Below are 57,671 nucleotides of genomic sequence, written 5' to 3'. Positions count from 1 at the left end.
TCGTCAATCAGCCACGCATTCGGGCCATAGATGCTCGAGTTGCTCACGGCAGATGCTCGCCTCTTTCTGTGCTTCTAAGTTTGTCTTTATTCGACTCTAGTAGGCCAATCCACGGGTGCGAAAGGCACCCCGAAAAGTGTCTTCCTTTATGATACGGGCCCTGTAAGTTTGGCCACTATCCTGGGCGCGTTTCGCGGCCTTTACTCCCCCTGCAGGGGGGAGAGTTGGGTGTTGGCATGGTCAATAACTTGGCGGCCCAATTTGCGGTTGGCGGTTGTTCCCAACACCGCGCCTACACCCATCGGCAGCAGCTTAGACACCCACGCCCACTTCAGTTTCTTGGTGGCCTGCTTCATAAACAGCTTGGTCAGGCGGCCGTTGAGGCCGCTGAGGGTAGGGCCGGAGAAGCGCGAGAGAGTAGCCGCGGAGGTTACACCGGACAGTGAGGTCACATCGCCCACAAAGGTATCGACCAAGGCGCTGCCCTGGGAGCCGGTGAGCACCACCAACACGAGTGCGCGGCGGCGCTCCTTATCGCGGATGTCGTCACCGCGCAGGTGCGCCGAGGCGAGGATGTACCACGCGGCTGCTTCGAGGAAGACCAGGGATTCAGCGCCAACGGTGGCTGCGCCGGTGACGAGGCCGATACCGGGGATAGCAGCGGAGGCACCGGCGGCGGCACCCGTGCCGGTGATGATGTTCATGAAGTGCTTGTCAATGAGTGCTTGGAGCTGAGCCGGGCTGGCGTCGGAGTTGCGCTTCTTTAGACCTTCGACGTAGCTGATGATGACGGAAGACTGTACCGAGACGATCTTGTCGATGGCTCCTAAGAAACCTTGGGTAATGCGGTTGGACTCATCAACCTCCAAGGTGCCTACGGTCTCGGAAGTGCTGGCCCCCTCTTTAGATGAATCCCGGCGGCTAACAGTTTTGTTCTTTTTGTCAAAGACCTTGTCGAGCATTGTCTCACCTTAATTCTTTGCTAATGCTGATTTTGAATCTGAACTGTATGTTTACCACCGTATCGAAAAAGCTTTATTGAGCGCGTCGGCAAGCTAGCACACTAGGGTATGAGACATGAGCGAGTTTGAGCCTTCCCCTCCGCGTGAGGTCAGCGCGGCCGCGGCGCGCTTGCTTGCAGATTCCCTCCGCGCCCGTGCCCGCGCCGCCCACGAGGCAGCACGCACCGCGCTTGCCGACGATCTCACGGTCCTCACCAGCGGCGGCTGGGTACGCGGCTGCATCGAAGAGGAATTGCGCACGGACCGTCCACTGAGCGCGCCCGTGCGATCGTGGCGCGGGATTCCCTTCGGCGCGGATACGTCAGGCGCGAACCGTTTCATGGAGCCGCGCCCGGCCCCGGCTTGGGAAGGGATCCGGGATTGCCGCGAGTTTGGCCACGTTGCCCCGCAGCCGGTCTATTCCTGGACCGACCGCATTGAAGGCGCGGAGGACTGCCTGACCCTCGATGTCGTCCGCCCGCACCATGCGGGTGGGCCCGATGCGCCGTCGGGTTCTCAGGCAGGGGAGAAGCTGCCCGTCGTGGTGTATCTGCACGGCGGCAGCTTCATCGTGGGCTCCTCCCACATGTTGATGCTGCGCGGTTTCGAATTCGCGGCGCAGATGGGCGTGGTCTATGTTTCGGTGAACTTCCGCTTGGGCGCCTTGGGCTACCTTGACGTCCGCAGTCTTGGCGGGGAGGCCTGTGCCAACCCGGCCGTGGCGGATCAGGTTTTAGCGCTGGAGTGGGTGCGGGACAATATCGCGGCTTTCGGCGGGGACCCAGACAACGTCACGCTCATGGGGGAATCCGCCGGCGGCGCGGCGGTCCTGACGTTGATGGCGGTGCCACGCGCCGAGGGGCTTTTCCACCGGGCGATTGCTCAATCACCACCTATCGGCATGATCCATTCGCGTGCGCAGTCAGTCTTTTGGGCCCGCGAGCTGGTCCACAAGATGGCCTTGCCGCGTGATACCACCGCGGATGATTTACGCCGCGAGGACTTCGCGGACGTGGTGCGCTCCGGTCAGTCCATGATGTGGCGCGCGGGGGAGTTACTGTATCTGAATTCCTGTTATGCGCCGACTGTCGACGGCGACCTCATCCCACAGCACCCCATTGAGGCTTTTGAGGCCGGCAACCAGCACCCCGTGCCGTTACTTGTAGGAACTAATTCCGGTGAAGCTAGTTTTGGCAAGTTCCTCTACCAACGTCAGAGTGCGCGTGAGCGCGCAGCGCTGCGCCTGCTAGCTTCCTTCGATCCGGAGAGCGCCCCGGATGTCGTCGCGGCATACGGCGGTGCGGTCTCGCGCCGCGACTTCGGGGACTTGCTTACCGACGCCCTCTTCTGGGCCCCCACCGTCCGCGTGGCTTCGGAGCATGCGCGGCGCTATCCGACGTGGATGTACCGCTTCGACTTCGCCCCAGCAGCACTGCGTTGGTTGGGCTTGGGGGCGATGCACTCGATGGAGCTGTCCAATATCTTTGGTGACCCAGGGGCGTCGCGCGTTTCCTTTCTTAACAGCATTGCCAAATCCTCTGAGATGGAGGAGATGACCGAGACCATGCAGGCGCAGTGGGGCGAGTTCATTCGGGGCGGCGCACCTCTAGAGAACTGGCCGCAATATCGCGCCCCGCAGCGCTCGACGATGGTTTTCGATGTGGAGCCGCGCGTCGAGGAGGCGCCGATGGAGGGGCGTCGTCAAGCGTGGGAGGCCTACGACATGTTGGAGTGGGGCACCGGGCGCCCGGAGATTCTGAAGGAACTGGGATTCCTGCTTGAGGGCGGCAGCTATTGAGGGCAAACGCAGGTAAGATGTGTGGGGCCTTGGCAGCAGCCTGGGTGAGACTCCCACATGGATGGATGTTTATCACATGAGCTTTTTTGAAGATATCGCCTCTGCGCTGGACGGGGAGGGCATTGAGTCCCGCGTCAATGACGATGTGATGTTCGTGCCCATCACCTCCGATTTGGAAATCCAGTTTGTGGAAATTGACCCACTTCTGCCAGCCGCCAACGTATACATCGCCGCCGCAGACGTGGACGAGGATGACGAAGACTTCGAGGCCGTTTTGGTGTCCGTGGCGTTCTCTGTGGGGGATGCGGTTGAGGCCGTATCCCGTCACATCGCCACGGACCAGGTAGTGACGGTGCTGCGTGACCTGCTAGAAGGTACCGATGAGCGCATCGCTGAGTTGGAGTTTGTCCAGGACGAATTCAACCCGAACCTCGTCGTGGCGGAGGTAGCCAACGATTCGGAACTGCGCGTGTTGGTGGAGACCATCGACGGTGTTCCGAGCGCGGTCGTGCGTTTCCTCTCCTTCGACTTTGATGAGGAAGAGCTCGACGAGCTGGAGGATGAGGCAATCAGCAAGCTCTGGGACATCGAGACTCCAGAGGACTTGAGCGAAGAAGAGCGCGTTGCCATCTTCGGCGACGCGGAAGACATGGACGGCGCGCTAGCCCCCATCATCGAGGTTCCTGCCGAGGCCCTCGAACTGGGCACCTACACCGACTTTGACCGTCTCTTTGACGTGCTGAGCCTTGTCTCCGATCAGGCCTTGGACTGGGAAGCCCAGCTGGTCAGCATCGATGACTCCGATTTTGACGAGCCTGAGGTCTATGACATCTTCGGCGCCGATGATGAGGACGAGGATGACGTTCTTTTCGACGACGATGATGACGATGACTCCGACATCGAGGAAGGCGACGCCGACGACTAAAAGCGTCCGGGGTAGGGTAGGAGCGTACTTTTCCCTGGCGTTGAAGAGGAGCAACCAAGACAAATGCCGAATGACAAGGCATCGCTGTACCAGCGTCTGTGTGTTGGCTCCGCGCTAGTTTGTGTGGCCTTGTCTTGGGTGCTGTCGTTGAATCCGGACTTTGGCCATCGGGATTTTGTCTTTTCCTCCGTGCTTTCGACCAGTGTGTGGTGCCTGAGTCTGCTCGGCGCAATTCTCTTCATTGCCGCACAGTGGCGATCCTTGGGTAACCACGCACTGTTCAACCCTTTGCTTGCAGTGGCGGCAAACCTCCTCTTGTCGTCGTTGATCTTCAACATCAACATCCCCTTGTACCTCGACATGATGGGCACGGCTTTCGTAGCAATCGTTTACGGCCCTGTCTTGGGAATGGGCACCGCAGTTTTGAGCGCTTGCCTGGCAAGTATCAATAACCCGTCGCTCTTGGCGTATTTGCCAACAGCCGTGGTGGTGGCTTATTTGTTTGGCTGGCTTGCGCGCCGTGGTGTGTTCAAACGAATGTTGGCCATGATGCTTGCTGGTACCGGTCTGGGCATTGTCGCAGGATTGTTGTCCGCCGTTTCTACGTGGTTACTTCCCAGCGATTACGGCCAGCGCGGCCCCGCTGAACTTATAGCGCTGTGGGAGCTCATACTGCATGATGAACGCCTCGCCATACTGCTTCAGAACCTGTGCTCTGACGTCATTGATAAGACGTTTACGGCGCTTGTGGTGTGCATTGCAATCCGCTTGGCGCCGAAGCCGATCCTCCGCCTTTATGACTACCCGGAGACGCGCCCAGCATTGGATCGCGTGCTGACTGAGGATAGGTTCTCACTTTCTCTTGATGAGGAGCCGCCCAAAGGTTTCCTGGACCGGATCCAGCGCTATTTCTAGCGGCTGAGCATCTCAATCTGATGAGGCCCACCGGTCCTAGGCGGCCTGACTAAACCCTTCGAAAAGGGAAAGCGGGGAATGCACCGGTGTGTAGGTGCTATCCACCAGCCACACGAACGTAGCTGCACTGCTGCTGGAAATCTCATACACTGCGGAGACGAGTTCTTCAGGAACTAGAGCTCGCACCCACGCTTCCGCTAGTGAGGGGGCGACGGGGCGGCCAGTGGGATCAGTAATGCGCACCGTAACGAGGTAGGAAGGTACGCGCTTTTCGCCATACCCCAGAACGCGGGCCTTTGCCCGCTCACCCACGCGGTGGCGCGAAATAGTAAGTGTCAGGGGGAGCGCTTCACCGCCGTATATCTCTACCGGTGGCAATACCTTTGATGGCGGGCGCCACTGTGGCGTCGGCCGCGCAAGCGAGCGTGGATGACGGATGATGCTCTCTATGGAGCGAAGAGTTTCGTGGTGGTGGTAGAGGATCTCCGCGGTGAGTTCACCGGTGCTGAGAGTGGACGGGGACTGAACGGACGTGTGAATGCTGCTGTAGTTCTTCATGGCCCACACACTAGGAAACCGAGCGGACATCCCCACAGGCGAGTCGAACATGTGTGCGATGATTTGACGGGGTGGGATACAGTGAATGGCGATATGAAAAATACTGCAGCTCCGCAGGTTAAGATCCCGCGGGAAATTTGGGTCATGGTCACCGCCGGGTTCATCATCGCCTTGGGGTACGGGCTCATTGCGCCGCTGCTTCCACAGTTCATCGTCAGCTTCGACGTCTCGATGGCGGCGGCCGGACTCGTTGTCTCCGTCTTTTCCGCCAGCCGCCTTGTCTTCGCCCCGGCCGCCGGCTTCCTTATTGACCGCGTGGGCACGCGCCGCGTGTATGTGACAGGTTTGTTCACCGTGGCGCTCACCACCGGCTTGGTGGGGATGGCGCAGGAATACTGGCAGATCGTCGCCTTGCGGGCTATCGCGGGCATTGGTTCGACGATGTTTACTGTCGCAGCAATGGGCCTCATCGTGCGCCTGGCACCGCCCAGCATCCGCGGGCGCTGTTCGGCCACCTACGCCACATCCTTCCTTCTCGGCAACGTGATTGGTCCGCTCGTGGGTGCGAGCCTTTCCTTCCTGGGCTTCCGGTGGCCCTTCTTTATTTACGGCACCGGTGTGGCTATCGCTGCGTTGGTTGTGTGGATCCTCATGCCGTCGGTCAATCGCGCCGATGAACGCCGGCGTCAACTCCGTCCGATGCACTTGGCGGAAGCCTGGGAGGATACCGCCTACCGGGCGGTACTGACGTCGAATTTTGCCCAAGGCTGGATCAACATGGGCGTGCGCGTGGCTGTCCTCCCTCTGTTCGCAGCCGCCATTTTTGCCAACGGCGCCTCGACGTCGGGCGTCGCTCTGGCGGCCTTCGCCGCCGGCAACGCCATTGTCCTGCAGTTCTCCGGATCATGGTCCGACCGGGTCGGGCGCCGCCCGCTCATCATTGCAGGACTGGTGGGCTCCGCATTGTTCGTTGGCACGCTGGGCTTGGCGACGAACATCGTATCCCTCCTCATCCTCTCCGCCCTGTCCGGCGCGGCATCGGGCCTCATCGCTCCGTCGCAGCAAGCAGCCGTGGCGGACATCGTCGGCTCGCAGCGCTCGGGCGGACAGGTGCTGTCGACGTTCCAGATGGCAGGTGACTTCGGGCAGATTTTAGGCCCGATTTTCATCGGGCTGCTGGCGGATAGGTACGGATTTGAGACAGCTTTCGGGTTTTGCGCAGTAGTGGCTGCGGCCGGCATTGTTGCGTGGGCATTCGGCCGCGACACCTTGGGGGAGCGGAAGATCATTCTGCGTGGGTTGCGCCGCCGCTACCACCCGCGGCGATAGAAAGCAGAATCATCCGACAGCGAATTGCTAGCGGAGTTGTGCTGACGGAGTTTTGGGGCGGGGTTAATGCTACTTAGCGCGTGTGGCGCGCTTTCTTGCTGCATGCAGCCCAGCGTGGGGTGGTGCCCGTCTTGAAGCTGCGCTCCCGAAAACGCGTAAACCCATACATGGAAGTTTCAGAACCGGTATCTGGGCGGTTCCAGCGCTTTTGGCTACGCTCGCTCGCGGCTCCCATAACCGACCTCCATTTTTCTGCACCAAGGCAACAGAGATTAATTACTTCTTAATCTGCTAAGAAAAGATTAATTTATGGTGGTTACGGCGTCAACTTCCTGGCTTAACTCACTGTGAGGTTTAAGCCACAGTGCGCCCGGCTGCATAAAGCTGCTTGGGCATGTCACGGCGGAGGCTCCATTCGAACTGGATCGGCTTCTCACCGCTGTGCGTGACGTAATCGACGTTTCCTAGGAAGGTATATGCCGAAGCCGTATCCACCTTGTTCTTCTTATTAAAACGGGTTGCGATGATGATGTTGCCGTTGAGCTCATGGTGGTGGATGTAGCGGCGGGCCATAGCGGACTTAAGTGATGTGGTGGATTGGGATTCCCAGTGCAAACGATCCGGTGCTAGCGGGTAATCGCGGTAGTTTGTCGAAGCACTAACGTTCTCATCCTTTTGGAAAGTAACCAGGAAAAGATCAGTGTTAGAGGCATCGAAGCGGCGTACCCCTTCGCGTGGGAGGTTGGCGAGCTTGCGCAGAGAGCCGTCGTCCAAAGCGCCGACGAGTTCGGCGAGGCTGTAATCCGCGTGTGTTTCCAAGACACTATTCGTCGATTTCTCTGGGATGACTCGGGAGCGGTCGAGTGTGAGCCGCATAACCTGAGTTACTTCGGCGACGAAGGCAGGGCAGGCGCGGATGATGCTCAGGGCCTGGTCAATGGTCTCTGGGATTGCCGTATTTGAGTTCGCCCACAGAGCCAGCACAAGCATGGTGGCGTACCGGACTTGCTCGGGAGTCATGTCCTTTTCATATGGCCCATCCGGAGAAACCAGGAGACTGTAGGCCGCTACGCGGTTGGGATCGTTGATGTGTAACAGCACCCGGATTCGGCTGAGTAGAAACTCTTCGTGCTCGCTCGCAGGGCCGGAGGGCAGCAGGTTCTCGTCGCGAAGCAGCGTGGTCCACGTAATGCCCTTGCGACGGTAGATGTCTTCCACGGGGACGCCAGAGCTATTTATGAAGCTTGCGAGATCGGTCGTGCCGTAGTCAGTAATCAGTGCTCGTATCTTCTTAACTGTGTTCCGGGCCAAGCGTTTGATGTTCTTTAGAACGCGCTCGGTCGTTACGCGGTCCAAGGTGATGTTGGAGCCAGGCGGGGCAGTGGGGAATCCTTGCTCTACCTCCTTGGCGAGGTTCTTTCCGCGAGCGGCGGTAAGCACCTTGAAGCGCTCTTCGAAATCGAATTCCTCGTGCTGGAGGCCTAGGAAATCAAAGACGGTGCAGGCGTTCTTTCCTTCGTTGAGGCGCAGGCCGCGGCCGAGCTGTTGGACGAAGAGCACCGGGCTTTGCGTCGGGCGCAGAAGCAGCAGCGTGTTGACCGCTGGGATATCGACGCCTTCGTTGAAAATATCGACCGCGAAGATGATCTTGATAGTGCCTTCGCGAAGCTGCTCAATGGCGCGACGACGCTCATCAACGTTGAGCTTGCTGCTGACCGCTAAGGCAGGGATGCCGAAAAGGTTGAATTGCTCCGCCATGTATTCGGCGTGGGCGATGGTCACGCAGAAGCCAAGGGCCTTCATTTCGGAGAGATCGAAGATGCGATGATTGAGCTCGTTGATGATGAACTTGGTGCGCTTTTCTCCGGCCTTGATATAAATCTCGCTCAGCTCCGAAGCTTGGTAGTCCTTCTTTCCACGGTTCCAGGTCAGGCTAGTCAGGTCAGTAGCATCGTCGACTCCGTAGTAATGCAACGGTGCGAGGAGCTGGAGGCGCAATGCATCCCAGAGGCGAAGCTCATGGGCTACTCGATAGTCGAAATACTTCTGGACGTTCTCGCCGTCACCGCGCTCCGGTGTGGCCGTGAGGCCAAGGAGTTCACGTGGTTGCAGGTAGTCCAGAACTGCGCGGTACGTCGCGGCCTCTGCGTGGTGGAACTCATCAATGACGACGACCTCAAAATGGTCCGGTGCAATCTGGGCCAGGCGCTTGCCATGCAGAGACTGGATGCTCGCGAAGACATGGTCCCATTGGGCGGGTTGCTCACCGCTGAGGCGGAGCTCGCCAAAGCTGGCAGTGCGAAGAACCTCGCGGTACGTCCGCTGGGCCTGGGTGAGAATCTCACGCCGGTGGGCAATGAAAAGCAGACGTGGCCTTCGCCCCAGCTTCTCGCAAAGGCGGCGGTAGTCCAATGCGGCCACGACCGTCTTGCCTGTACCGGTGGCGGCAATGAGGAGGTTGCGGTGACGATCGTGAACTTCGCGCTCGGACTCTAAAGCTTCGAGCATCTCTTCTTGGTAGGGGTAGGGCTCGACGCGAAGGCCAGATAGCTCGAGCTTTTCGCCGGGCTTTGATTCGAGGAATTTGGCGCTGCCGAGAGCCTCCTTGAGGCGCGCGTAGTCCTTCTCCGGATCAAAGGTTTTGAAGTGATTGTCGTACCAATAGCTATCGAAGGTCTTGATGAACTTCTCAATGATCTCCGGCGTGGAGGAACGAGAACCTCGGACGTTCCATTCCCAACCATCAACCAGCGCTGAGCGCGAAAGGTTTGAGCTGCCGATAAACGCAGTGTCGAACCCGGATTTTCGCCGAAAGAGCCAGGCTTTGGCATGCAAGCGTGTGCTCTTGTGTTCGTAGCAAATGCGGACTTCAGCACCGTAATCTTCCACGAGTCGGCGCACTGCGGCTGCTTCGGTCGCACCGCAGTAAGTGGATGTAATGACTCGCAACGGAATCTGGTGATCCCTGAGGTATTCCAGTTCATCGCTGATGACCGCAATGCCCGAGCTCTTGATGAAAGCGCACAGCAGATCGACGGAATCCGCCGTTCTAATCTCACGGGCGATCTCGACCGACATATTTGTATCGTCCACGCTATTGGTGAACAAGGCACTGGTGTTGAGCGAGACCTCCGGAAGCTCTGGCGGCTCTTCAAGCTCTGATCTGTAGATAGCGTAGAGCAGCTGTTCTGCGGCGATAGACTCATCCGCACCAAGGTGTTGTGCTAGCGCATTGATGAGGGCAACGCGGTCTTCTGCCTTCGTCATCTCGGTGAGTTTTTGTTCAAGTGCTTTGGCAAAATGCTGGGACACTGCCGCGGCGAAGCGCGGATTGACGTCCTTCGTGGACTCGTGAGCAATGCCAGTAGCAGCCGTGGGGCGCGCTCGCTTGGTCTCCTCGATTCGCTCCTGAATACGAGCGGTGACCGGGGTTTCGTAGATGCCGAAGGGCAGGATGGATTCGGAGCTCATAGGCGCGAAGAAATGAGTTTGACGGTGGGAATGTCTGCGGGAGCCCAGTTGAGTTCCCGTGCCGTGGCAGGGGTCACCCAACGCGTCTCGTCGTGATCACTAAGGGTTAGTTCACCGGACTCGATGCGGCACAGGAATGTAGTTAGCTCAATGGTGGCGAAGTCATACTCATACACGGTCGAGGTGACCTTGTCGCCAACGGTTGCGGTTACGGAAAGCTCTTCCTTGATCTCACGCGCGAGCGCCTGCTCCGGGGTTTCGCCCGACTCAATCTTGCCGCCCGGAAACTCCCACATGCCGGCGAGGGACTTTCCAGGAGCCTTTCGACAGGCCAGGAAACGATTGCCGTCTGTGAAGACGGCGCCGACAACACGAATCGGTGAACTCATGGGGACCAGTATGCCGGCTGGCCCCGGTCTTATCTAGGAATGCGCGTCCGTGGCAGCAGAAAAGTGTGCCGTCACAATGTCATCAATCAACCGCGCGGCCAGCTTGGCGGTGTGGGCGTCGATGTCGAAGGTGGGGTTGAGCTCGACGACGTCGACAAGCGCCAGGCGTCCCGTGGCGGCGATGGTGAGTGCGAGTTCTCGGATGATGTTTACCGGGACGCCGAGGCCTGCGGGGGCGGAGACGCCAGGGGCTTGGTCGGCGGGCAGAACGTCCAAGTCGATGGAGAGGTGGATGGGTGTGGTACCGGCGCAGATGCGCGCGGCGGTGTCGCGCACCTGGGCGAGGTCCATGCTGAGCAGTTCCTCGTCGAGGACGACGGTGACGCCGAGGGCGGCGGCTTCGTCGAAAAGCACGGGCGTGTTGTTGGGGCGGGAGATTCCCAGGACGGAATAGTCGAAGTCTTCGCGGCCGACCAGCTCAGAAATCTGCTTGAACGGGGTGCCGGAGGTGGGCACGTCCGCGGTGCGGAGATCGAAATGCGCGTCCAGGTTGATGATCTGCAGTGGGCCCTGGGCGCGGAAGGCGCCGCGGTGGGAGCCGAAGGCCGTCTCATGGCCGCCGCCGAGGATGATGGGCAGGTGCCCGGCGCGCGAGAGTGATTCCACTGCATCGGAGAGGCGCTCGTGGGAGCCCTCCAGGTCGGTGCCTTGAGTGGTGATCGTGCCGGCGTCGTAAAGCGGGTGCGTATGGTGCAGCGCCAGGGAACCCAGGGCGCTGCGCAGGGCGGCCGGGCCTGCAGCCGCGCCGGGGCGTCCATGGTTGCGCTCAACGCCCTCGTCGGAGGCAAAACCAAGGAGTGCGACGCCGGGTTCTGCCTGGGGCTTGGCGACGTCCAGCGGGCGAACCACGCTGTGCCACCGCGCATGCTCGGGGCCCGGGCCATCGGAGCGGCCGGACCACTCGGGGGCGGGGGAGTAGGCGGGGGCATCAACGGTGTTCATGGTTATCCTTTCGCGTCTGTTCCTTGCGTGGTACCTGCGGCGGTGCGGCGGCCGGTGAGGTAGAAGATGGCCGTCATGAGGAGGATGAAGATAACGCCCGTGGCGAGTGCCGGGCGGTACTGCTCCTGCCATACCATGATGCCAAAAGTGAAGATGATGAAGACGATCGAGAAGTATTGGCCCCAGGGCCAAAAGGGGACGGTGTATTCCAGGCTGGCACGCTCTTCGGTGGGCATCTGGCGGCGGGAGGCCACGTGGGCCAGGAGGATCATCAACCACACGTAGATGGTGGCGAAGGTAGCCAGGGAAGCGATGATTTCGAAGACATTCTCCGGGATGAGCGCGTTGAGCGCGGTGCCGATGATCATGACGATGAGCAGGATGATCATGGTCATGACGGGCACACCCCGAGTCTTCTTCGCCATGATCTGCGGCGCGAGGTTCTGGCGTGCCAAGCCGGTGAGGACGTTGCCGGCGCCGAAGAGATCGGCGTTGATGGCAGAAACCGCCGCGGTGATGACGACGACGTTGAGGGCGGCCGCGGCCCAGGTGACGCCGAGGGTGGAGAAGATTTGGACGAAGGGGCTTTCCTCGCCGGTGATGCTGCGCCAGGGGTTGATCATCAGGATGACCAGGATAGCCAAGACATAGAAGAGCAGGATGCGCACCGGGATGGTGTTGACGGCCTTCGGCACGGACTTGGCGGGGTCCTCGGCCTCCGCGCTGGCGACGCCGACGATCTCCGTGCCGCCGAAGGCGAAGAGGACCAGGATGAAGGAAGCGACCATGCCGGAAATACCGTTGGGGAAGAAGCCGCCATCGTTGACCAGGTTGGCCGGGCCGGTGGTCTCCGCTGTGGAGAGGCCGAAGACGAGCACGGCCACGCCGCCTAAGATCATGGCGATGACGGCGCCGACCTTGACGATGGTGAAGGCGAATTCCAGCTCGCCGAAGGCCTTAACCGTGGCGAGGTTGGCGCCGCCGACGAGGAGCAGCGTGGCCGCAACCCAGACCCATTTGGGCGAGCCGGGGAACCAAAATTGCATGTAGACGCCGATGGCGGTGAGATCCGCCAGGGCCACGATGACCATCTCGAAGGCGAACATCCAACCGGTGATATAACCCGCCCAGGGGCCTAGGAAGGCGCGGGCGTATTCGGCGAAGGAGCCGGTGACGGGGTGGTGCACGGACATTTCACCCAGCGCGCGCAGGAGGAAGTAGACCACGGCGCCGCCGAGGAGATAGACCAAGAGGACCGAGGGGCCGGCGGCTTGGATGGCGCCGGCGGAGCCGTAGAACAGGCCGGTGCCGATGGCCGAGCCCAAGGCGATGAAGTGCAGGTGCCGGTGTTTCAAGCCGGGGCGCTTGGCGGTGGTTTCTGCCACGGGGATGCGTCCTCCTCAGTTCCCCAATGCGGTGCTCGTTGGTTCCGGCGCCGCGGATGAAGGGGAGTGGTTGGTGCGGGTGGGTCTGGGAGTTACTTTCCTCTAGTTCAGACGTGGGGTCAATTTTGTGGTGGGGGTGGCACGGTTGGGCTCTATGGCGGGGGACTCATTCCGCTTATGGGGGTGACGTGTGTGACAAGTGTGTGTGGTGCCGCTAGTATGTGGAAGACCTGCGTGTGGCTGTCGCGTGGGCACGGCTTCAAGCAACCGCCTTTTCTTGGTGTGTGCTTGATCGGCGCGATCATTTAAGAGAACGCGTTTGTGGCCGTGCTAATGACGTGTAGTTTCCACCACCGTGAGGTAGAACATGAACTCTGAAGACGCAATCGTTGACGCCTTCTACGAGAGCGACGACGATGTCCCCTCCAAGAAGGGCATCTGGCGCCTCTTTGTCTACAGCGCTATTGGCGCTTTCGTATTCTTCTTTCCCATCAGCTATGACGGAAAGAAGTCCATTCCGCTTGACCACATGGTCACCATCATCCGCACCTATGCCGATGCCTTCGTGCCCTGGTTCATCCTGGCGCTGGCGCTCTATGGCACGGTGCGCAGCATCGTGAACAAGAACTGGCGGGAGGGTCCGCTGCAAGCGGTCTTTACAGTTCTCAACGTGGTGGGCCTGGTGGTTTCCTTCCTCATGGTCATCGGAACTCTGCCGGGAGTGCTGGGCAACGAGGACATCGTGCCCTTCCTGTGGAATTCCATTGCCACCCCGGTGGGCCTCATCGTGCCGATTGGCGGCGCCTTCCTGGGCCTGCTGATTGGCTATGGCCTCCTGGAATTCGTGGGCGTGTTCATGCAGCCCATCATGCGCCCGCTGTGGCGCACGCCGGGGCGCTCCGCCATCGACGCTGTGGCCTCCTTCGTGGGCTCCTACTCTTTGGGAATTCTCATCACCGACCGCGTGTATCAGCGCGGCGGCTACACCGCACGTGAGGCATCTATCATCGCGACGGGCTTCTCGACGGTCTCGGCGGCCTTCATGGTGATCGTCGCCAAGCAGCTCGACCTGATGGGCATGTGGGGCACCTACTTCGCGGTATCCCTCGTGGTGACCTTCCTGGTTACTGCAATCACCGTGTGGATTCCGCCGCTGAGCAGGATCCCTGATGAGTACGTGGACGGCGTGCAACCGGACCCCGAAAAGCTGGTCAAGGGTAATTTCATCAAGGCCGCCTGGCGCGAGGCGCTGCTGGCGCTGGACCGCGCGCCGTCCTTGGGTGCTGCCATCTGGGAGAACCTGCGCGATGGCGTGCGCATGGCGGCGGCAATCGTGCCCTCCATCATGTCCGTGGGCCTGATTGGCCTTCTGCTGGCTAACTTCACCCCGCTCTTCGATTGGTTGGGCTACCTGTTTTATCCCTTCGCGTGGATTGTCCAGCTGCCAGAACCGGCACTCGCGGGCAAGGCAGCCGCCATGGGAATCGCGGAAATGTTCCTGCCTGCCACCGTGGCGGCTGGGTCCTCGAGCATGGTGCTCAAGTTCGTTATCGGCGTGGTCGCGATTTCCGCCATCATTTTCTTCTCCGCGCTGGTGCCCTGCATCCTGGCCACCAAGATTCCTATCAAGCTGTGGCAGCTCGTGGTCATCTGGTTCGAGCGCGTGGTGCTCACCATCATCATTACGACGCCGATTGCCTTCTTGGTGACCTAAGGAGGACTTAAACGAGGGCTCACTAGAATGTGGGCCCATGAGTACCTCCCGAGTCCCGGCGGCGCGCAACGCGCTGGAAATCCTCAGGCTGCTGTCCACTATCGACGTGCCGATTTCCGCCGCGCACATTCGCAGCGAGCTGAACCTACCGCGCTCGTCCACCTACCACCTGCTCAAGGAGATGGTGGACGCAGGATTCGTGGTGCACCTGCCGGAGAACCAAACCTATGGGTTGGGGCTCGCTGCCTACTCCATGGCCGCGGCTTATGCCACGCAGCAGCCCCTCGTGAAGGCAACGCAGGGGCATCTTGAACGCATCGCCAGCACTGTGGGCGGCTCGGGGCACCTGTCACGTTTGGCGGGGTCGGAGATCCTCTACCTCAACGAGGTGCGCGCGCCGGGGGCGCTGTCACTGGTCACGGAGAGGGGAGTGCGCCTGCAGGCACAAAAGACGGCCTCCGGGCGCGCCATGCTGGCGCTGCTACCAGAAGCGGAATGGCGGGCGGCCTATTTCCCTGGTTCCTTAGGTTTTGGGGAGTACAAGGAGATACTGCGCCAGGTACGCGAGCGTGGTTGGGCCGAAGAAATTGAGGTGGTGGCGCGGGGGCAGGCGTCGGTTGGCGTGGCGGTGGTGGACCACGTGGGCAGGCCCGCGGCGGCGTTGGCGGTGACTTTTCCTGTGGGCACCGTTGATGCCGCCGGAGTGGCGCAGAAATTACACGCGGCTGCGCAGCAGGTGGCGGCGAGGATGTACGGGCGCCGCTAGCGCGTGGGTGCGTGAAGTGTTTGCGCGCCGGGGAACCTGTTGTACTATGTGCGCAGCGCGTAAGGCTGTCGCGCGTATCACTATTTTTCTAAACTTGTGAAAGCAAGTACGTATTTTCGCGTGCCTTTTCTTCCCCTTATTAAAAGGGGCGAGGTGCGGGTAATGCAGTGACGTTGAAGGAGCCTTACATGTCCAATTCTTATCCCTCCACCGTGACCGTGGGTATCGGTGCGCTGAGCATCGAAGAGGTTGTAGCCGTAGCGCGCTATGGCGCACAGGTAGAGATTTCTGAGGATGCCCTGGCGGAAATCGCCTCCACTCGCGAGCGCGTCGAGGAGCTGGCCCAGGACCCGACTCCGGTCTATGGAATCTCTACCGGCTTCGGCGCGCTGGCCCGCCGTCACATTCCGGAGGAGATGCGCGCGCAGCTGCAGCTCTCGCTCGTGCGCTCCCATGCTGCGGGTACGGGCCCGGAGGTAGAGCAAGAGGTTATCCGAGCGCTCATGTTGCTGCGCCTGTCCACCCTGTGTACTGGCCGCACCGGCGTGCGTCCGGTGGTGGCGCAGACCTATGCCGCGGTGCTCAATGCGAATATCCACCCAGTGGTTCGCGAATACGGCTCCTTGGGCTGCTCCGGTGATTTGGCGCCGCTCGCGCACTGCGCGCTGGCGCTGTTGGGCGAGGGCGAGGTGCGCGTCGATGGCGGCGACATCACCCCAGCCGCTGAGGCCCTGGAGGCTGCCGGCATTGAGCCGCTCAAGCTGCGTGAGAAGGAAGGCTTGGCGCTAATCAACGGCACCGACGGCATGCTGGGGCAGCTGTGCCTGGCTATTACAGATCTGCGCGAACTGGCCAAGACCGCGGATATTGCCACCGCAATGACGGTGGAAGGTCTGCTGGGCACTCTGGTGGTCTTCGCCGATGACCTGCAGCAGCTGCGCCCGCACCCGGGCCAGGCGGATGCTGCGGCGAATATCCTCTCGGTGGCGGAAGGCTCGGAGATTCTCGCGGCGGCCCTCGAGGACTTCAAGAAGAAGCAGGTCCAGGACGCCTATTCGGTGCGCTGCGCCCCGCAGGTGGCCGGTGGTTTCCGCGATACCCTGGCGCATACCGCCTTGGTTGCGGAGCGTGAGCTCGCTGCGGCCGTCGACAACCCGGTGGTGGCCAAGGATGGGCGCGTGGTTTCCAACGGTAACTTCCATGGCGCGCCGGTGGCCTACGCGCTGGACTTTTTGGCCATCGTTGTGGCTGACCTGGCTTCCATTTCTGAGCGCCGGACCGACCGCTTCCTCGACGTCGCTCGCAACCGCGGACTCAACGCCTTCCTGGCCGATGACCCAGGCGTGGACTCCGGCCACATGATTGCTCAGTATGCGCAGGCGGGTATCGTCTCTGAGCTCAAGCGCCTGGCCAACCCGTCTTCGGCGGATTCTATCCCGTCTTCGGCGATGCAGGAAGACCACGTCTCCATGGGCTGGTCGGGTGCCCGCAAGCTGCGCAAGGCGGTCGATGGCCTGCAGCGCGTCCTCGCCATCGAAATTCTCACCGCAGCCCGCGCTATTGATATGCGCGAGGGCCAGCCGGCCAAGGGTACTGGCGCGGTCATCGACGCTCTGCGCCAGACCGTGCAGGGTCCGGGCACCGACCGCTACCTCTCCCCGGAGATTGAGGAGACCGTGCGCCTGGTCAAGGAAGGTGCATTGGTGGATGCGGTAGAGGGGGCCGTCGGCACGTTGCGCTAACTCCACCCCAGCCCCATGGTCCACGCGGTCCATGGGGCTTTCTCGTCCGCCCTTGATTTCAAAAGTGCAGACCTGGAAGTACAGACCTGGTCGTCGCAAAGCACTGCCTTGGCGCTTCACGACGCCCACCTGCGTGAATGTACTTCCAGGTCTGCACTTTTGGCTGGGCGCCGGATTGCAGGTAGTGCGGCGGAGGCGAAGTACGGAAGCCTATCTGTGGCGAGGCGCACAAAGCTGGGTTATGAGTAGTGCATGAACAATGAACAACTCTTTAACTTCTTAGACCAGCATCTTATCGACCTTCGCAAGCTACCCAATGATGATCCCCGGTGGAAGAAGGTGCACGCCGGCAAGGTAGCCAAACTGGCGTGGTGCTTCGTACTGCCGATGATGCATTGGTACGAACTCAAGCCGTGGCAGAAGGAGACCACGAAGGCATATGTGCTCGGGTTGACCTTGCCCAAGGCAACATTAGTGGGAAAATCCGCCGCCCTTATTCACGGAATTCCGCTGGTTGTGCCGCCGACCGAATGGGAGGCAACGTTGCCTTCGAACTCGGTACCTCCACGATCTAAAGCCACTGTCCGTTATCGCCGCATGGACTTGCGCGGTAAAGAGACGGTGGTTCACGGGATTCGCGTGTCAACCCTGGAGCGCACGGCCATTGATATTGCGCGGTTCTATGGATTTGAGGAGGGACTCGTTGCCGTCGATGACGTGCGGGCGCGCAATGCTGGCCAGTTCTGGATTAGCGAGACGCTCGGCGCTATGGGGAGAGTTAAGGGTGTTGCCGCCGCGCGGCGGGCGGTTGCTGACAGCGTCAATTGCGCGGAGTCACCGTGGGAATCCTATGCCCGTGCCTTGATTCTTGCGGCGGACTACCCGGAGCTGCGCTGGGTCAAGGCGCAGTATGTGATTGAGAACTATCGAGCGGACCTGGTCATTAATGGGTGGTTGGTGATTGAGATTGACGGGAACGTCAAGTACCGCTTCGAGGCCGAAGAGGTAATACGCGCGGAGCATCGGCGGCAGCAAGCCATCCTCAATAAGGGTTACATCGTTTTGAGGTTTAGCCCAGAACAGTTGAGTTCGCGGCCTGACTATTTCCAGGAGACGGTGGGGAAGCACTTGGCGCGCGGCCCGCGTTTGTAGATGTGCAGACCTGAAAGTGCAGACCTGCTGGTCGTCGTCAAGCACTGCCTTGGCGCTTCACGACGCCCACCTGCATGAATGCACTTCCAGGTCTGCACTTTTGGGTTTGGTGGAGGCGGGCAGCGCGCCGCTGCAGTACTGGTCGTGCGACAGTCTTGTATCTGAGACAGCTAGGCCAAAAGTGTCCTGGCTCATGGTGCTGCGTCACAGTAACTTGTCCTGTGTGACGCCGACCAAGCCTCTAGGGACAGCCCCGGGAAACCGGCCTGGGGCTTGGGAAGGCGTCGAAAAGCACGAGCGAAAGGAAGTCATGTCTGAACCCCGCGAAGTACGCGCCCCGCGCGGAACCGAACTGAACGCCAAGTCTTGGCAGACCGAAGCCCCGCTGCGCATGCTCATGAACAACCTCGACCCCGAGGTTGCCGAGCGCCCCGAGGACCTCGTGGTCTACGGTGGCACCGGCCGTGCCGCCCGCAGCTGGGAAGCCTTCGATGCCATCGTGGAGTCCCTCAAGGACCTCGAATCCGATGAGACCCTGCTGGTGCAGTCCGGCAAGCCGGTGGGTATTTGGAAGACCAACGAGTGGGCACCGCGCGTGCTCATTGCGAATTCCAACCTGGTCGGTGACTGGGCCAACTGGGAGCACTTCCGCAAGCTCGAGGACGAGGGCCTGATGATGTACGGCCAGATGACGGCCGGTTCCTGGATTTACATCGCTACCCAGGGCATCCTGCAGGGTACTTTTGAGACCTTTGCGGCCGTGGCCAAGAAGCGCTTCAACGGCACGCTCGCCGGCACCTTCACCCTGACTGGTGGCTGCGGCGGCATGGGCGGCGCGCAGCCGCTGTCCGTTACTTTGAACGGCGGCGCCTGCCTCATCGTTGATGTTGACGAAACCCGCCTGAAGCGCCGCCAGTCCAAGCGCTACCTCGATGAGGTCGTCACCGACCTGGACGAGGCCCTGAAGCTGGTGCTCGACGCCAAGGAGAACAAGAAGCCGCTGTCCGTGGGTCTGGTGGGCAATGCCGCCGAGGTCTTCCCAGAGGTGCTGCGCCGCCAGCGTGCGGGCGAGTTCACCGTGGACATCGTTACGGACCAGACCTCCGCGCACGACCCGCTGAGCTACCTGCCCACCGAAATCACCGTCGAGGATTGGCACAACGAGGCCAAGGCGGATCCGACCACCTTCACGAAGAAGGCCCGCGAGGCCATGGCGGCCCAGGTTCAGGCCATGGTGGAATTCCAGGACGAGGGTGCCGAGGTCTTCGACTACGGCAACTCCATCCGCGACGAGGCCCGCAAGGCCGGCTACCAGCGCGCCTTCGAGTTCCCGGGCTTCGTCCCGGCCTACATCCGCCCGCTCTTCTGTGAGGGCTTGGGCCCGTTCCGCTGGGCCGCGCTTTCCGGCGACCCGGAGGACATCAAGGTCACCGACCAGGCGCTCAAGGAGCTCTTCCCGGACAACGAGCACCTGCACAACTGGCTCGATGCCGCCGAGGAGTACGTGGAGTTCGAGGGCCTGCCGGCACGTATTTGCTGGCTGGGCTACAACGAGCGCCACAAGGCTGGCCTGCTCTTCAATGACCTGGTCAAGGAAGGCAAGATCAAGGCCCCGATCGTTATCGGCCGCGACCACCTCGATTCCGGCTCCGTGGCCTCCCCGTACCGCGAGACCGAGGCCATGCTCGATGGCACCGACGCCGTGGCTGACTGGCCACTGCTCAACGCAATGACCGCTGTCTCCTCCGGTGCTACCTGGGTTTCCATCCACCACGGCGGCGGCGTGGGCATGGGTCGCTCCATCCACGCGGGCCAGGTCACCGTCGCCGATGGCACCGAGCTGGCCGCCGCCAAGCTGCGCGCGGTGCTCACCAACGACCCGGGCATGGGCGTTATCCGCCACGTGGATTCCGGTTACACTCGCGCCAAGGAAGTCGCCGACGAGCGCGGCGTGCGCATCCCGATGGAATTCAAGGCCCGCGACTAGACAAGAGAGGAAAAGAAGATCATGTCCACCCTGTTTACTGGAATCTCAGAGCTACGCACGGTGTCGGAGGCAGGCACGCTTGCCGACGCCTCCCTCATCGCCAACGCCGACGGCACCATCGCCTGGATTGGATCGGCGTCCGAGGCGCCAGCCGCGGACGAGAAGGTCGACCTTGGCGGCCGCGCAGTTCTGCCGGGCTGGGTGGATTCCCATACCCACATGATCTTCGACGGCGACCGCTCCGCCGAGTTCGAAGCCCGCATGGCGGGCGAGTCTTACCAGGCCGGCGGTATCGCCGTGACCATGGATGCGACCCGCTCGGCGGGGGAGGAGCGCCTGGAAAAGCTTCTGGTGGAGCGCATCGCCGCCGCCCGCCGCGGGGGAACGACGACGCTGGAGACCAAGACCGGCTATGGCTTGAATACTGAATCTGAGGTAGAGGCCGCGCGCGTGGCGGCCCGCCACGTCGATGACGTGACCTTCCTCGGCGCGCACCTCGTGCCACCGGGAGCAGAGGCCGAGACCTACCTCGACGAGGTGGTCGGCCCCATGCTCGATGGGGTGGCCGAGCATGTGCAGTGGATTGACGTCTTCTGTGAGCGCGGTGCTTTCGATGAGGAGCAGTCTCGCCGCGTGCTGGAGGCCGGCAAGGCCCGCGGACTTGGCGTGCGTGTGCACGGCAACCAGCTCGGCGAGGGTCCAGGCGTAGCACTCGCCGTGGAGTTGGGTGCGGCCTCCGTGGACCACGTCAACTACCTCAGCGACGCCGATGTTGAGGCGCTGGCGTCTTCGGATACGGTGGCCACCTTGCTGCCTGCCTGCGACCTGTCCACGCGTGAGCCGCTGGCACCGGGCCGCAAGCTTATTGATGCCGGCGCGACCGTCGCGATCGCCTCCAACCTCAACCCGGGCACCTCGTACACGTCCTCGATGAACTTCTGCGTGACTACGGCCGTGCTCCAGCAGCACCTCACCCTCGATGAGGCGATTGCCGCCGGCACGCTGGGCGGTGCCACCGCGCTGCGCCGCCAGGATGTCGGCGAGGGCAAGGACGCGCAGGGCCGCCCGGCCAAGGGCTCGCTGGTGGTCGGTGCAGCCGCGGACCTCCATGTCCTCGATGCCCCGAGCGCTATCCACCTGGCCTACCGCCCGGGCATGCCGATGACCTGGAAGACCTTCGTGGGTGGCCGCGAAGTCTAGGCCGGGGCAAAGGCACCATTTGAGGGGCACCTTATAAAGAAACTGACATGTATTGACGTGGGGTTTTAGATTTCGGAAGCCGCAAATGGTGCCTTTGGGTTTGGTACCTTCGGTCTTTTCGGGCCTTCGCGGACGGGGACTAAGTGTGATTCAAAGGGCTGGGTCAAAGGGGGCTGAGTTAAAGGGCCTTGGCTGAAGTTCGAGGTGCCGGGGTGCCGCGTCGGGAAGAGACAGGTCGTGGGGAGAAATAGCTAATCTCACCTCAGTGCCGTACTCTGGTTTGAGCAATGAGCATTACCGATAACGCCACCGGCGGCGTCAACGAGCCGGAAGAATTCAATAAGTCGGAATCTCAGGAAAACTCGCGAGGTGGCGAAGCATTGGACGCTTCGCAGGTGTCGAACCATGACACCGGGGCTGCGAATAACCCTGAGGACACCGGCGCTGAAGAAGCTTCAGCCAACGACAACTCCCAGGGTTTTGCACACCTCGGCCTTCCCGATGACGTTCAGGAAGCCGTGTCCAAGGTGGGCTTTACCAAGCCATCCCCGATTCAGGAAGAAACCATCCCGATCCTCATGGAGGGCCGCGACGTCGTCGGCCTCGCCCAAACGGGTACGGGTAAGACCGCAGCCTTTGCACTGCCGGTTCTCTCCCAGATCGATACTGAGGCTCGCTATCCGCAGGCCCTTGTCCTTGCGCCCACGCGCGAGCTGGCTCTCCAGGTTGCGGACTCCTTCCAGTCCTTCGCCGACCACTTGGGTCGCATCGAAGTCCTGCCTATCTACGGTGGCCAGGCTTATGGCATCCAGCTCTCTGGTCTGCGCCGTGGTGCCCAGATCATTGTGGGTACCCCGGGCCGTGTCATCGACCACCTGGAGAAGGGCTCCCTGGATATCTCCCAGTTGCGCTTCCTCGTCCTCGATGAGGCGGACGAGATGCTCAACATGGGCTTTCAGGAAGACGTTGAGCGCATTCTTGAGGACACCCCAGAGGACAAGCAGGTAGCGCTGTTTTCGGCCACCATGCCGAACTCCATCCGCCGCCTGTCCAAGCAGTACCTCAACAACCCTGCCGAAATCACGGTGAAGTCGGAGCGCCGCACCAATGACAACATCACGCAGCGCTTCCTCCTGACGCCGCACCGCCACAAGATGGATGCCTTCACTCGCATCCTCGAGGTCATTGACTACGACGCCATCATCGTCTTCTGCCGCACGAAGCATGCCACGGAGGATGTCGCTGACAGCCTCAAGGAGGCCGGCTACAACGCCGCTGCCATTAACGGCGATATCGCGCAGCAGCAGCGTGAGCGTACCGTCGATCAGCTCAAGGATGGCCGCCTGGACATCCTGGTGGCTACCGACGTTGCTGCCCGCGGCCTCGACGTCGACCGCATCACCCACGTGGTCAACTACGACATCCCGAATGACACCGAGTCCTACGTGCACCGCATTGGCCGTACCGGCCGTGCTGGCCGCACTGGCGAGGCCATCCTGTTCGTCACCCCGCGTGAGCGCCGCATGCTGCGCTCCATCGAGCGCGTGACCAACGCCCGCCTGGAGGAGATGGATCTCCCGACCGCGGATGAGGTCAATGCCAAGCGCAAGGAGAAGTTCTTCGCGGCCATCGGTGCCTCCCAGCAGGACAAGCAGTTCGACTTCTTCCGCGACATGGTGCGCGAATACTCCGCGGCAGAGAACGTGGCGATGGATGACATCGCGGCCTCCCTGGCTGTGCAGCTGCAGGGCGGAACGGACTTCCTGCTCAAGGAGCGCCCGGTGTCCAAGAAGGACCGCCGCGAGCGCGATCGCTTTGAGCGCGATGGCCGCGGGCGTGACCGCGATCGTGATGGCCGCGGGCGCGACCGTGGTGGCCGCGACCGTGACCGCGGCCCGCGCCGCCCGGACGGGGACTTTGAGACGTACCGGTTGGACGTCGGCAAGCGCCAAGGCGTGCGCCCCGGCGCCATCGTGGGTGCGTTGGCCAACGAAGGTGGCCTGACCTCCAAGGACTTCGGCCGCATCACCATCGCCGTGGGCCACACCCTGGTGGACCTGCCGAAGAACCTGGACCCGGCGGTGCTGGACCGTCTCAAGGACACACGCATTTCCGGCCAGCTCATCAAGATCCAGAAGGATACCGGACGCCCGCCGCGCCGGAACTTCGACGATGACCGCGGCCGCGGCGGTTACGGCGGGCGCGGACGTGGTGGACGCGGTGATCGTGGCGGATACCGCGACCGTGATCGCGGTGGACGCGGCCGTGATCGTGGTGGACGCCGCGGCGGCTGGCGCGACTAGCCTCCGCTCGGCGCCGCAGCGGCGTTAGATCCAGAAACCTCCCAAGCTCATAAGAGCCTGGGAGGTTTCGCTATTGGGGCCTAAACCCGAAGGATTAGACGTACATCAGGATGGCGCACACAACCCACAGCAGGTTGAAGATGCCGGAGAACATAGCCAGCTGCTTCTTTAGCTTGGCCACATCGGCGCTGCCCGGGGCAGCAATCGCGGACATGGCCTGGTTCTGCTTCGGGATGACCACGACGAGCAGGATAACCCAGGCGATGACAGCCAGAAGAAGAGCGATGTGGAACTGGACCTGGGACTTGTAGGTATTGAGGTCAGTAAGGAAGACAGCTAGACCAATGACCGGAACAATAGCGGAGATATAGCCATACGTCGAGGTGATCTTGTTGAGGACACCGGCGGCACCAGCCGCAGAAGCATCACCGGAGGCCGCCTTTGCCAGCTGGCCGGGGAAGGCGGAGGTGGAGATACACACAGTACCGACCAACAAAATAGCGGTGAAGGCGTGGAGGAAGATGAGCAAGCTAGTCATGGGAGGGTGCTTATACCTTTCTGTACGGGGCTTTTCCCTGCGAGAGTCTAACGGCGCGGTGAGATGAAATCGAATCGACACTGGTGGCGCATGACCACGTAGTCGCGGGAGGGCAGCGGTAGTTGGTATTTTCGGGCCACTGCGGCAAGCCGCTGCGAGTAGTCGCAACGGTCGGCGGGCGGGAGCCAATCGGCCGGCAGAGAATCGGACTTGGCCTGGTTGAGGTTGCGGGCGGTGGCGACGAGGTTGAGCGGATCGTTGGCAAAGGCCATCTTCTTATCCGGCGGCCAAACTGATGCCCCAAGGTCCCAGGCCGCCGCGAGCGGGAAGACGTGGTCAACTTCCACGCGGTCCGGCGCGGGCGCGCGGGCATAGGGATCGTAGAGGGCCCCGTCGATAGTCTGCGCGGCCTTGACGTTGTCCCGTGTTCCAGGTGCCCATCCGCCGAAGTCTTCCCGTTCATAGCCGGGGACCTGCACGCGCGCGGGCACGGTTGCCACGCCCAGGTCTGGGCCGGGGAGGAGGTGATAGCCGCCGTAGACAACAGTTGCCACGGAGAGGAAGCCTATATAGGCCGTGCGCAGGTTCATGGACTTTTAGACTGCGCGGGGGTGCTCGCGGTTCCCGTATGAGCAGGAAGCCTGTGAGCGCACAGGGAGGGCTACATGGATGCAGTCAAAAGGCATTTCCCAGAAGGCATCAGTAAGAAGGTTTCTTTGGGGGGTAAAGACACCCTTTAAAGGCTCGGACACGGCGTTCTCGAAGCAAAGGCACCTTTTGGGAAATGCCTTTTGAGTAGCGACCATGTAGAGCCTCCGATCCAATCACAAGCGAAACCCCGCCACAGCAGTAACTGGACTGCTGGAGCGGGGTTCGCGCGTGAGGGGAGAGGGGGAGAGGCCTACTTCTGAACCTGCTCCGCTGCCTCCTCGAAGTCCAAGTCATCGTTCTTCTCAACGAGCTTGGCCAGGCGGGATGCCTCCTCGAACTCCTGGGTGACCTTCTCATCCGGAGCCTTGGTGGCCAGGGAAACGCCGACAGTCACGAGCAGAGCGGAGATGAAGCCCGGTACCAGCTCGTAGAGGGTATCGCCCAGCGGGCTCATGCCCCAGCCAATCGCAACGACAGCACCGGTGATCATGCCGGCGATGGCGCCGGTGGAGTTGAGTCGCTTCCAATACAGCGACAGCAGCACCAGCGGGCCGAAGGCGGAGCCGAAGCCGGCCCAGGCGAAGCCGACCAGACCCAGAATCGAATCCGACGGGTTGATGGCCAACACGGCAGCGATGACGGCGATGGCCACGACAGCGGTACGGGACAGGTTGATCAGGACGTTCTGGCTCGGCTTTTTCTTGGCGAAGATGAGGTAGAGATCCTCAATGAGGGAGGTGGAGACCACGAGCATCTGGGAGGACATCGTGGACATGATGGCTGCCAGAACGGCGGTCAGGACCAGACCTGCGAAGAGCGGGTGGAACATAACCTGTGCCATGTCCAGGAAGATGGTCTCGTAGTTCTCCTGGTCAGTGATGGAGTGGCTGGTCTCAGTGAAGAAAACCGTGCCGGAGAGCGCGACGAAAATAGCACCGATGAGGGAGATACCCATCCAGCTCACACCGTAGAAGCGGCCCGCGCGGGCGTCGGAAGGCTTACGCAGCGCCATGAAGCGCACGATGATGTGCGGCTGGCCAAAGTAGCCCAAGCCCCAGGCCAGGTTGCCGATGATGACGGCGGCAGACACACCAGAGAACAAGGAGAAGTAGTCAGGGTTCTCAATTACACCACCGGTGGCGTACGGGTTCTCAGCGGCGAAGCTGAAAATCTCGCCCGGGTTGTCCAAGGAGAAGAGCACCATGATCGGCACGATGATGAGAGAGGCGAACATGAGCAGGCCCTGGACGGTATCGGTGTAGGACACCGCGAGGAAACCGCCGACGAAGGTGTAGAAGACCGTCACGGCAGCCACGACGAGCATGCCGACCATGTAGTCACCGCCGAAGCTGGACTCGAAGTAGCGGCCGCCGGCCACCATGCCGGAGGAGACATAGAAGGTGAAGAAGAAGATGATGATCGCCGCCGCGATAATGCGCAGCAAGCGCGACTTATCGTGCAGGCGGTTCTCAAAGAAGGAGGGAACGGTAATTGAATTGCCGGCGATCTCGGAGTAGGAGCGCAGACGCGGCGCGACCCACTTCCAGTTGGCCCAAGCACCGATGAGAAGGCCGATGGCCATCCATAGCTCGGACATACCGGTCAGGAACAAAGCACCCGGCAGGCCCATAAGCAGCCAGCCGGACATATCTGAAGCGCCGGCGGATAGGGCGGCTACGAACGGGTGAAGCCCGCGGCCGGCGAGAACGTAGTCGTCGTACTCATCCGTCTGCTTGTAGCTCCAGAAGCCGATGGCGGCCATGGCAAGCAGGTAGATGATCATCGCAACGACATACCAAGTGGAGTCTTGCACTGATCTCTCCTTGAGATTGAGATTAAGAATAGGACTCATCCACGCTAACGAGGCAAAAGGCCCTACCCAACTGAAATTCGGCACCTTGACCAGTATTTGGTTACCTTGGTCACAGCTTAATGCACGGTCTTACTGGTGTTACGCCGTTATGTAACGAGACTGTAACAATTGCGTATTTGGGCAGGAATCGGGAACTTTCTGCAACCCTTTCCCCACAAAGGTGTGCTGCTAAACTGGCCCCTATGGCTTCTTACCTGCTGCATGGCCTCTGGCTGCCCGTCTCCGGCCTGAGTCTATGGATCGAACAGGTCGAAGGGCACAAGATCGTCATGCCCTCAGCAGTCCCGGAGGGAACCTTTCCGGATGTGGTCGATACCATCTTGAGCAAGAAGACCTTCCGGAACCGAGCGCGCGTCTCCCTCCGCACACCGAAGGGCAAGGACGTCTCCCTCATGGTCCCCATGGCCATGTTCGCCCCGGATGAGGCAGTGGAAACACTGGCCAAACTGGAATACCTCGATACCGATAGCCAGGCGGTTTCGGCGGAACAGCGTGCAGCTATTGCGCCGGACCTCCTGTGGCTCATCCGCGCCTATCGCGGCCTGTACCGTTTCGTCCGTGCCGGCCGCGTGACCATCCGCCTGTCGTATCAGGCGGGTGAGTGGTACCCGATGTGGCAACTGGCTTCTGGCTTGGGCGAGCGCAGCTGGCTGGCAGAGATGCTAGCCTCCGCGCCCGGCATCCTCTCCATTAATAACCGGGCGCTCTCGGATGATTTGGCCGACGAGCTCACGCACTGGATTGCCTATACCCAATTGCGCCCGCAGATCGATGCCCCACGCGCCGCGCCCTGGCATGAATTCGCGCAGGCCTTGCTGAAAACCGCGCCGGTCAAGAAGGGGCGCGCCCAGCTGCTTCGTGGGCTCAATGAGTGGAAAGACTCTATTACTTCTGTCGACCTCCAGCTCGTCTTCCTCGTGGAGGAACCGCCAAATAGTACTGACTCCGTCGAGGACGCAGCGTGGCCTATCCGCTTGCTGGTGCGCTCCGGTACGGATTCGCCGCTGCCGGTGCGGCAGGACCAGTTGGATCGGGGGAGCGTCGAGAAGCTGCGTGAGGCCCGTCGCCATGCCTTCGACGTGGCTCCGCGGCTGAAGTACAACTCCGCCCCGGCGAGCCGGAATGCGGGGGATTGGGACGTCTACCTGACCACCGAGCAGCTCGTGGATTTTGTTACCCACGACGCCGCCGCCCTGCGCAAGGCCGGTTTCACCGTGCTGCTGCCCAAGTCTTGGTCCCACATGGAGACCAAGGCCAAGCTGGAAACCACGGAGGTCCGTGATCCGGCCGATGCCGCCACCAAGGCGCACATTGGTATGGAGAAGCTGTTCAGCTATGACTGGAAGCTCTCGGTGGGTGACACGCAGCTTACCGACGCCGAAATGCAAGAGCTCATCACTTCTAAGTCCGGGCTGATTCGTTTGCGCGGCGAGTGGGTCATGGCGGATACCCAGGCCTTGAACAAGATCTCGCAGTACATGCGCGAGTTGGCCGATACCGCACGTAAGCGCGCCCTGAAGGAGTTGGAGCAACTCGCAGCCACCGCAGAGATGGCCCGCCAGCTGGAACAGCCTGGCTGGGAAGAGCTGGTGGCCGAAGTAGAGCGCCGCCGCAAGGAATTCAACGAGGGCGAGCAAGAAGAAGCGGTAACGCTTGCAGACTTGCGCGAGATGGCCTTGAAGTCCATGGCGGAGGACCCCGTGGCCTTCACCGGATCCGAGTGGCATACCTCGCTGCTCGGTGGGCTGGATAGTACGGCACCCGACCGCGTGGACATCCCCGATACGGTCCATGCCGAGCTGCGCGAGTATCAGCGCCGCGGTGTGGACTGGCTGTACTGGATGTCCCGCAACAACATTGGCGCGGTGCTCGCAGATGACATGGGTTTGGGCAAGACCCTGCAGCTGCTGTCTTTGCTGGCGGTGGAAAAGGCCGCCCACGCGGACGCACCGGACAAGGAAGATGGGGAGGCTGGAGCCTGGAAGCCAACCCTCGTCGTCGCGCCGACCTCCGTGGTGGGCAACTGGGCTAGAGAAGCCACGCGCTTCGTGCCGGACTTTAAGGTCATAGTGCAACACGGCACTGGGCGCCTGAAGGGCGAGGAATTGGTCAGCGCAGCTCAGGAGGCCGATATCGTCATTACCTCCTATGGCACGGTGAGCCGTGACTTCCTCACATTGAGCAAGGTGGAGTGGGACCGCGTGGTCCTCGATGAGGCTCAAGCGATCAAGAACGCCTCCACGCGCTCCTCCAAGGCGGTGCGCGCCATCCCCTCGCGCCACCGCGTGGCGCTGACCGGCACGCCGATTGAGAACCGCCTGTCGGAGATGCGCTCCATCCTGGACTATTGCAACCCGGGAATCCTGGGCTCCGCCTCCTTTTTCCGCAACCACTTTGCCAAGGCCATCGAGCGCGAGGGCAGCGATGTCATGGCGGAGCGCCTGCGCCTGCTCACCGGCCCGTTTATCCTGCGCCGCCTCAAGACGGACCCGAATATCATCGATGACCTGCCGGAGAAGTCCGAGCAGATCATCACCGTGCGTATGACCGATGAGCAGGCAGCACTCTACAAGGCCCTGGTCAATGACGTGGAACAGGCCCTGGCGAAGAAGAAGGAGGGCATCTCGCGCCGCGGCCTCATCTTGGCATCGCTGACGCGCATCAAGCAGATCTGCAACCACCCGGCGCACTTCTTGGCCGATGGTAGCCCTGTCACCATCAAGGGCAAGCACCGCTCGGGCAAGGTGGAGGAGCTCATGCGGATCATCGACCAGGCCATCGAATCTCAGGAGCGCGTACTGATCTTCACCCAGTACAAGGCCTTCGGCGACGTTCTCCAGCCTTACCTCTCTGAACAACTGGGCTGCGAGATTCCCTTCCTCCATGGCGGGGTCAGCAAGAACCGGCGCGACCAGATGGTGGAGGAATTCCAGGCCGATAACGGCGCGCCCGTCATGCTGCTCTCGCTCAAGGCGGGCGGTACCGGGCTGAACCTCACGGCGGCGTCGATTGTCGTGCACATGGACCGCTGGTGGAATCCGGCGGTGGAAAACCAGGCCACGGATCGCGCCTTCCGCATTGGCCAGCAGCGCAATGTGCAGGTGTACAAGATGATTACGGCCGGCACCTTGGAGGAATCCATCCAGGACATCCTCGACGGCAAGACACAGCTGGCCGGTGCCGTCGTGGGCGAAGGCGAGGGCTGGCTCACCGAACTGAGCCCCGAGCAGCTGGCGGATCTCATGAGCTATAGGGAACAGGAGAAGTAAATGGCACCGAAGAGTCCTGAGGACAACAACGTCATCTACGCCAACTTCGGCACCCGCAAGCGCGTGAGCACGCCGGAGGAGGTCAACCGCGTCGACCGCGTGCGTACCATGCAGCCGGCGGCCACGCGCCTGCTCAATTTCGTCAACCAGCAAACGGATTCCGGCCGCATTCGCCGCGGGCGCCAATACGCCACGGAGGGGCATGTCGTGGGCCTCGATGTGCGCAATGGCGCTGTGCACGGCAAGGTTGCGGGCTCCCAGAACGAACCTTTCGCGGTGCTCATCCAGGTGCCTTACCGCAACAACGAGGACATCGGGCGGCTGTCGGAGATGTTCGCACGCACCCCCAACTCCGTGGCGAAGGCCAGGGAGGGCATGCTTGCCGACGCCTCCCTCGACATCCTCATCGCCGAATACCCCGACGACCTCCGTTTCTCTTGCACCTGTCCCGACCCGGAGTACGTGTGCAAGCACGTCGTGGCGGTGGCGGACCGCCTGGCCGCGCGCATGGATGCTGACCCATCCGTTATCTTCGCCCTGCGCGGACTTGATTTTGCGCGGCTGGAGCAAGCGGTCATGGAGCAGGCCAAGTCGGCCTCGGAGGACTCTTATTCAGCTTCCGCGGCCTCTGAAATCTCTGCCGAGGAGCGCAATGCCTTGTTCTGGGAGGGGCGAGAATTGCCGCCCCTGCCGGAGCCGAAAACCGCTCCCGCCGTCGATGATTCCGACCCGGAACTGCTGCGCAAGGCTATGAGGTCTGTCAGCCATACGAACATAGATTTGCTTCGGGCCGTCTCCGATGTCGAGGACCTTTACTATCATCTGACGCACTAGACATTGCCACCCCAGGGGAGAGGCTCAAGCGCCAGCCCTGGACCACGTTGTAGGGAGTTTGCATGGCCGCGGTTACGTTCATCCACACCTCAGATTTCCAGCTGGGAATGACACGCTGGTTTTTAAGTCCCGCCGCGCAGTCGCGCTTTGATGATGACCGCGAAGCAGCGGTCCTGCGGCTAGGGGAGTTGGCCACCGAGACAGGGGCGGAGTTCATCGTCGTGGCCGGTGATGTGTTTGAGCACAACTCCTTGAGCAAATCTACGCTGCTGCGCGCCAAGGACATGTTCAAGCGCCTGCCGGTGCCGGTTTACCTGCTGCCCGGCAACCACGATCCGCTCGTGGCGGATTCCATCTTTTTCAACTCTTTTGCGGATAACGTGCACGTCATCGCGGATTCAAAGCCCATCGAGGTGCGCCCAGGCGTGGAAATCGTCGGCGCTCCGTACCTGTCCAAGCGGGCTAACTATGACCTGGTGCGCCGCGCGCTGGAGCCGCTGCAGCCTGCCGATGAGGGCACGGTTCGCATCGCGGTGGGGCATGGCCAGGTGGAGTCCCGCGCGGGCGAGGGCGAGGACTCGGACGCTGATACTATCGACCTCTCCTTCGTGGAGGAGTGCCTGGATAAAGGCGTTATTGATTATCTGGCCTTGGGGGATACGCACTCCACGGAATCGCTGGGCCGTACCGGCAAGGTGTGGTTCTCCGGCAGCCCGGAGACTACGGCCTTCGACGATAGGGAGCGCGATTCGGGCAATGCCTTGGTGGTGACCGTTGAGGGGGAGCGGGTGGACGTCGCCAAGCACCGCGTCGGTCGTTGGGACTTCCGGGCGATTGATGCGGACGTTGACTCACTCGAGGAGGTCGAAAGCTTCCTTGCGGAGCTAGACGCCGTGCCGGAGAAGATCCGCACCGCGGTGAAATACAGCCTGCGTGGCACCGTGGGCCTGAGCGCGCAGGCACGCTTGGAGCAGGGTCTGGCGGAGATGGAGGAGGTCTTTGCTTCCCTTAAACCCCGCGAGAGGACGATGGACCTGCATCTGGCGCCCTCGGAGGAGGAGCTCAGCGAGCTGAGCTTGAGCGGTTATGCCGCTGATGCGCTGGCAGAGCTGCTCGAGGACCTAGATACTCCCACCGCCCGCGACGCCGCTAACCTGCTGTTCCGCCTCAGCGCGAAGGGAGCCTAAACCATGATGCAGCTGCATTCTGTTGAACTGAACAACGTCCGGGGCGTGGAGCACCTGGAGGTCAAGGACCTCCCGGAGACCGGCGTGGTGGTCATCGGCGGGCCGAACGAGGCTGGCAAATCCACATTGGTGGAGTCTATTGATTTTGTGCTGACGCAAAAACACACCGCCAACTCTAAGGCGGTGAGGGCGCTGCAGCCCGCCGGCCGCGATGTGGGGCCCGAGGTCACGCTGGAGGCCACCGTGGGGCCCTATCATTTCCGCATCCACAAGCGGTGGGTGAAAAAGCGCACCTCGGAGCTGCATGTGTTTTCCCCGCGCCCGGGCCAGTGGACTGGTGCGGAAGCGGATGGGGAGCTCGAGCGCATTCTCAGTGAACATATGGACCGCGCGCTTGTCGACGCCCTCTTCGTCCGCCAAGACGATAGCCACGAGGGCATCGCCGCCGTGGGCATTCCTTCCCTTACTGCGGCGCTAGAGGAGCAGACCGGGGCGAATGCCGTGGCGGAAGACTCCGAGCTGCTCACGCGCATCGAGGCGGAGTACAAGGAGTATTTCACCGCGAAGACGGATAAGCCGGCGGGAGACTATAAGGCCGCAATCGCCGCGCTGTCAGAGGCGGAGGAGGAGCACGCGAACGCTGAGTCTGCGCTCCGTGAGCTCGACGGCGTGGTGGAGCGCTATGAAGCCGCCGAGCTGAAGAAGTCCGAGGCCGAAGCGGCTTTGCCGGAGGCCGTAGAAGAGTGCGAGCGCCGTGACGGCGAACTAGTCGCCGCCCGGGCCGCCCAGGAGAAGGTCACCGCGCAGGAGGCAGCAGTGACCCGGGCAGCGGAAGCTGTGACGCGCGCGGAGGAGGAATCGGCGCGGCGCAAGGCTGTGATTGCTGAGCACTCCGCAGCGGTTGAAGCGGCCGAGCGTGCTGCAACTGCTGTTAGCGAAGCCCGCGAGCGCGCCGAGGAAGAGTCCGCCGCCCGCACGAAGCTGGAAGAAGAACGCGCCGAGGTTCATGAGCGCTACGAGGCCGTGCGCGAGGAGCGCCAGCGCGCCCGCCGCGCGCAGCGGCGCGCAGAACGCGAGGCCTTGGGCACCCGCCTCGAAGCCTTGACCAAGCTGGAAGAGACCTTGGCGTCGCGCCGTCGTGAGCTGGCTGCCGCTCCAGACGTGCCAAACTTGAAAGCACTGGAAGAGGCGGCTCGTGAGGTCACTGTCCAGGAGCGCCTGCGAGCGGCGGCTGCTGCCAAGCTGTACTTTTCCGGGAAGGGCTCCGTCGCCGTCGATGGCGAGGAACGCTCTCTGGAGAGCGGTGAAGAACTTGCAGTCGAGTTGCGTGAGGGCACGACCCTTCAGGTAGGCGAGGTCACCGCCCGCTATGCCGCAGGTGCCGGCGAAAGCGGTGAGGAAGGCGTGGAGAAGGCTCGCGCTGAGCTCGCGCGCCTGCTGGAGGATGCCGGGTGCGAAGACCTCGAGTCGGCCCGTGCCGCTCACGAGAAACACACCGAACTCGCATCCGCCGCGGATTCCGCGGCGCGCGAACTGGCTGCTGCGTTGGGAGGGGAGGACCTCGGTGAACTGCGTGCGCGTTTTGAGGCCGGCGCAGAAGAGGCTGAGGACGTCGAGGGCGCTGAGGAGGCCGCGGAACCGCGAGAGCTGGACGTGGTGGAGCAGGAGGAAGAGGAGCTACGCAGGAAGCTCGATGAACTCGACCGCGCTGTGGCTCCCTACCGTGAAAACAAGGCTGGCGCGGCATTAGAGGTAGCCACCGTGCGCGCGGAGGAGGCAATCACGCAGCGTGATGCCAAGGCCGCAGCCGTGGAGGCCGCCCGTGCTCAACTCAGTGATGCCGACGTGACCACGGCTATCGAGGCAGCACAGGCCAAGCTGCAGGAAGAAAGAGCAGTGCTGGCGGAGATGTCCGCGGTAGACGTGGACACCGCCGAGCATCTTGCCAAGGGAGCGCGTACACACGTGGATTCCCTGAAGGCAGCGGTGAATGCAGCGGTCGGTGACATGCGCGAGTTCCGGGGACTCATCGATATGCATTCCGGTGCGGCTGAGGATGCGGAGAAAGCCGCCGCCGAGCTCGAGGTTGCTCGTGAGCGCCACGCCGCTATCGAGCGTCGCGCGGAGGCTGCGCGTTATCTGCGCACACTCATGCTGCGCCACCGTGACGCCGCGCGCCAGCGCTATGCCGCGCCGTTTGTCACAGCGCTCAATAGCTTGGCGCGAACAGTCTTCGGTGGGGATGTGGACTTCGAGCTGTCGGAAGAGCTCAAGGTCGAAGCTCGCAGCCGCGACGGTGAGACCGTGTCTTTTGACGCGCTCTCTGGCGGTGCCAAAGAGCAGTTGAGCATCCTGACGCGCTTCGCCATAGCTCAGCTGGTGTCCGATGAACCGGTGCCTGTACTGATCGATGATGCGTTGGGTTCCACGGACTCCCAGCGCCTTCAGCTCATGGCGGCGCTGTTTAGTAAGGCAGGGAAAAGCACTCAGGTCATCGTGCTGACCTGTATGCCGCAGCGCTATTCCTGGGTGCCTGGGCGCATGGAGCTAGATATGGAGAAACTTACAAGGGCCTAAGTCCCGGAGTGTAGGGTATGAGCCATGACAGCGGACACTCGATGGCTCACCGAAAGCGAACAGGACCTGTGGCGCCACATTCTAGCTAGCATTCGCAAGATCAATCGCGGTATGGAGGAGACCCTTCTGGCCTGCGGCGATATCTCAGCCGCGGAGTTTTCGGTGCTTGTTTCTCTTTCGGAAGCACCCGCGCACACGCGGCGCCTGCGCGAACTCTGCACGGAGTTGGAGTGGGACCGCTCCCGCGCCTCCCACCAAATCACCCGCATGGAAAAACGGGGTTTGGTGCGCAAGGAAAAGTGTGCGGGCGATGCGCGCGGCGTGGAGGTCGTCATGACGAAGTCCGGCCGGGAGCGTCTAGAGGCGGCGGTACCTGAGCACGTCGAGTCCGTGCGCCGCATGGTTTTTGATCACCTCGATCCTGCCGACGCTCCGGCGGTCCTGCGTTTCTGCGAGGGCGTTCTTTCAGAAAGCAACCTTCCGGGATATGACGGCTTCGTGCCGGATGAGCGCTTGGGTATTCACACCGACTAGTTGTGCTTCGTACGGGTAGTGTTAGTTTTCGACCGTTTACTCACCTGGAGGTGATCTGTCCGCACCATGATGGGACAAGAACTGTTTGAGCATCCCGAGCGCCAGTACGCAACGTACGGCATTACTCCGCTGAAAGAGCTCAGCGCCCAAGTAGGCCAGGTCGATGATCTGGATGAGCTCACCGAGGAACAAGCCACAGCGCTTGAGGCGGCCCTCGAGCAGCACCCAGAGGGCGCGCTGACCTTCGATGACGCCTCGCAGCTGTGGATTATCGGCGCGGATGAGGATATTGAGCGTATGTTCCAAGACCGCGAGGGATTCGTCGAAGCGCTCAACAACAACGAAGACCCTGGGGTCTAGCCCACAGTCGGTGTCATACTAAAGGTGGATGGCGGCTAGATTTACTGGGTTTAACTACGGGCGGCTCTGTTTAAACTGCTAAGATACTCTGTGTTAAAGGGCGAGCATCCCCGCGCTTTTCAGAGGCAGCTTGAGCGAGAGCGCCATCTGGCTAGGGGAGCTAAGTGAAAGGACAAAACATAATGGTCGAGCGCGATTTGGCTCAGGAACAGCGCGAAGCAGCTGCACGTGACAAGGCTGACGGCTGGGTATCCGTCTTCGTTCAGTGGATTCCCTCCATGCTTCTCTCCGTGGTGATGCTGGGCGCCATGATGTTCGGCATGTACTACATCGAGCACGGCACCTTGGACATCACCCAGCCGATCGTCAACCAGTACATCACCCAGTAACCTGGTTCGCTCCCTCGCTGCCGCCTGGCGGGGGGGAGAAAAGCTTGACTTTAAGCCCCAGCAGATTTGTCTGCTGGGGCTTGCTCTTTATCACCAGGCTCATTTCTCTAACTCGTGCCGTGGATCCATCAGGCGGCTTGAGCCACTGCTAAGCCTGAGAATTAATCTCCGAGTGCGATGTCTCGAGGCATGATGACTCCTACACCCTTCGCGCTCACCGTCGTTCCTTGATCAGCCGCCGCCCGTCCTTTCGGTGAGCGCGAAGGGCGTATTCGTCCGGGAGAGCGTTAATCCGATAGCCTGATCTCCATGGACTCTCGCATCTACATTCGCTATCTCAACGGTCCGCTCCTGTGGATGGGAATAGTCGTTGGCCTTGCCGTTGTGGCAGCGGTGGTGCCCACGATGATTGATTCCACGTGGGCAGCAATCCTATTTGGTGCCCTGGTCATCATTGCAACCGTGGCCTGCCTTCTGATGCGGGTGAAGATCGCCGTCAACGATGGCGAGGTTGCGGTGTCCGTCTTTGGCGTCTTCACAAAGAGAATTCCCCTGCGCGAGATCACCGGGGTGAGTATCGGTCCGGAGACGGGGCTTAAAGAAGGTGCGGGCCCGCGCATCGTCGATGGCGCACCAGCCTATATCGTCTCTGGGCCGACGGTGCGCATTGAATGGGGCCGGAGTTCTCTCATTGCTTCGGCGAAGAACCCGGAAGAAGTGGTTGCGGATATTAAGGTGCGCTTGCACTAGTTCCATATCCCCAGACCTCGATCCCGAAACTTCCAAGTGAGTGGCTTGGTGCCGGAGGGCGCTTGACGACGCCCACCTGCAGGTTGCGGGTTTCAGGTCTGGGGAGATGCAAAATGCGACAAGCCGCTCACCTGCAAACGTGGCGTCGCAAAAAGTGGGCCGGGGCGTACTGGCCGATTCGGGGTAGGCGGGCATGAAAAAGTGCCCCTGACAGGGATCGAACCTGCGACCTTCGGTACCGGAAACCGATGCTCTAATCCGCTGAGCTACAAGGGCATTGCTGGCGAAATGCCAACGATGCGATTCTAACCTATAAAGGCTAGAGCGCAGTAATTGGCCTAGCGCCGATGGGGGTGTGGTGGGAAAGAAGGAGTGCTAGGACAGCCACTCCTTCATGGTTCCCGCCGTTCCTACTACTGGGCGGGCTGCTCCTGAGCCTGGGGCTGGTCAAAGAAGCCCGGCGCATCCGCGGTGTGGACGTCACCAGTGCGCAGGTAGTCAACCACAATCTGGTCAACAGCCTTGTTGCCCACCGCGAAGTGGCCGTGACCCGGGCCGTGGACGGTCACCACGTGGGACTGCATCGGGTCAGACAGTCCGCGGTAGTAGGCGTACGGGGTCTGTGGGTCGCCGGTGGACTGAATCTGCAGCGGCTTGGTGGCCAGCTGCGCGCCGCTAACTTGTACCGGCTTGGTGATTGGTGCGCGGCCACCGCAGCCGACGCCGGAGGCATACATGGAGTTAAACAGTGTGAAGGGGTCAACGGTGACGTAGTTGGACCACAGGAAGGCCGGGATACGTGTCGGATCCATCGGGGCGGTGTTCTCGTTGCACATGATGATGTTTTGCATGCTCTGGGTATTCACCAGGCTCTGGAGCGCAGCTTCCTGGTCCACTTCGCTAGCCTGCGGATCGACTGCATTGAAGTCGAGCGGCTCGATGCCACCGATGTGCTTGGCCATCGCGTCCCAGGCCTCTGGGCGCGGGACTACCTGGTCGCGCGTTACCTGGAGGGTGGGGGAGGTAGCCTGGATGCCCTGCGGGTTGGATGCCTTGCCCGCGAGGTGCTCAGCCTGCACGCGCAGCTCGCCCGTGGCGGTCATGACATTGGCGCCCGGCTGGCCGGCGAATTCTAGGCCCGGTGGGAGGTCGCCAATCTCGGCGTCCGGCGGCAACACGGTGGGTCGCACGCCGGCCTCGGCGGCGACAATCTGGGACCAGCGCTCGTAGGCCTTCAGCGGGGTCTTGCCCGCGTGGTAGGTGTCATCGTTCTTCGCCACGAAGTTAAAGAAGTCATGCAGGGCATTTTCGTAGCCTGCCTGCTGGGATGCGAAGATCTGGTTCCAGGCCATGCCCGGATTCATGCCGGAATCCAGCACCACCTTGTCGGTGTGCTGCGGGAAGAGAGTGGCGTAGGTCGACCCCAGGAAGGTGCCGTAGGACAGGCCAGCGATGTTAATGCGTTCATCGCCGAGTGCCTGGCGTACAACCTCCCAGTCGCGGGCGGTGTTCTCTGTGGTAAGGGAGTCGGTGTAGCCCGGGGTGTTCTTCTCGCAGTCGTTGCGGGTAACGGCACCTGCCTTCGTGAGAATCTCTAGCGGATTGCCTGTGGCCGCGGTCATGGAGCAGTTCAGCGCGCCGGAATCGCGCAGGCCGCGCGGCTGGACGCCGATGATGTCGAACTCCTGCTCAATCTCGTCTGGCCAATTCGCGTTGTTCACCCAGGCGTATGCATCGCCGCTCGGGCCGCCCGGGTTGGTAAACAGGCTGCCCTTGCGCTCGCCGGTGGCCTTGAGGCGGATGAAACCGACGTCGATGGTGCCCTTGTCCGGTGCGTCGTAGTACTTCGGCACGGTGACGTGGCCGCACTCGGCGCGCTGGTGGTCCACTCCCTCCGGGCACGGGCCCCAGTTGATGACGGGCTGGTCAGCGTGAGCAACGGCAGGTGCCGCAACCAAGCCAGCGGCGATGGCTACAGGTCCTAGAACCGAACCTAAAACGCGAGAAAGACGCATAGAACAAGGCTCCTAAAATCGTAAATTGGTACGAGCCTTATCCTATGCGTCAGGGGTGATGTGAGCCGAGCTCTCATACAGGGCGGGTGCCCCCGAAAGCCTCACTACTTAACAATCACCACAATGAGATCGCGCGGGCCGTGGACACCTTCCACGCGGGAGAGCTCGATATCCGAGGTCGCGGAAGGGCCCGAGATCCACGTTGCCGGGCGCTCCGGGTTCATGCGGGAAACCATCTCCGGGACACCGTAGACAATCTGGTTCTTGCGCACGATGCACACGTGACGGTCCGGCACCAAGGTCAGCGCGCGACGGCCACAGGTCTCATTGGATTCGAGCACGATGGTGCCGGTCTGCGCGGAGGTGACGTGAGATTCGGTCACCACGGCGTCGACAGCGTCGAGCTCACGCGGGTCCTTGGCGTTGTCATCCGGGGTGATGGTGCCTTCGAAGCCGTCGAGAAGCCCAGCGTCCATGTCAGGTGCGTAGACGACATTCGAGCAGCCGCGCTCCTTCAGGATGTCCACGAGGGTGGAGTTCAGGCCGGACTCATCGGTGACGTGTACATCAGCCTTGTAGTCTTCGAGGCGGTCCACCAGCATCTCGCGTAGCTCCTCTTCGTTGAGCGTGCCTTCCTTCTGATATTCGCGCGGGATGTCTACGTGGTCCGGCAAACCGGCCTGCTTTTGGGCGGCGGCAATGCGGTTGAGGATTTCCTCTTTGGCGGTGGTCACTTGATGCCCTCCTTCTTGGCTTGGGCGAGGAGTTCTTGAGCTTCGTCAGAGTTGAACCATTGGCGGAAGGACTTCTTCGGAGGAACGGCAGTATCGCGTACCTCGGACCAACCAGACATGAACAGCGGTAGCTTGTCGATGACTCCGTTGAAGCCACCGAGGACACGGCCGAGCGCCACCATGTGGGTGATCTGGTTCCAGATCTTCGGGTTCTTCCACACCAGCTCCACGACTTGGAAGAGCTTTTCCTCCACTGGCGGGGTGGCGTTAGTGACCTTCTGGTAGCGGTTCTCCAAAATGACTTGGGAGAGCGGGATGCGCACCGGGCAAACCTCGTCGCAGCGGCCACACAGGGAGCAGGCATAAGGCAAGCTTGCCGACGGATCGTTGTGGTCCTTCATACCTGTTAGCTGCGGCGTCAGGGAGATGCCAATTGGGCCCGGGTAGACAGAGCCGTAGGCGTGTCCGCCGGCGCGCTCGTAGACCGGGCAGACGTTCAGGCAGGCAGAGCAGCGAATGCACTTGAGTGCTTCGTGGCCCTTGGGGGAGGACAGGGCTGCGGTGCGGCCATTGTCCAGAAGCACGATGTGGAAGTTCTGCGGGCCGTCGCCTTCGGTCACACCGGACCACATCGACGTGTACGGGTTCATGCGCTCAGCAGTGGAGGAGCGCGGCAGCAGCTGCAGGAAGACTTCGAGGTCCTGGAAGGTCGGGACCAGCTTCTCAATGCCCATCACGGTAATGAGGGTCTCCGGCAGGGTCAGGCACATGCGGCCGTTGCCCTCGGATTCCACGATGTTGATAGTGCCGGTCTCAGCCACACCAAAGTTAGCGCCGGAGATGGCGACCTTGGCCTTCATGAACTGCTCGCGCAGGAAGCTGCGGGAAGCCTCAGCCAACTCCGCCGGCTCGGCCTTGAGGGAGTCATCGGTGTTCGGCATCTTGTTGACAAAGATGTCCCGAATCTCCGCGCGGTTGCGGTGGATGGCCGGGACCAGAATGTGGGAAGGCTTATCCTCACCCAGCTGGACGATGAGCTCCGCCAGGTCAGTCTCCTGGGCGTGGATACCGACCTCTTCCAGGTGCTCGTTGAGCGCGATCTCCTGGGTGGCCATGGACTTGATTTTGACCACGTCGGTCTCACCGGTTTCGCGGATAAGGCCCTCAATGATCTTGTTGGCTTCCTTGGCATCGCGTGCCCAGTGGACAATGCCGCCGCGCTTGGTTACCTGCTCTTCGAACTGGAGCAGCAGCTCGCCCATGCGGACAGCAACGTCATCCTTGAGTGCGGAGCCGGCGTCGCGCAGCTGCTCCCAGTCCGGGGTTTCATCAACGGCGTGCTGGCGCTTGTTGCGAATGGTGGTGGTGGCGTGGTGCAGGTTGCGGCGCTGGGTGGCGTTATTGAGGCCAACGTGTGCCAGCGGCACGAACGCCTTCGAACCGCGCAGGTTGCCGTAGCCTTCTGGGGCTCGGGGAGGGGTGGTGTCGAGGAAGGAAGTCATTAGAGCATCTTCTCCTTGGAGTAGGCCGCGGAGGTGGGAGTCCACGGGTGTTCCTTGGTGGAGGCGAGGATTTCCGCCAGGTGGATAGCGCGAACACCGGAGCGCTGGCGAGCCAGAGCGCCTCCAATGTTCATCAGGCAGGAGGAGTCACCGCCGGTAATATATTCGGCCTCGGTTTCACGAATGTGGCGGGTCTTATCACCGACCATCGCTGCAGAAACCTCGGCGTTCTTAAGAGCGAAGGTGCCGCCGAAACCACAGCATTCCTCCGCATTAGGTAGCTGGACGAGGTCGATTCCTTCGACCTCCTTAAGAAGCTGGTAGGGGCGGTCACCCAGTTTGAGGAAGCGCAGGCCGTGGCACGAAGGGTGATAGGTCACGCGGTGGGGGAAGAAGGCTCCGACATTGGTGACACCGGCGACGTCGACAAGAAACTCCGGCAAGTCCAGGGTCTTGCCGGCAGCCTTCTTGGCGCCGTCCACATCGGCGGAGGTGCCGAAGCGGTTTGCGATCATCTCGTGCTGCTCGCGCACGGCGCCCACGCAGGAGCCGGAGGCAGAAACCACGTAATCAATGGAGGGATCCGCGAAGGCGTCCGCATAGGTGCGGATCATGCCCAAGGTCTGCTCCTGGTAGCCGGTGTTGATGTGCATCTGGCCGCAACAAGTCTGTTCCTCGGGGAAGACGACGTCGTAGCCCAGGCGGGAGAGGATCAGGGCCGTGGCCTTGTGGGCATCGGGGAAAAGTGAGTCACCGATGCAGGTGGAAAACAATGCTATTCGCATTTGTGAGCGCTCCTTAATCTGCCTCCATGTGGCTTGTCCCGTGCTGTGCACAGCGGAGTTGTGCTCGGATGCGCGCTACCAGGACAGCCGCACTGGGCATTTTTCGAGTGTGTACCTTTGAGCCTACCGCCCAAAACTCACATTATCGAGGCGGAATTAGCCCTCCTACCTGGCGTTTTATCGCAACATTAATGTTGTGAAATTCCTTACGTGCAGAGATGAAGCGGTCACAAAAAGCGGGCAAGCGAAAACCCCCAGATGTGGCGAGTGAAGTGCCCGATTCTGGGGGTAGTTGGTGCTGAGGACTGAGAACTTAAGGAACCAGGAAGCCCAGCACGTTGGTCATGAGAAAAACGATAATGCACACGACGGCAAGGAAGGCCACGGAGTAGCCCACAACGGCCTTGAAGATGCGGGATTCCTCGCCCTCCATTTGAACCGCAGTGGCCGCAATGGCCAGCGACTGCGGGGAGATCATCTTGCCCACAACGCCACCCGAGGTATTGGCAGCCAGCATAAGGTCCGGGTTAACGCCGATGCGCTCAGCAGCGGTGACCTGGAGGTTGGCAAAAAGGGCGTTAGCGGAGGTATCCGAACCGGTAACAGCGGTGCCGATCCAACCCAGAACGGGGGAGAAAAGCGCGAAGATGCCGCCGACGGAGGCCACGAACTGGCCGATGGAGATGGTCTGGCCGGAGTAGTTCATGGTGTAGGCCAGCGCCAGGACCAGGATGATGGTCAGCGCGGAGAACTTCATGCGGGAGATAACCTCGCCAAACTTAGCTAGCGGTGCCGATGCCTCCAGCGTGTAGCGGCCGTTCTCGTTGAAGGACATGTAGATAGCAGCCACGATGATGCCGGAAATCAGCAGCAGGGTGCCCGGGTTGCCTAACACGTTGAACTTAAACGCGGTATCCATGGCGTGGCTTTCGGCGTCGAAGACGGTGCCTTCGAGAAGCGGCCAGGCAACGTTGAGCTGCAGGAAGCCGAAGATGGCAGGCCATGCGGTGGCGATGGCGAAGACAGCGGTGACCACGGCATAGGGCAGCAGTGCCATCCAGATGCGGCTGCCGTTGAGGTCCGTGACCTCCTCTTGGGCGGGCAACTCCATGCGCTCACGCAGGCTGTCCACACCCTTGGGCTTCCACACACGCAGGAAGATGAAACCCGCGCCGAGGGAGACGATGCAGGCCACGACGTTGGTGAGCTGGTAGGCGAAGAAGGTAGCCGCGGCCCACTGGGCAATGGCGAAGGAGATGCCGATGACGGCCGCGGCGGGGCCGGCCTCCTTAACACCGCGCATGCCGTCAAGGATAAAGAGGATGAAGAAAGGCACGACGGCGGCAATGAGCAGGACCTGGAGGGAAATCAACGCGGCGATGTCAGCGGTCTGCTCGGCGGTGCGCCCGCCGACCGAGCCCGCGGTGGTGACTGGGATGCCCACCGCGCCGAAGGCCACGGGCGCGGTGTTGGCAATGAGCACCGTGGTGGCCGCCTTGAGCGGCTTAACACCCAAGGCCAGGATCATGGTCGCCGTAATCGCCACGGGGGCGCCGAAGCCGGCGAGGGCCTCCAGCAGGCCGCCGAAGCAGAAGGCGATGAGGATGGCCTGGATGCGGATATCGCCATCGCCCAGCAAGTCAAAGGTCTTGCGCAGGTCATTGAATCGTCCGGAAGCCACGGTCACTTCGTAGAACCAGATGGCGGTGATGATCACCCAGACGATGGGGAAGAGGCCGAAGAGCCCGCCGCGCACCGCGGAGGACAATGCCATGCCGGTGGGCATGCCCATGCCGAAGACGGCGATGAGAAGCGCTACGAGGAGCGCTACCGCACCCGAGGTGTGGGCGCGGGCCTTGAGTCCCAAGAGCATGATGAAGAACGCGATGAGCGGCAGCGTGGACACCAGCGCGGTAAGCCCCACGTTGCCAGCTATGGCGTCGGTGGTGATTGTGAATGTAGACATAACGCTCACTTCAGGTTGAGTCCCGCCGGCGTCCCTGCGGTGGTCCCCGCGGTGTGGCACCACAAGTTTCGGCCGGGCGAGAGAGGCGAAAGAATAAATCGATTCAGATATCAAGTTTAGGGTAAAACCATGCGAGTGCTTGTGTCGCCGGATTCACACTACGGGGGTGGGTGACCTTGCTAACGTCCGCGACCTGATAGTGCCTCCCAGCGGCGGGGACGATAGACTTTGGCCCTATGAATCCTGAAGATCTTTCCGTCCTGATCAAGAACACCGCTGCCGCCGTGCTCACCGAGCATGAGCTGGACGCATCAGTCCTGCCAGAGACCGTGACCGTGGAGCGCCCGCGCAACCCGGAGCACGGCGATTACGCCACCAACCTGGCCCTCCAGGTGGCTAAGAAGGCTGGCGCCCAGCCGCGCGAGTTGGCGCAGTGGCTTGCCGACGCCCTTGCAGGCAACGACGCCATCGATGAGGCCTCCATCGCGGGCCCGGGATTCCTCAACATTCGCCTCGCTGCCGCCGCGCAAGGTGCCATCGTGGCGCAGGTTCTCAATGCGGGTACGGACTTCGGCAGCAACTCCACCTACCAGGGCAAGAAGATCAACCTGGAGTTCGTCTCCGCGAACCCGACTGGTCCCATCCACCTAGGTGGTACCCGTTGGGCCGCCGTGGGTGACTCACTCGGCCGCGTGCTCGAGGCCTCCGGTGCGGACGTGACCCGCGAGTACTACTTCAACGATCACGGCGGACAGATCGACCGTTTTGCTCGCTCCCTCGTGGCCGCGGCCAAGGGCGAGCCCACCCCGGAGGATGGCTACGGCGGAGACTACATCAAGGTCATCGCGCAGGCGGTAGTGGAGAAGAACCCCAGCGCCCTTGAGGGCAGCGATGCCGAGGTCCAGGAGAACTTCCGCGCTGACGGCGTGGAGATGATGTTTGCCCAGATCAAGGAGTCCCTCCACGAATTCGGCGTGGACTTCGACGTGTACTTCCACGAGAATTCCCTCTTCGAATCCGGTGCCGTGGAGAAGGCTATCCAGACGCTCAAGGACAACGGCAAGCTCTACGAAGCCGAGGGCGCGTGGTGGCTGAAGTCCACCGAATACGGCGACGATAAGGACCGCGTGGTCATCAAGTCCGATGGCAATGCCGCCTACATCGCCGGTGATATCGCTTATGTGGCCGATAAATTCGACCGCGGCCACGACCTGGCCATCTACATGCTGGGCGCTGACCACCACGGTTACATCGCCCGCTTGCGTGCCTCGGCCCAGGCTTTGGGTTATGACCCGGAGGCCGTCGAGGTGCTCATCGGCCAGATGGTGAATCTGGTCCGCGACGGTAAAGCGGTCAAGATGTCCAAGCGCGCGGGAACCGTTATCACCTTGGATGACCTCGTCGAGGCCATCGGCGTCGACGGCGCGCGCTACTCGCTGGTGCGCTCCTCCGTGGACTCCAGCCTGGACATTGACTTGGGCCTGTGGGCCTCCCAGTCGTCCGATAACCCGGTCTACTACGTGCAGTATGGCCACGCCCGCATCTGCTCGATCCTGCGCAAGGCCACGGACCTGGGCTTCGACACTGCCGCGCTTGGCGACGCCCCCCTCGACCTCCTCACCCACGACAAGGAAGGCGACCTCATCCGCACCCTGGGCGAGTTCCCCGAGGTTGTGGCCACCGCCGCCACGCTGCGTGAACCGCACCGCATCGCGCGTTATGCCGAGGAGCTTGCCGCCGTGTTCCACCGCTTCTATGACCAGTGCCAGGTGCTGCCGAAGGTAGGCGAAGAGACCGAACCGATCCACTCCGCGCGCCTCGCTCTGGCTGCAGCCACCCGCCAGGTCATGGCCAATGCCTTGACCATGGTCGGGGTCAGCGCGCCGGAGAAGATGTAAGAAAAGGTATCGATGACTGATTTCAATTCTCTTCCGGCCCACGTGTGGCCGCGCAACGCCGCTCGAGACTCGAATGGTGTGGTCTCGATTGGCGGTGTAGCGCTGACGGACTTGGCCGCCGAATACGGCACCCCGCTCTACGTCTTCGACGAGCAGGACTTCCGCTCGCGCTGCCGGGATATGGCCCAAGCCTTCGGCGGGCCCGACCACGTGCACTATGCCTCCAAGGCATTCATCACCAAGCGCATCGTGCGCTGGGTTGACGAGGAGGGCTTGTGCCTCGACGTGGCCTCCCTCAACGAGGCCAAGCTGGCCCTGGCCGCAGGCTTCCCGGCGGAGCGCATGACCGCCCACGGCAACAACAAGGAAGACGAGTACCTGCAGCTGTGCGTGGACAACGGTATCGGGCACGTTGTCCTCGACAACGAGGAGGAGCTCTCGCGCCTCAATAGTATCGCGGCGTCCGCCGGCCGCGTGCAGCCGGTGATGATCCGCGTGAAGCCCGGCGTGGATGCACATACCCACGAGTTCATCGCCACGGCGCACGAGGATCAGAAGTTCGGCATTTCCCTGTCCACCGGTGCCGCCTTCAACGCCGCGCAGAAGGTGCTGGAATCCGCCAACCTTAAGCTTGTGGGCCTGCACTGCCACGTGGGGTCTTCGGTGTTTAATGCTGATGGTTTCAAGCTGGCCGCCGAGCGCGTGCTCAGCCTGTACAAGCGCATCCACTGCGAGCTCGGCGTTGCCCTCGAGGAGCTGGACTTGGGCGGCGGCTTCGGCATTCCCTACATGGAATACGAGGAAGCGCTCGACGTCGCCACGCTGGCCAAGGATCTGCTCGACGCCGTGGAGCGCACCGCCACCGAGCTCGACATCACGCCGCCCTTCGTACTGGTGGAACCCGGTCGCTCCCTGGTGGGTGCCTCTGCGGTCACCGTGTACCGCGTGGGCACGGTCAAGGATGTGGAGACCGGCAAGGCGGATCTGCCGATGCGCCGCTACCTCTCCGTGGACGGCGGCATGTCCGATAACATCCGCCCAGCGCTTTATGGCTCGGAGTACGACGTGCGCGTGGTCAACCGCCGCACCCGGGGCGAGCCCGTGGATTCGCGCATCGTGGGCTTCCACTGCGAGTCCGGTGACATTCTGGTCAACGAGCGCCGTTTCCCCTCGGATATCACCACCGGTGATCTCCTCGCCTTCGCCACCACCGGCGCCTATCAGTACATGATGGCCTCGCGCTATAACGGTGCTCTGCGCCCGGCGGTCGTGTCCGTGCGCGACGGCAAGGCCCAGCTCATGCTGCGCCGGGAGACGGTGGAGGACTTGCTGGCGTTGGACGTCGATTAGCGCGGCGTTGTCACAGCTCACCGTATTTTATTCACTATGACATGGCCGGTCGCGCCCAGTGCCGGCCATTTTGTATAGAAATAGACAGCTCGTTCTGTATAGTGATGGGCTAGCACGTAAGAATCAAACGCAACATCAACAAAGGGACACCATGACGACGAACCGTAGCAAGAAGCCCGAAGGCGAACCAGTAGGTATTGCGCTGCTTGGGTTTGGCACCGTAGGCGCCGAGGTTTTCCGCCTCGTGCAGGAGAATGCGGACGCTTTTGCGCACCGCATCGGCGGCCCGGTGGAGATCCGCGGCGTTGCCGTGCACAACAAGAACAAGCTGCGCCCAGGCGTGCCGGAGGAGCTGCTGACCGACGACGCCAAGGCGCTTGTCCTGCGCGATGATATCGACCTCGTCGTCGAGGTTATCGGCGGCATTGACTTCCCGCGCGAGCTCGTTCTCGCCGCCCTTAATGCTGGCAAATCCGTGGTTACCGCCAATAAGGCCCTCGTGGCCGCGCACGCTGATGAGCTGGCGGAGGCTGCTGAGCGCGCCGACGTCGACCTTTATTTCGAGGCCGCCGTGGCTGCCGCCATCCCGGTCGTCGGCATGCTGCGCCGTTCCCTGGCCGGTGACAAGATCCAGCGCATCTCCGGAATCGTAAACGGAACCACCAACTTTATCTTGGACGCTATGGAGACCACCGGCGCCTCCTACGAGGACGCGCTGGCTGAGGCCACCCGTCTGGGCTACGCCGAGGCCGATCCCACCGCGGACGTGGAGGGCCACGACGCCGCCTCTAAGGCTGCCATCCTGGCCTCCCTGGGGTTCTACACCCGCCTGACCTTCAACGACGTCTATTGCGAGGGCATTTCCAAGATCACCGCGGACGATATCGCGGCCGCCAACCAAGCCGGTTATTCCATCAAGCTGCTCGCTATTTGTGAACGCTTGGTTGATGAGGAAACCGGCGCGGAATCCGTCAATGCCCGCGTGCACCCGACTCTGGTCCCGAAGGATCACCCGTTGGCGTCGGTTAGCCAGTCCTACAACGCCATCTTCGTCGAGGCGGAGGCCGCCGGTTCCCTGATGTTCTACGGCAACGGTGCCGGCGGCAACCCGACGGCTTCGGCTGTGCTGGGTGACGTCATCGGCGCCGCACGCAACATTGTCCACGGCGGCCAAGCGCCGGGGGAGAACACCTACGCCAACCTACCTATTGCGGAGTTCGGAGAAGTGGAAACTCGTTATCACGTCGACATGGAAGTTGAAGACCGCACCGGCGTGCTTTCTGCCATCTCCGGTGTCTTTGCCCGCCACGGGGTTTCCCTGCGCACCGTGCGCCAGGAGGACGGCGATGCCACCGCTCGCCTCATCGTGGTGACCCACGCGGCGAAGGAAGCGGTGCTCGAGGAGATCGTCGCAGCCCTCGGCGAGCTCGATGAGGTCAAGGCCGTTCACTCCGTCATCCGCCTGGGCGTATAGGGACTCAGAGAGAACAATGAGTATCGATATCGAAGTAGGCACCAAGGTCACCGTCCAGGTCCCAGCATCCTCGGCCAACCTGGGCCCGGGCTACGACACCCTGGGTATTGCGCTGAGTCTCTACGACACCGTGGAGGTGGAGGTCACCCGCTCCGGCCTGGAGGTGGAGATCTTCGGCGAGGGCGCTGACGAGCTGCCACGCGATGGCTCCCACCTCGTTGTCAAGGCCATCCGCTCAGCGCTGAAGGCTGCCGACGTGGAGGTCTCCGGCTTGCGCGTGGTGTGCACGAACAACATCCCGCAGTCCCGTGGCCTGGGCTCCTCGGCGTCCGCCGCGGTGGCCGGCGTGGCCTCGGGCAATGGCCTGGCGGGATTCCCGCTTTCGGAACAGCAGGTTGTGCAGCTGTCCTCGGCGTTCGAAGGGCATCCGGATAACGCAGCTGCCTCTGTGTTGGGCAACGCCGTGGTCTCTTGGACCACCGTGCCTGTCGACGGCCGCTCGCTGCCGGAGTACCGTGCCGCGACCTTGGACGTGCACCCGAGGATTAAGGCCACGGCCTTGGTACCGGACTTTCATGCGTCGACGCAAGCCGTGCGCCGCGTGCTGCCCTCGCACGTCACGCATGCCGATGCCGCCTTCAACGTCTCCCGCACTGCAGTAAACGTGGCGGCGCTGACCACCTACCCGGACCTGCTGTGGGAGGGTACCCGCGACCGCCTGCACCAGCCCTATCGCGCTGATGTCCTGCCGGTCACCGCGGAGTGGGTGAACCGCTTGCGCAACCGCGGCTACGCCGCCTATCTCTCCGGCGCTGGCCCCACCGTCATGGTCCTGCACACCGAGCCCATCGAGGAGGAGATCCTCGATGATGCCCGCGGGCAGAACCTGCGCGTGCTGGAGCTGGAGGTCGCCGGGCCGGTCTCCGTCGAGCGCGGTTAGCCTAGCTAGCTGCTCTCTTCCACATCGATTCGGCACACGCCGTTTCCGGCTTTAGGAATGAGCTTCAGGCTAAGCCGCCCGCCGGAATCGGCAGCCGCTTGATCTAGGTAACCATCATGGATGGCGCAGACGAAGGGGGAGGGCTGAATTCCGGCCGTGACGAACGGGCAGGCGTGGAGTTGCACTGTGGTGCGGCCTTCCTCGGCGAATTGCTCCACCGAGGTTACCGGGTCAAAGCCCATATCGCGCATCGTCCGGTAGAGCGGTGCCAGTGCCTCAGCACCGCGGCTGTTCGCCGTGGCTTTAGCCCACGCGCGGCCGATCTCTCGTGCTTGCTCGGATGAAAAGTCATTGAGCTGCTCTTTATCCGCCAGCGCTGTGACCAAGACGCTAATCAGCGTGACGTATTCCTCCGCCACCGAACGGTTGTCGGGTACTCGTACTTGGAAGATCAGGGAGGGGCGCCCGCGCCCGTGCGCTGGGGCGGTAACTACCCGCACCGCGCCGGCGTTAACGAGCTCATCAAGGTGGCCGCGCGCGGTGTTAACGTGCATCCCCAGTTCCTGTGCAATCTCGGCGGCACGTGCTCCTTGCGGGAATGTCTGCAGGGTTGAGAGAACCTCGCTCTGTTTGGGGGAGAGCTTCATCGTGTCAGGAAACAGCTCAGTAGACGAGCGCGGGCTATGCGCAGATGACGTAGACATAAACGGCCTCTCCTTGGACAATGCTACGAGGATCTTACATCTGCTCGCAGCTCTTCCCCTATTTCAGCGCATAAAGCCTTAAAGCAGCGGAATCGAGGAACACAGGCACAACCTCACCGGGGGCCTTGCTGTGTGCCGGTTGGTCTAGAGTCACCCGTTGGCCATCGATCTCCACCAGGGTTGAGCTGCCCAAGTCAGCAAGAATTGTGGCGCTCAGCGCCCCGGCGTTGTCGAAGTTCAGTGCGCTCTGGGGGAAGGCCGCCCAGTGGTCACCGCTGCGAGCAGGAGTGAACACTCCATCGCGGAGGCTACCCCGTAGCAGATTGACGCCTGATAGCTCCGCCATGAAATGAGTGGTGGGCTGCTCCAGTAGCTGATCCACGGGTCCTTGGGAGATGACCTCGCCGGCTTCCATCACAGCGATGTCATCCGCCAGCGTGGTGAGGTCCACGCGGTTGTGAGTGACAATGATGGTGGTGCGGTCGGCCGCCGAGAGGCGCAACAGGTGGCGCCACCGGGCGGCTGATTCGACGTCCATGGCGGCAAAAGGCTCGTCCACGACCAAGACCTCTGGGCGCGCCGCAAGTGCGCGCAGGAGGGCAACCTGCGCGGCCTGCCCGCCGGAAAGCTCGGAAACATGGACCAGCTCCTGCAATCCAGCTGCGTTCAGCAACTCCTGGGTCCTTTGTGCATCCTTGGTCACCATGGTCAAAGCTTGTTCCACGGTGGCAGTGGGTGGTAGCCCGGGGTCCTGGGAGAGCATGACCACACGCTCGGCATTTGTCTGGGCTCCCTGCAAGCGTCCGCTAATGAAACGCATCAACGTGGTCTTTCCCGCGCCGTTGGGGCCAACCACCGCGGTCACGCGCCCGCCACGGAACGTCGTGGTGGTGTCGCCGACCGTGGCTAAGAGATCGCGGGGAGAGTCCTGCGGGGAGGTCATCGTGCGGAGCGCAACCGGGTCCATCGGCTGCAAAGCGCGCACAGCTTGCTCGCGGCGGCGGCGCAGCAGCAGAGGAATTCCGGCCGCGGTGAGCGTGAGGATGGCTATCCCGATCAATACGGCCGACAGCGCATAGGCATTGTCCGCGCTGACCTCACGCTCAAGGTAGATGCCGCTGGGCATGGTTCGGGTAGAACCGGGCAGGGATCCGGCGAAGGTGATCGTCGTCCCGAATTCACCCAGCGAGCGGGCGAACGCCAGAGCACCGCCGGTGAACACGGCAGGGAGGATTGCGGGCAGGATGATGCGCCGAAGAATGGTTCCTGTGCTCAGCCCGATGCCCCGTGCGCTGGCCACGACTTCGGGGTCGAGCTGCCGCAGCGCAGAATCCACCGCCACCACCACGAAGGGCAGGGTGACGAATAAGTGAGCTGCCACAACACCGGGAAAGGCGAAAGACACGTGCAGCCCAGCCTGCTCCAAAACCGGGCCAAGCAGTCCGCGGCGCCCGAGCAGCGCGGTGAGCGCCAACCCGCCTACCACGGGAGGCATGGCCAAAGGGAGGTAAACCACCAGCCGCACGAGGTGAGACGCACGGCGTAGCTGCTGGAGCCACAGAGCCAGACAGGTGCCCAGGATCGTGGATAGCAAGGTAGACAACGCCGCCGCGGAAAGGCTGACGCGGAGAAGGTCATGGGTCGCTGGAGCGCTCAGCGTGTCGGCGAGGTTCGGCCAGGGAACTCGCAGCCCGAGGGCGAGCACCGGGGCAAGGATGTAGACCGCAGCGAGCACGCCGGCGGCGATGACCGGCCACGTTGTCCGCGGGCGCTGTTCGTGCAAAATCACGCGTGACACTTAGTCCACCGGGGTAAAACCGAATTTTTCCCAGGTGTTGTCAAAATCCGAGTCGAGGAGGTTGAGGACATCCTGAGCTTCGTCGTGTCGGGGTGAATCAGATACCACCGCGCCCATGATCTCATTGCGGAAGTCTTCCGCGTGGTCGAGTGGGATGGCCTCGACGTCCTCGCTAGCGGCGGCATCGGTGGAGTAGACCCACCCGGCGTCCGCCTCACCGGAGGCGACCTTACCCAGGACGTCAGCTACCTGTCCCTCCAAGGAGGAAGCGTGCAGGTCCCAGTTGTTGGCCTCCATGATGCGCGTAGAGATGGCGCCGCAGGGGACGCTTGGGTCGCAGAGCACGAGGCGTGCCGAGGGATCCAGGTCGGCCGCGGAGCGCAGTCCCAAGGGATTGCCCTTCGGCACCACCATGACCATAACGTTGCTGGCTAAGGCCACGGGTGTGTCAACGGTGCTCTGCGCAGTTGCATCCTCCATGGTCTCCCGGGAAGCCGTGAGGAGCAGATCCGCGGGAGCGCCTTCATTGATTTGCTGAACTAGGGCGGAAGAGCCGCCGTTGTTAAACGCCAGCGGGGTTTCGGATGCGCCGGAGAGGTCGTCATTGAGCACGCGCGTGGAGGAGGCGGCGAAAACCTGCAACGGTTCATCGGAGCTGGAGGAGCAGCCGGCGACAGTCAGCGCGGCGGCGAGAACAGAGACAGCAATTTTCAAGCGGCGCATGGTCAGTTACGTTACGGCATCTTTACGCGGTCCGCGTGAATTTAATATGCACTTCCTTTGGTTCCTTCTTGAGGTATTCACGGTCGAAGGATTCTTCGCGCTGGTCCACCTCGTTGAGCAACGGAAGCGGGTCGTGCGGAGCGATGAGAATCATGGATTCGCCCACGTTGAGGGTGCCCAGCGCTCCATGGATAGCGCCGTGGCGCACCGCGTGGGGAATTTCGGAGGCGTTGAGAGTGGGGATGTCGTGTCCTTTGGAGGCGTCGACAAGCGGCAAGTTCATTGGTGTTATCCCTTTCGAGTTTTAGGCCAGCGGGCGTTGCTGCCCGTGCAACTAATTTACTACGATTATATCCGTGCAAATAAAAATGTCGGATATGCCTCTGCGTGATGTCTCCCTGGCTTCGCGCCGGCGCTGGCACACCCTTGCCTTTAGCCTTGTCGCGTTCTGGATCGCGGTCGGCGTGGGAATCACCGTGGCAAGCTTTTGGGGAGCACCCGTCGTGTGGTGGGACCTCATCCACCCATTTACCCTCGGGGCGCTGACTACCGCGATCCTCGTATTCAGTACCCACTTCACGGAGGCGCTCACCCGCACTCCGGCGGTCGGCTTCCGCGGGGTGGGCGCGCGGGTAGGGCTGGTTCAGGTGGGGCTGGTACTTCTCCTCATTGATCGCGCAGGCTACGACTGGGGTGTGCTTGCGGATATCGGCTCCGCTCTCGTCATCGCTGCCGTTGCGTGGCACCTGTGGGCGCTGTGGACCACGCTCCGGGGCTCTTTGTCTGGTTCTTTCGCTGTGACCGTTCCTTTTTATCTGGCGGCGGCCTGCTTCATGGTGTTCTCGGTGCTACTGGTCATTCTGGCTGCGCACGGGGTAGGGAATTACTCGCTGTTGGTGGCCGCGCACTCACGCGGGATGGTGTGGGGCTTCGGCCTGCTTACCGTCCTGGGCACGGTCATCACGCTGCTGCCCACGTTGACCCGAACCCCAATCTCAGCGGTTGCGCGGGCGCGGTGCAGCCGGGCTTTGACCGTGCATTGCGTGGGGCTGGGGGTGGCCATGCTTGCCGACGCCTCCGGGCTCACCCGCGCTGCCGGCATGGCGCAGCTGCTCACCGTGCTTGCTGCCGTGCTCATCATCCAGCCAGTGCTGGCCGGTGCACTTGGTGGTGAGAAGACCACGGCTAGTGTGTCCGCGATGGCGGGGCTGGTGTGGATGGTGGCGCTCTGCGCCGGTGACGCCGCGGCCACCATCGCAGGGGCCTACCCGCGCGCGGTGACGTTACTGCTCATGCCGGCGTTTCTTGGCACCGGCCTGCTGCAGCTGGTCACCGGGGTGCTCCATCACATGCTGCCCATCCTGGCGGGTGCGGCCCGTCCCGCGCACGGGCATATTGCCGGGTTCCTGCGAGTAGGGCTCATTAATGTGGGTGGCGTGCTCAGCCTCCTCGGCATTGCCGGTGTGTCTGTGGTTGGGCTTATCATGATGGGGCTTGGACTCATCGCCAATAGTGCGGCCCTGGCATGGGCCGTCGCATCATCTCAAGGAGAAGTTCATGTCAAGCGTGCCCGTTAAGAAGGAGCATTCCGAAAAGAAGTGGGCGTCCTGGCTCATCATCATCGTCGCGCTCCTCGCTGTCATTGGACTGGCTGTGTTCAACTCGACCACAGGTAAGCAGGACCCAGCTACGGTGGCATCCGCCGACGCCGTGACTGTTGACGTCTCCGTGGACGGCATGGCCTTTGTCCCGTCCTCCATTGACGTGGCAGCAGGCAGCCACCTCGTAGTGAATTTCACCAACACCGGTGACCAGGTTCATGACCTCAAGATTGGGCGCGAGGAGACGGGCCGGGTGGAACCGGGCGAGACCGTGCAGCTCGACGCCGGAATCATCGAGGAGTCTGTGGAAGGCTATTGCACGATCGCCGGGCACAAGATGCAAGGTATGACGTTCATGGTCAACGTCGACGAGTCAGCATCCGGTGAGCATGATCATGCGGGGGCGTCGGAAAGCACCGGCTCCGCCGGCGCACCGGCGACGGTGCCCTCGGCTGCCGAGCGCATGGCAGCCCGCGAGAACTTTAAGGCTTTTGATGCCTCCCTTGCCCCCGCCGAAGGCGAGCTCCATGAGGAAACGTGGGTGATGACTGAGGAAGAAGTCGAGGTTGCCCCAGGCGTGCGCCAAACCCGGTGGCTTTTCAACGGGCAAGCACCCGGGCCTACCTTGCGCGGCAAGGTAGGGGATAAGTTCCGCATCACCATCAAAAACGAGGGCTCGATGGGGCACTCGGTGGACTTTCACGCGGGTGAGGTCAACCCGGATGAGAACATGAAGTCGATCCAGCCGGGTGAATCGCTGACCTATGAATTCGTGGCACACAGGGCGGGTATCTGGATGTATCATTGCTCGACCATGCCGATGAGCTTGCACATTGCCAATGGCATGGCGGGAGCGGTCATCATCGATCCTCGCGGGGAGGACGCGCTGGCAGACGTCGATGCGGAGTACGTCATGACGGTGAACGAGGTCTTTCTAGCCTCTGCGGGTAAGGAAGCTGAGGGCGCTAACGCGCAGCGCGTCAGCGACGGCGACTATGACCTCACGGCCTTCAATTACTATCCCAACCAGTATGATGTTGCTCCGCTGCGCGCCAAGGTGGGCGATACCGTGCGCATCTGGGTGGTCAACCTCGGCCCGGATCTGCCGTTGAGCTTCCACGTCGTGGGCGAGCAATTCGACACCGTGTACAAGGAAGGCGCCTACCTGATTAAGGGCGCGAAGGATTCCGGTTCCCAGGCGCTGGACCTTTTACCGGCCCAGGGCGGATTCGTGGAGATGACCTTCAACGAGCCGGGGACCTACTCCTTTGTCAACCACCTCATGACGAACGCGGAGAAAGGGCAGCACGGCCAGATTATCGTTGAGTAGCAAGGCGCTCGCGCCGTAGACGTAATTCGTCCAAGGTGTCGATATCGCGCACCGCGGGCGTTGCCTCGACCTCGGCGATGGTGCCCGCGAGCCTCAGTAAGCGCATGGCCGGCTTGTTGCGTGGATCTCCGAGCTCCTCCAGCGCGCGGGTGAGGGTCTTAGTACGCCACAGCGCACACAGCGGTTGTAGGCTCCCGTCGAGGGTAGCCACAGTGACATCCGCGCCCGAGCTAGCCAGAGACTTTTGGAGGGCGGGAAGTACCTGTGGGGAATCCGGGGCATCGACGGCAAAGACTGCTGTGGTAGCCCTCGCGTCACCAGCCAGTGCGGCGTGGCCCGCGGCGATACCTGCAGCTGGCCCGCCGAAGAGGGGGCTTTCGCACACCTGGGGCATGCCCAAACGATAGGGCGAGACGACCGCTACCGGCGCGCCATAAGGAAGCTGGCGCAACAGTCGGTCGATGAGGCGTTCACCGGCGAGCCTCACGCTAGCCTTGTCCACGCCTCCCATGCGTTGGCCGCGCCCGCCGGCTAAAACAATGACACCTGGCACTTCGCTTAACCTTTCGTTCCGGGCAGCTCGCGGGACCAATCACCGGAGCGGCCCCCGGACTTCGCGGTGATGCCGCAGCGCCGGATATAGGCGGAGCGGTCAACGCCTTTGACCATGTCAATGAGCGCCAAGGCGGCGATGCTCACCGCGGTGAGCGCCTCCATTTCCACGCCGGTGCGGTCGGCGGTGCGCACTGTGGCTTCGATGAAGACGTGGTCTTCACGCAGCTCAATGTCCACCGCACAGCCATGCACCCCAATGGTGTGGGCCAGCGGAAGGAGATCTGGAACCTTCTTGGCAGCCGCGATGCCAGCCACACGCGCAACCGCAAGCACGTCCCCCTTAGGCACGGTTCCCTCCCGCAGCGCGGTGAGAACTTCTGGTGAGCACGCGACCTCGCCTTGGGCGGTAGCGGTGCGTACCGTGGGCTGCTTTTCGGTGACGTCCACCATATAGGCGGAGCCGGCGTCGTTGAGGTGAGTGAACTTCATGTCTAAACAGGGATCCTTTCCTAGCGTGGACCTAGCCTAGCTGACGAAGAGTGGGCCGATCCGGGTGTTCAGATGCGCGATTTTTGGCAGCAATGGAGGGGTGGGGGATGTGGAGGTGGATTGTGAAGCTAGTAGGGGTAGACGGTAAGTTGCTCGCCGGCGGCGACCGGACTCGTCAGCAGCGCAAAGCCGTGTGTGCCCGGAAGGGCGGCAACGTGGTGGCTGCGCATACGCGGACCCGGCGGTGGGCTTGCGGTAATGGATTCCGCCATGGTGATGGAGCACGGCTGAATGAGCGGGTGGTGAGGTTCGGGGAAGTCCGCACCGGCGACGGCCGTGAGGCACGGCCGGTCCTTGACACCCATGGGGCGGGGCAGTCCGCGCAGAGATCGCAGCAGTTGGGTGAAGTAGAGGTGTGCGGAGACAAACGCCGCCACCGGGTTGCCCGGCAAACACACCACGGGGATACCGTCCCAGAGCGCATGGCCCTGAGGCGCGCCGGGCCGTTGGTTGACGTGGCCGAAGCAGTAAGAATCGCGTTCCACGGCATCCTCAATCACGGCGCGGACTACGTCAAAGGCGCCGGCCGAGACGCCGCCGGTGGTGACAATGAGATCGGAATCCGCAGCGGCCGCGTTGAAGCGACGGCGTAGCTCAATGGGGGAATCTCCACAGACCGTGCGGGTGATTTCGCAGAGACCGGTGGAAGAAATAAGGGCTTCAAGCATGGGCCCATTCGAATCGGAAAGCTGGCCGTTGATCAGCTCCTCACCCGTGGCAATGATGGTCACTCGTGGGATGCGGTGAACCACGGCGCTGTCAACGCCGGAGGAGAGAGCGGCGGCGATAAGGGGGGCGTCGACAAGCGTGGCAGATCCAGCGAGTTGGTGGCCGGCGTCGATGTGGGAGCCGCGTCGCCGGATATGGTTACGGTCGGGCAGGTGGTGCACCGTGACGGTTTCAGGCACAGGTCCGGGCCCCGGGGGCACATCGGTGTTTTCTACTGGTATGACCAGGCCATCAAAACCCTCCGGAACCTCCCCGCCAGTCATAATTCGCACCGCGGTCCCAGGACGCGGGACCTGGGCGGGTGAGCCTGCTGGGACATCACCTATAACAGGCAGCGTGAATGGGGTGGGTAAGTCATCAGGTGACGCCGGAGTTGGGATGAGGAAGCCGTCCATCGCCGAATTATCCCGCGGCGGGAG

At 62.0% G+C, this 57,671-nt stretch carries 47 protein-coding genes and 1 tRNA gene (2 of these 48 cut by a window edge); 25 read left to right on the top strand and 23 right to left on the bottom strand.

Translation table 11 applies throughout. The annotated features are described in order from the left end of the window. Positions 1-47: the 5' end (the start) of a multifunctional oxoglutarate decarboxylase/oxoglutarate dehydrogenase thiamine pyrophosphate-binding subunit/dihydrolipoyllysine-residue succinyltransferase subunit gene (locus HMPREF2792_RS04710; RefSeq protein WP_070531258.1), read on the bottom strand. The gene continues 3,676 nt to the left of window position 1, outside the view; the window shows 47 of its 3,723 coding nt (coding positions 1-47); its start codon is at positions 45-47; the stop codon falls past the left edge of the window. Positions 48-200: 153 nt separating this feature from the next. Beyond that, positions 201-962: a hypothetical protein gene (locus HMPREF2792_RS04705; RefSeq protein ID WP_070531255.1), complete on the bottom strand. Its 762-nt coding sequence runs from the start codon at positions 960-962 to the stop codon at positions 201-203. Positions 963-1,077: 115 nt separating this feature from the next. Here HMPREF2792_RS04705 and HMPREF2792_RS04700 point away from each other — a divergent pair, with 115 nt between their 5' ends. From HMPREF2792_RS04700 to HMPREF2792_RS04690, 3 genes are all read left to right on the top strand, one after another. Continuing rightward, positions 1,078-2,799, top strand: coding sequence for a carboxylesterase/lipase family protein (locus HMPREF2792_RS04700; protein ID WP_070531251.1), 1,722 nt, complete (start codon positions 1,078-1,080; stop codon positions 2,797-2,799). Between the two features lie 76 nt (positions 2,800-2,875). Next, a complete protein-coding gene (locus HMPREF2792_RS04695) occupies positions 2,876-3,724 on the top strand; it encodes a DNA primase (RefSeq protein WP_070531247.1) in 849 nt (282 codons plus the stop codon). Positions 3,725-3,787: 63 nt separating this feature from the next. Further along, the gene (locus HMPREF2792_RS04690) at positions 3,788-4,639 is read left to right on the top strand and encodes a hypothetical protein (protein ID WP_070531244.1); all 852 of its coding nucleotides are present in this window, start codon (positions 3,788-3,790) and stop codon (positions 4,637-4,639) included. Positions 4,640-4,675: 36 nt separating this feature from the next. On the opposite strand, the gene HMPREF2792_RS04685 is transcribed toward HMPREF2792_RS04690, so the two are convergent. Then, positions 4,676-5,197, bottom strand: a complete 522-nt coding sequence (locus HMPREF2792_RS04685) for a hypothetical protein (protein ID WP_232748461.1) — start codon at positions 5,195-5,197, stop codon at positions 4,676-4,678. Between the two features lie 93 nt (positions 5,198-5,290). Here HMPREF2792_RS04685 and HMPREF2792_RS04680 point away from each other — a divergent pair, with 93 nt between their 5' ends. After that, on the top strand, positions 5,291-6,526 hold the full coding sequence (locus HMPREF2792_RS04680; RefSeq protein WP_070531242.1) for an MFS transporter: 1,236 nt from the start codon (positions 5,291-5,293) through the stop codon (positions 6,524-6,526). A 354-nt stretch (positions 6,527-6,880) separates the two neighbouring features. Here the strand turns inward: HMPREF2792_RS04680 and HMPREF2792_RS04675 are convergent, their stop codons facing one another. The 4 genes from HMPREF2792_RS04675 to HMPREF2792_RS04660 are packed head-to-tail and all read right to left on the bottom strand — an operon-like array spanning position 6,881 to position 12,773. Next, complete coding sequence (locus tag HMPREF2792_RS04675) at positions 6,881-9,997, bottom strand: DUF3427 domain-containing protein (RefSeq protein ID WP_070531239.1); 3,117 nt, start codon at positions 9,995-9,997, stop codon at positions 6,881-6,883. Continuing rightward, positions 9,994-10,386, bottom strand: coding sequence for a (deoxy)nucleoside triphosphate pyrophosphohydrolase (locus HMPREF2792_RS04670; RefSeq protein ID WP_070531237.1), 393 nt, complete (start codon positions 10,384-10,386; stop codon positions 9,994-9,996). The genes HMPREF2792_RS04675 and HMPREF2792_RS04670 overlap by 4 nt, the downstream gene beginning before the upstream one ends. Before the next feature lie 33 nt (positions 10,387-10,419). After that, positions 10,420-11,388: a formimidoylglutamase gene (hutG, locus tag HMPREF2792_RS04665; RefSeq protein WP_070531235.1), complete on the bottom strand. Its 969-nt coding sequence runs from the start codon at positions 11,386-11,388 to the stop codon at positions 10,420-10,422. Between the two features lie 2 nt (positions 11,389-11,390). Next, positions 11,391-12,773 carry an amino acid permease gene (locus HMPREF2792_RS04660; protein WP_070531231.1) on the bottom strand — a complete coding sequence of 461 codons (1,383 nt, stop codon included), beginning with the start codon at positions 12,771-12,773 and terminating at the stop codon, positions 11,391-11,393. A 367-nt stretch (positions 12,774-13,140) separates the two neighbouring features. Here HMPREF2792_RS04660 and HMPREF2792_RS04655 point away from each other — a divergent pair, with 367 nt between their 5' ends. The 7 genes from HMPREF2792_RS04655 (at position 13,141) to HMPREF2792_RS04625 (ending at position 23,637) form a co-directional block, all read left to right on the top strand. Continuing rightward, positions 13,141-14,487 (top strand): YjiH family protein, encoded by a 1,347-nt coding sequence (locus HMPREF2792_RS04655; protein WP_070531228.1) that lies wholly within the window; start codon positions 13,141-13,143, stop codon positions 14,485-14,487. Positions 14,488-14,524: 37 nt separating this feature from the next. After that, a complete protein-coding gene (locus tag HMPREF2792_RS04650) occupies positions 14,525-15,253 on the top strand; it encodes an IclR family transcriptional regulator (RefSeq protein ID WP_070531227.1) in 729 nt (242 codons plus the stop codon). Between the two features lie 188 nt (positions 15,254-15,441). Next, positions 15,442-16,995 carry a histidine ammonia-lyase gene (gene hutH, locus HMPREF2792_RS04645; protein ID WP_070531225.1) on the top strand — a complete coding sequence of 518 codons (1,554 nt, stop codon included), beginning with the start codon at positions 15,442-15,444 and terminating at the stop codon, positions 16,993-16,995. A 252-nt stretch (positions 16,996-17,247) separates the two neighbouring features. Further along, positions 17,248-18,147 (top strand): DUF559 domain-containing protein, encoded by a 900-nt coding sequence (locus tag HMPREF2792_RS04640; protein ID WP_070531222.1) that lies wholly within the window; start codon positions 17,248-17,250, stop codon positions 18,145-18,147. 310 nt (positions 18,148-18,457) lie between these two features. Then, entirely contained in the window at positions 18,458-20,134 is a 1,677-nt protein-coding gene (locus HMPREF2792_RS04635; RefSeq protein ID WP_070531219.1) for a urocanate hydratase, read from the top strand. A 21-nt stretch (positions 20,135-20,155) separates the two neighbouring features. Further along, complete coding sequence (gene hutI / locus HMPREF2792_RS04630; RefSeq protein WP_070531217.1) at positions 20,156-21,334, top strand: imidazolonepropionase; 1,179 nt, start codon at positions 20,156-20,158, stop codon at positions 21,332-21,334. Between the two features lie 287 nt (positions 21,335-21,621). Next, on the top strand, positions 21,622-23,637 hold the full coding sequence (locus HMPREF2792_RS04625; RefSeq protein ID WP_070531215.1) for a DEAD/DEAH box helicase: 2,016 nt from the start codon (positions 21,622-21,624) through the stop codon (positions 23,635-23,637). Between the two features lie 94 nt (positions 23,638-23,731). Here HMPREF2792_RS04625 and HMPREF2792_RS04620 read toward each other — a convergent pair whose 3' ends face one another. From HMPREF2792_RS04620 to putP, 3 genes are all read right to left on the bottom strand, one after another. Beyond that, positions 23,732-24,175, bottom strand: coding sequence for a DUF2269 domain-containing protein (locus HMPREF2792_RS04620; RefSeq protein WP_070531213.1), 444 nt, complete (start codon positions 24,173-24,175; stop codon positions 23,732-23,734). A 47-nt stretch (positions 24,176-24,222) separates the two neighbouring features. Then, positions 24,223-24,765 (bottom strand): HNH endonuclease family protein, encoded by a 543-nt coding sequence (locus tag HMPREF2792_RS04615; protein WP_070531210.1) that lies wholly within the window; start codon positions 24,763-24,765, stop codon positions 24,223-24,225. Positions 24,766-25,076: 311 nt separating this feature from the next. Then, positions 25,077-26,639: a sodium/proline symporter PutP gene (putP, locus tag HMPREF2792_RS04610; RefSeq protein ID WP_070524987.1), complete on the bottom strand. Its 1,563-nt coding sequence runs from the start codon at positions 26,637-26,639 to the stop codon at positions 25,077-25,079. Positions 26,640-26,881: 242 nt separating this feature from the next. Between putP and HMPREF2792_RS04605 the strand changes: the two genes are divergently transcribed. The 8 genes from HMPREF2792_RS04605 to HMPREF2792_RS04570 all read left to right on the top strand — a co-directional run bounded on the left by HMPREF2792_RS04605 (position 26,882) and on the right by HMPREF2792_RS04570 (position 36,599). Further along, positions 26,882-29,968, top strand: coding sequence for a DEAD/DEAH box helicase (locus HMPREF2792_RS04605; protein ID WP_070531208.1), 3,087 nt, complete (start codon positions 26,882-26,884; stop codon positions 29,966-29,968). Then, the gene (locus tag HMPREF2792_RS04600) at positions 29,969-30,802 is read left to right on the top strand and encodes an SWIM zinc finger family protein (RefSeq protein ID WP_070524991.1); all 834 of its coding nucleotides are present in this window, start codon (positions 29,969-29,971) and stop codon (positions 30,800-30,802) included. 62 nt (positions 30,803-30,864) lie between these two features. Next, a complete protein-coding gene (locus HMPREF2792_RS04595) occupies positions 30,865-31,989 on the top strand; it encodes a metallophosphoesterase family protein (RefSeq protein WP_070531206.1) in 1,125 nt (374 codons plus the stop codon). 3 nt (positions 31,990-31,992) lie between these two features. Continuing rightward, positions 31,993-34,566, top strand: coding sequence for an AAA family ATPase (locus HMPREF2792_RS04590; protein WP_070531204.1), 2,574 nt, complete (start codon positions 31,993-31,995; stop codon positions 34,564-34,566). 24 nt (positions 34,567-34,590) lie between these two features. Beyond that, the gene (locus HMPREF2792_RS04585) at positions 34,591-35,100 is read left to right on the top strand and encodes a MarR family winged helix-turn-helix transcriptional regulator (protein WP_070531202.1); all 510 of its coding nucleotides are present in this window, start codon (positions 34,591-34,593) and stop codon (positions 35,098-35,100) included. A gap of 66 nt (positions 35,101-35,166) precedes the next feature. Next, positions 35,167-35,460 carry a molecular chaperone GrpE gene (locus HMPREF2792_RS04580; RefSeq protein ID WP_070531200.1) on the top strand — a complete coding sequence of 98 codons (294 nt, stop codon included), beginning with the start codon at positions 35,167-35,169 and terminating at the stop codon, positions 35,458-35,460. Positions 35,461-35,642: 182 nt separating this feature from the next. Beyond that, a complete protein-coding gene (locus HMPREF2792_RS04575) occupies positions 35,643-35,849 on the top strand; it encodes a hypothetical protein (protein WP_154737117.1) in 207 nt (68 codons plus the stop codon). A gap of 309 nt (positions 35,850-36,158) precedes the next feature. After that, positions 36,159-36,599, top strand: a complete 441-nt coding sequence (locus HMPREF2792_RS04570) for a hypothetical protein (protein ID WP_070531198.1) — start codon at positions 36,159-36,161, stop codon at positions 36,597-36,599. Positions 36,600-36,801: 202 nt separating this feature from the next. Here the strand turns inward: HMPREF2792_RS04570 and HMPREF2792_RS04565 are convergent. From HMPREF2792_RS04565 to HMPREF2792_RS04540, 6 genes are all read right to left on the bottom strand, one after another. Continuing rightward, positions 36,802-36,875, bottom strand: a tRNA-Arg gene (locus HMPREF2792_RS04565). A gap of 137 nt (positions 36,876-37,012) precedes the next feature. Further along, the gene (locus HMPREF2792_RS04560) at positions 37,013-38,614 is read right to left on the bottom strand and encodes an alpha/beta fold hydrolase (RefSeq protein ID WP_070525130.1); all 1,602 of its coding nucleotides are present in this window, start codon (positions 38,612-38,614) and stop codon (positions 37,013-37,015) included. A gap of 104 nt (positions 38,615-38,718) precedes the next feature. Beyond that, the gene (locus tag HMPREF2792_RS04555) at positions 38,719-39,348 is read right to left on the bottom strand and encodes a LutC/YkgG family protein (RefSeq protein ID WP_070531196.1); all 630 of its coding nucleotides are present in this window, start codon (positions 39,346-39,348) and stop codon (positions 38,719-38,721) included. After that, positions 39,345-40,850: a LutB/LldF family L-lactate oxidation iron-sulfur protein gene (locus HMPREF2792_RS04550; protein ID WP_070525134.1), complete on the bottom strand. Its 1,506-nt coding sequence runs from the start codon at positions 40,848-40,850 to the stop codon at positions 39,345-39,347. Before HMPREF2792_RS04550 ends, HMPREF2792_RS04555 begins: the two co-directional genes overlap by 4 nt. After that, the gene (locus HMPREF2792_RS04545) at positions 40,850-41,635 is read right to left on the bottom strand and encodes a (Fe-S)-binding protein (RefSeq protein ID WP_070525136.1); all 786 of its coding nucleotides are present in this window, start codon (positions 41,633-41,635) and stop codon (positions 40,850-40,852) included. The genes HMPREF2792_RS04550 and HMPREF2792_RS04545 overlap by 1 nt, the downstream gene beginning before the upstream one ends. Before the next feature lie 313 nt (positions 41,636-41,948). Further along, positions 41,949-43,601: an L-lactate permease gene (locus tag HMPREF2792_RS04540; protein WP_070531193.1), complete on the bottom strand. Its 1,653-nt coding sequence runs from the start codon at positions 43,599-43,601 to the stop codon at positions 41,949-41,951. A 236-nt stretch (positions 43,602-43,837) separates the two neighbouring features. Here HMPREF2792_RS04540 and argS point away from each other — a divergent pair, with 236 nt between their 5' ends. The 4 genes from argS (at position 43,838) to thrB (ending at position 49,263) form a co-directional block, all read left to right on the top strand. After that, the gene (argS, locus tag HMPREF2792_RS04535) at positions 43,838-45,499 is read left to right on the top strand and encodes an arginine--tRNA ligase (RefSeq protein WP_070531190.1); all 1,662 of its coding nucleotides are present in this window, start codon (positions 43,838-43,840) and stop codon (positions 45,497-45,499) included. 12 nt (positions 45,500-45,511) lie between these two features. Beyond that, positions 45,512-46,849, top strand: coding sequence for a diaminopimelate decarboxylase (lysA, locus tag HMPREF2792_RS04530; protein WP_070525143.1), 1,338 nt, complete (start codon positions 45,512-45,514; stop codon positions 46,847-46,849). Positions 46,850-47,000: 151 nt separating this feature from the next. Beyond that, positions 47,001-48,323 (top strand): homoserine dehydrogenase, encoded by a 1,323-nt coding sequence (locus HMPREF2792_RS04525; RefSeq protein WP_070525145.1) that lies wholly within the window; start codon positions 47,001-47,003, stop codon positions 48,321-48,323. Positions 48,324-48,339: 16 nt separating this feature from the next. Further along, positions 48,340-49,263 carry a homoserine kinase gene (thrB, locus tag HMPREF2792_RS04520; RefSeq protein ID WP_070531189.1) on the top strand — a complete coding sequence of 308 codons (924 nt, stop codon included), beginning with the start codon at positions 48,340-48,342 and terminating at the stop codon, positions 49,261-49,263. A 5-nt stretch (positions 49,264-49,268) separates the two neighbouring features. Here the strand turns inward: thrB and HMPREF2792_RS04515 are convergent, their stop codons facing one another. Genes HMPREF2792_RS04515 through HMPREF2792_RS04500 form a run of 4 tightly spaced genes read right to left on the bottom strand, consistent with a single transcriptional unit; the run spans position 49,269 to position 52,771 of the window. Further along, positions 49,269-49,967, bottom strand: coding sequence for a helix-turn-helix transcriptional regulator (locus tag HMPREF2792_RS04515; protein WP_046648916.1), 699 nt, complete (start codon positions 49,965-49,967; stop codon positions 49,269-49,271). A 58-nt stretch (positions 49,968-50,025) separates the two neighbouring features. Continuing rightward, positions 50,026-51,756, bottom strand: coding sequence for an ATP-binding cassette domain-containing protein (locus HMPREF2792_RS04510; protein ID WP_232748460.1), 1,731 nt, complete (start codon positions 51,754-51,756; stop codon positions 50,026-50,028). A 9-nt stretch (positions 51,757-51,765) separates the two neighbouring features. After that, complete coding sequence (locus HMPREF2792_RS04505; protein ID WP_070531185.1) at positions 51,766-52,488, bottom strand: molybdate ABC transporter substrate-binding protein; 723 nt, start codon at positions 52,486-52,488, stop codon at positions 51,766-51,768. Between the two features lie 22 nt (positions 52,489-52,510). Next, the gene (locus tag HMPREF2792_RS04500) at positions 52,511-52,771 is read right to left on the bottom strand and encodes a DUF2249 domain-containing protein (protein WP_070531183.1); all 261 of its coding nucleotides are present in this window, start codon (positions 52,769-52,771) and stop codon (positions 52,511-52,513) included. Between the two features lie 94 nt (positions 52,772-52,865). Between HMPREF2792_RS04500 and HMPREF2792_RS04495 the strand changes: the two genes are divergently transcribed. Together HMPREF2792_RS04495 and HMPREF2792_RS04490 are read left to right on the top strand one after the other, a co-directional pair. Beyond that, a complete protein-coding gene (locus HMPREF2792_RS04495) occupies positions 52,866-54,065 on the top strand; it encodes a beta-carotene 15,15'-monooxygenase (RefSeq protein ID WP_070531266.1) in 1,200 nt (399 codons plus the stop codon). Then, positions 54,046-55,419 carry a multicopper oxidase domain-containing protein gene (locus HMPREF2792_RS04490; RefSeq protein WP_070531181.1) on the top strand — a complete coding sequence of 458 codons (1,374 nt, stop codon included), beginning with the start codon at positions 54,046-54,048 and terminating at the stop codon, positions 55,417-55,419. The genes HMPREF2792_RS04495 and HMPREF2792_RS04490 overlap by 20 nt, the downstream gene beginning before the upstream one ends. Here HMPREF2792_RS04490 and HMPREF2792_RS04485 read toward each other — a convergent pair. From HMPREF2792_RS04485 to HMPREF2792_RS04475, 3 genes are all read right to left on the bottom strand, one after another. Then, positions 55,406-55,972, bottom strand: coding sequence for a molybdenum cofactor guanylyltransferase (locus tag HMPREF2792_RS04485; RefSeq protein ID WP_070531179.1), 567 nt, complete (start codon positions 55,970-55,972; stop codon positions 55,406-55,408). The genes HMPREF2792_RS04490 and HMPREF2792_RS04485 overlap by 14 nt on opposite strands. A 5-nt stretch (positions 55,973-55,977) precedes the next feature. Then, a complete protein-coding gene (moaC, locus tag HMPREF2792_RS04480; RefSeq protein WP_070531177.1) occupies positions 55,978-56,463 on the bottom strand; it encodes a cyclic pyranopterin monophosphate synthase MoaC in 486 nt (161 codons plus the stop codon). 128 nt (positions 56,464-56,591) lie between these two features. Then, on the bottom strand, positions 56,592-57,671 hold the 3' portion of the coding sequence (locus HMPREF2792_RS04475) for a molybdopterin molybdotransferase MoeA (RefSeq protein WP_070531175.1). The gene runs 138 nt beyond the window's last position; 1,080 of the gene's 1,218 nt are visible here — the last part of the coding sequence; the start codon falls outside the window, past its right edge; its stop codon occupies positions 56,592-56,594.

It is taken from the genome of Corynebacterium sp. HMSC068H04 (genome assembly GCF_001811255.1).
Taxonomy (GTDB): Bacteria; Actinomycetota; Actinomycetes; order Mycobacteriales; family Mycobacteriaceae; genus Corynebacterium; species Corynebacterium hesseae.
The sequence above is the reverse complement of the archived record's forward strand: the minus strand, read 5'-3'. Positions and strand labels throughout refer to the sequence as shown.

Bases quoted from the DNA above. Each gene is read 5' to 3' on its own strand.
- HMPREF2792_RS04705 (WP_070531255.1), bottom strand. From the start codon at position 962: ATGCTCGACAAGGTCTTTGACAAAAAGAACAAAACTGTTAGCCGCCGG.
- HMPREF2792_RS04700 (WP_070531251.1), top strand. From the start codon at position 1,078: ATGAGCGAGTTTGAGCCTTCCCCTCCGCGTGAGGTCAGCGCGGCCGCG.
- HMPREF2792_RS04695 (WP_070531247.1), top strand. From the start codon at position 2,876: ATGAGCTTTTTTGAAGATATCGCCTCTGCGCTGGACGGGGAGGGCATT.
- HMPREF2792_RS04690 (WP_070531244.1), top strand. From the start codon at position 3,788: ATGCCGAATGACAAGGCATCGCTGTACCAGCGTCTGTGTGTTGGCTCC.
- HMPREF2792_RS04685 (WP_232748461.1), bottom strand. From the start codon at position 5,197: ATGAAGAACTACAGCAGCATTCACACGTCCGTTCAGTCCCCGTCCACT.
- HMPREF2792_RS04680 (WP_070531242.1), top strand. From the start codon at position 5,291: ATGAAAAATACTGCAGCTCCGCAGGTTAAGATCCCGCGGGAAATTTGG.
- HMPREF2792_RS04675 (WP_070531239.1), bottom strand. From the start codon at position 9,997: ATGAGCTCCGAATCCATCCTGCCCTTCGGCATCTACGAAACCCCGGTC.
- HMPREF2792_RS04670 (WP_070531237.1), bottom strand. From the start codon at position 10,386: ATGAGTTCACCGATTCGTGTTGTCGGCGCCGTCTTCACAGACGGCAAT.
- hutG (WP_070531235.1), bottom strand. From the start codon at position 11,388: ATGAACACCGTTGATGCCCCCGCCTACTCCCCCGCCCCCGAGTGGTCC.
- HMPREF2792_RS04655 (WP_070531228.1), top strand. From the start codon at position 13,141: ATGAACTCTGAAGACGCAATCGTTGACGCCTTCTACGAGAGCGACGAC.
- HMPREF2792_RS04650 (WP_070531227.1), top strand. From the start codon at position 14,525: ATGAGTACCTCCCGAGTCCCGGCGGCGCGCAACGCGCTGGAAATCCTC.
- hutH (WP_070531225.1), top strand. From the start codon at position 15,442: ATGTCCAATTCTTATCCCTCCACCGTGACCGTGGGTATCGGTGCGCTG.
- HMPREF2792_RS04640 (WP_070531222.1), top strand. From the start codon at position 17,248: ATGAACAATGAACAACTCTTTAACTTCTTAGACCAGCATCTTATCGAC.
- HMPREF2792_RS04635 (WP_070531219.1), top strand. From the start codon at position 18,458: ATGTCTGAACCCCGCGAAGTACGCGCCCCGCGCGGAACCGAACTGAAC.
- hutI (WP_070531217.1), top strand. From the start codon at position 20,156: ATGTCCACCCTGTTTACTGGAATCTCAGAGCTACGCACGGTGTCGGAG.
- HMPREF2792_RS04625 (WP_070531215.1), top strand. From the start codon at position 21,622: ATGAGCATTACCGATAACGCCACCGGCGGCGTCAACGAGCCGGAAGAA.
- HMPREF2792_RS04620 (WP_070531213.1), bottom strand. From the start codon at position 24,175: ATGACTAGCTTGCTCATCTTCCTCCACGCCTTCACCGCTATTTTGTTG.
- HMPREF2792_RS04615 (WP_070531210.1), bottom strand. From the start codon at position 24,765: ATGAACCTGCGCACGGCCTATATAGGCTTCCTCTCCGTGGCAACTGTT.
- HMPREF2792_RS04605 (WP_070531208.1), top strand. From the start codon at position 26,882: ATGGCTTCTTACCTGCTGCATGGCCTCTGGCTGCCCGTCTCCGGCCTG.
- HMPREF2792_RS04600 (WP_070524991.1), top strand. From the start codon at position 29,969: ATGGCACCGAAGAGTCCTGAGGACAACAACGTCATCTACGCCAACTTC.
- HMPREF2792_RS04595 (WP_070531206.1), top strand. From the start codon at position 30,865: ATGGCCGCGGTTACGTTCATCCACACCTCAGATTTCCAGCTGGGAATG.
- HMPREF2792_RS04590 (WP_070531204.1), top strand. From the start codon at position 31,993: ATGATGCAGCTGCATTCTGTTGAACTGAACAACGTCCGGGGCGTGGAG.
- HMPREF2792_RS04585 (WP_070531202.1), top strand. From the start codon at position 34,591: ATGACAGCGGACACTCGATGGCTCACCGAAAGCGAACAGGACCTGTGG.
- HMPREF2792_RS04580 (WP_070531200.1), top strand. From the start codon at position 35,167: ATGATGGGACAAGAACTGTTTGAGCATCCCGAGCGCCAGTACGCAACG.
- HMPREF2792_RS04575 (WP_154737117.1), top strand. From the start codon at position 35,643: ATGGTCGAGCGCGATTTGGCTCAGGAACAGCGCGAAGCAGCTGCACGT.
- HMPREF2792_RS04570 (WP_070531198.1), top strand. From the start codon at position 36,159: ATGGACTCTCGCATCTACATTCGCTATCTCAACGGTCCGCTCCTGTGG.
- HMPREF2792_RS04560 (WP_070525130.1), bottom strand. From the start codon at position 38,614: ATGCGTCTTTCTCGCGTTTTAGGTTCGGTTCTAGGACCTGTAGCCATC.
- HMPREF2792_RS04550 (WP_070525134.1), bottom strand. From the start codon at position 40,850: ATGACTTCCTTCCTCGACACCACCCCTCCCCGAGCCCCAGAAGGCTAC.
- HMPREF2792_RS04545 (WP_070525136.1), bottom strand. From the start codon at position 41,635: ATGCGAATAGCATTGTTTTCCACCTGCATCGGTGACTCACTTTTCCCC.
- HMPREF2792_RS04540 (WP_070531193.1), bottom strand. From the start codon at position 43,601: ATGTCTACATTCACAATCACCACCGACGCCATAGCTGGCAACGTGGGG.
- argS (WP_070531190.1), top strand. From the start codon at position 43,838: ATGAATCCTGAAGATCTTTCCGTCCTGATCAAGAACACCGCTGCCGCC.
- lysA (WP_070525143.1), top strand. From the start codon at position 45,512: ATGACTGATTTCAATTCTCTTCCGGCCCACGTGTGGCCGCGCAACGCC.
- HMPREF2792_RS04525 (WP_070525145.1), top strand. From the start codon at position 47,001: ATGACGACGAACCGTAGCAAGAAGCCCGAAGGCGAACCAGTAGGTATT.
- thrB (WP_070531189.1), top strand. From the start codon at position 48,340: ATGAGTATCGATATCGAAGTAGGCACCAAGGTCACCGTCCAGGTCCCA.
- HMPREF2792_RS04515 (WP_046648916.1), bottom strand. From the start codon at position 49,967: ATGTCTACGTCATCTGCGCATAGCCCGCGCTCGTCTACTGAGCTGTTT.
- HMPREF2792_RS04505 (WP_070531185.1), bottom strand. From the start codon at position 52,488: ATGCGCCGCTTGAAAATTGCTGTCTCTGTTCTCGCCGCCGCGCTGACT.
- HMPREF2792_RS04500 (WP_070531183.1), bottom strand. From the start codon at position 52,771: ATGAACTTGCCGCTTGTCGACGCCTCCAAAGGACACGACATCCCCACT.
- HMPREF2792_RS04495 (WP_070531266.1), top strand. From the start codon at position 52,866: ATGCCTCTGCGTGATGTCTCCCTGGCTTCGCGCCGGCGCTGGCACACC.
- HMPREF2792_RS04490 (WP_070531181.1), top strand. From the start codon at position 54,046: ATGTCAAGCGTGCCCGTTAAGAAGGAGCATTCCGAAAAGAAGTGGGCG.
- moaC (WP_070531177.1), bottom strand. From the start codon at position 56,463: ATGAAGTTCACTCACCTCAACGACGCCGGCTCCGCCTATATGGTGGAC.